General features: G+C 59.6%; 43 protein-coding genes and 1 pseudogene (2 of these 44 running past the window's edge). 14 read left to right on the top strand and 30 right to left on the bottom strand.

The window, feature by feature from the left end:
• The 9 genes from EJ075_RS25875 to EJ075_RS25830 all read right to left on the bottom strand — a co-directional run.
• Window positions 1-77: the 5' portion of a DUF2357 domain-containing protein gene (locus tag EJ075_RS25875; protein ID WP_245458014.1), read on the bottom strand. 1585 nt of this gene lie to the left of the window's left edge; the window shows 77 of its 1662 coding nt (coding positions 1-77); the start codon lies at window positions 75-77; its stop codon lies off the left edge, out of view.
• The gene (locus tag EJ075_RS25870) at window positions 74-1501 is read right to left on the bottom strand and encodes a hypothetical protein (RefSeq protein ID WP_245458013.1); all 1428 of its coding nucleotides are present in this window, start codon (window positions 1499-1501) and stop codon (window positions 74-76) included. The genes EJ075_RS25875 and EJ075_RS25870 overlap by 4 nt, the downstream gene beginning before the upstream one ends.
• 178 nt (window positions 1502-1679) lie before the next feature.
• Entirely contained in the window at window positions 1680-3176 is a 1497-nt protein-coding gene (locus EJ075_RS25865) for a DNA cytosine methyltransferase (RefSeq protein WP_126106271.1), read from the bottom strand.
• An 859-nt stretch (window positions 3177-4035) separates the two neighbouring features.
• Window positions 4036-4407 carry a hypothetical protein gene (locus tag EJ075_RS25860; protein ID WP_126106270.1) on the bottom strand — a complete coding sequence of 124 codons (372 nt, stop codon included), beginning with the start codon at window positions 4405-4407 and terminating at the stop codon, window positions 4036-4038.
• A gap of 209 nt (window positions 4408-4616) precedes the next feature.
• Complete coding sequence (locus tag EJ075_RS25855) at window positions 4617-5189, bottom strand: hypothetical protein (RefSeq protein ID WP_126106269.1); 573 nt, start codon at window positions 5187-5189, stop codon at window positions 4617-4619.
• Window positions 5190-5599: 410 nt separating this feature from the next.
• The gene (locus EJ075_RS25845) at window positions 5600-11413 is read right to left on the bottom strand and encodes a hypothetical protein (protein ID WP_126106267.1); all 5814 of its coding nucleotides are present in this window, start codon (window positions 11411-11413) and stop codon (window positions 5600-5602) included.
• Window positions 11414-11424: 11 nt separating this feature from the next.
• Complete coding sequence (locus EJ075_RS25840) at window positions 11425-16764, bottom strand: hypothetical protein (RefSeq protein ID WP_126106266.1); 5340 nt, start codon at window positions 16762-16764, stop codon at window positions 11425-11427.
• 3 nt (window positions 16765-16767) lie between these two features.
• Window positions 16768-18009, bottom strand: coding sequence for a hypothetical protein (locus EJ075_RS25835; RefSeq protein ID WP_126106265.1), 1242 nt, complete (start codon window positions 18007-18009; stop codon window positions 16768-16770).
• Between the two features lie 16 nt (window positions 18010-18025).
• Window positions 18026-19723, bottom strand: a complete 1698-nt coding sequence (locus tag EJ075_RS25830) for a hypothetical protein (protein ID WP_126106264.1) — start codon at window positions 19721-19723, stop codon at window positions 18026-18028.
• 423 nt (window positions 19724-20146) lie between these two features.
• Here EJ075_RS25830 and EJ075_RS25825 point away from each other — a divergent pair, with 423 nt between their 5' ends.
• Window positions 20147-20740 (top strand): hypothetical protein, encoded by a 594-nt coding sequence (locus EJ075_RS25825; protein WP_126106263.1) that lies wholly within the window; start codon window positions 20147-20149, stop codon window positions 20738-20740.
• Window positions 20741-20803: 63 nt separating this feature from the next.
• Entirely contained in the window at window positions 20804-21196 is a 393-nt protein-coding gene (locus tag EJ075_RS25820; protein WP_126106262.1) for a hypothetical protein, read from the top strand.
• A gap of 45 nt (window positions 21197-21241) precedes the next feature.
• On the opposite strand, the gene EJ075_RS25815 is transcribed toward EJ075_RS25820, so the two are convergent.
• Window positions 21242-21943, bottom strand: coding sequence for an alpha/beta hydrolase (locus tag EJ075_RS25815; protein ID WP_126106261.1), 702 nt, complete (start codon window positions 21941-21943; stop codon window positions 21242-21244).
• A 212-nt stretch (window positions 21944-22155) separates the two neighbouring features.
• Between EJ075_RS25815 and EJ075_RS25810 the strand changes: the two genes are divergently transcribed.
• Window positions 22156-23712 carry a winged helix-turn-helix domain-containing tetratricopeptide repeat protein gene (locus tag EJ075_RS25810; RefSeq protein WP_126106260.1) on the top strand — a complete coding sequence of 519 codons (1557 nt, stop codon included), beginning with the start codon at window positions 22156-22158 and terminating at the stop codon, window positions 23710-23712.
• A gap of 261 nt (window positions 23713-23973) precedes the next feature.
• On the opposite strand, the gene EJ075_RS25805 is transcribed toward EJ075_RS25810, so the two are convergent.
• The 8 genes from EJ075_RS25805 to iolG form a co-directional block, all read right to left on the bottom strand.
• Window positions 23974-24873, bottom strand: coding sequence for a MurR/RpiR family transcriptional regulator (locus EJ075_RS25805; RefSeq protein WP_126106259.1), 900 nt, complete (start codon window positions 24871-24873; stop codon window positions 23974-23976).
• A 107-nt stretch (window positions 24874-24980) separates the two neighbouring features.
• Complete coding sequence (locus EJ075_RS25800; RefSeq protein ID WP_245458012.1) at window positions 24981-26099, bottom strand: ABC transporter permease; 1119 nt, start codon at window positions 26097-26099, stop codon at window positions 24981-24983.
• 116 nt (window positions 26100-26215) lie between these two features.
• Window positions 26216-27031 carry an ATP-binding cassette domain-containing protein gene (locus EJ075_RS25795; protein WP_206437511.1) on the bottom strand — a complete coding sequence of 272 codons (816 nt, stop codon included), beginning with the start codon at window positions 27029-27031 and terminating at the stop codon, window positions 26216-26218.
• A gap of 58 nt (window positions 27032-27089) precedes the next feature.
• The gene (locus EJ075_RS25790) at window positions 27090-28112 is read right to left on the bottom strand and encodes a sugar ABC transporter substrate-binding protein (protein ID WP_245458011.1); all 1023 of its coding nucleotides are present in this window, start codon (window positions 28110-28112) and stop codon (window positions 27090-27092) included.
• A gap of 278 nt (window positions 28113-28390) precedes the next feature.
• The gene (locus EJ075_RS25785; RefSeq protein ID WP_126106256.1) at window positions 28391-29359 is read right to left on the bottom strand and encodes a hydroxyacid dehydrogenase; all 969 of its coding nucleotides are present in this window, start codon (window positions 29357-29359) and stop codon (window positions 28391-28393) included.
• Window positions 29359-30168 carry an aldolase/citrate lyase family protein gene (locus EJ075_RS25780; protein WP_126106255.1) on the bottom strand — a complete coding sequence of 270 codons (810 nt, stop codon included), beginning with the start codon at window positions 30166-30168 and terminating at the stop codon, window positions 29359-29361. The genes EJ075_RS25785 and EJ075_RS25780 overlap by 1 nt, the downstream gene beginning before the upstream one ends.
• Before the next feature lie 9 nt (window positions 30169-30177).
• Window positions 30178-31572: an NAD-dependent succinate-semialdehyde dehydrogenase gene (locus EJ075_RS25775; RefSeq protein ID WP_245458010.1), complete on the bottom strand. Its 1395-nt coding sequence runs from the start codon at window positions 31570-31572 to the stop codon at window positions 30178-30180.
• A gap of 42 nt (window positions 31573-31614) precedes the next feature.
• Complete coding sequence (gene iolG, locus EJ075_RS25770) at window positions 31615-32676, bottom strand: inositol 2-dehydrogenase (RefSeq protein WP_206437577.1); 1062 nt, start codon at window positions 32674-32676, stop codon at window positions 31615-31617.
• A 54-nt stretch (window positions 32677-32730) separates the two neighbouring features.
• On the opposite strand from iolG, the gene iolD reads away from it, so the two are divergent.
• From iolD to EJ075_RS25745, 5 genes are all read left to right on the top strand, one after another.
• Window positions 32731-34581: a 3D-(3,5/4)-trihydroxycyclohexane-1,2-dione acylhydrolase (decyclizing) gene (iolD, locus tag EJ075_RS25765; RefSeq protein WP_126106252.1), complete on the top strand. Its 1851-nt coding sequence runs from the start codon at window positions 32731-32733 to the stop codon at window positions 34579-34581.
• A gap of 1 nt (window position 34582) precedes the next feature.
• Window positions 34583-35401: an SDR family oxidoreductase gene (locus EJ075_RS25760; RefSeq protein WP_126106251.1), complete on the top strand. Its 819-nt coding sequence runs from the start codon at window positions 34583-34585 to the stop codon at window positions 35399-35401.
• 10 nt (window positions 35402-35411) lie between these two features.
• Window positions 35412-36467, top strand: coding sequence for a sugar phosphate isomerase/epimerase (locus tag EJ075_RS25755; protein WP_126107462.1), 1056 nt, complete (start codon window positions 35412-35414; stop codon window positions 36465-36467).
• A 50-nt stretch (window positions 36468-36517) separates the two neighbouring features.
• Window positions 36518-37651, top strand: a complete 1134-nt coding sequence (locus EJ075_RS25750; RefSeq protein ID WP_126107461.1) for a Gfo/Idh/MocA family oxidoreductase — start codon at window positions 36518-36520, stop codon at window positions 37649-37651.
• 532 nt (window positions 37652-38183) lie between these two features.
• Window positions 38184-39212 carry a hypothetical protein gene (locus EJ075_RS25745; RefSeq protein ID WP_245458009.1) on the top strand — a complete coding sequence of 343 codons (1029 nt, stop codon included), beginning with the start codon at window positions 38184-38186 and terminating at the stop codon, window positions 39210-39212.
• 233 nt (window positions 39213-39445) lie between these two features.
• Here the strand turns inward: EJ075_RS25745 and EJ075_RS25740 are convergent, their stop codons facing one another.
• The 3 genes from EJ075_RS25740 to EJ075_RS25730 form a co-directional block, all read right to left on the bottom strand.
• The gene (locus tag EJ075_RS25740) at window positions 39446-41179 is read right to left on the bottom strand and encodes a hypothetical protein (protein ID WP_126106249.1); all 1734 of its coding nucleotides are present in this window, start codon (window positions 41177-41179) and stop codon (window positions 39446-39448) included.
• A 187-nt stretch (window positions 41180-41366) separates the two neighbouring features.
• Window positions 41367-42062, bottom strand: coding sequence for a hypothetical protein (locus EJ075_RS25735; protein ID WP_206437510.1), 696 nt, complete (start codon window positions 42060-42062; stop codon window positions 41367-41369).
• The gene (locus EJ075_RS25730; protein WP_348627381.1) at window positions 42055-42816 is read right to left on the bottom strand and encodes a DNA-processing protein DprA; all 762 of its coding nucleotides are present in this window, start codon (window positions 42814-42816) and stop codon (window positions 42055-42057) included. Before EJ075_RS25730 ends, EJ075_RS25735 begins: the two co-directional genes overlap by 8 nt.
• A gap of 813 nt (window positions 42817-43629) precedes the next feature.
• Between EJ075_RS25730 and EJ075_RS25725 the strand changes: the two are divergent.
• A pseudogene (locus EJ075_RS25725) lies at window positions 43630-43809 on the top strand (JAB domain-containing protein); the annotation flags it as partial.
• 255 nt (window positions 43810-44064) lie between these two features.
• On the opposite strand, the gene EJ075_RS25720 reads toward EJ075_RS25725, so the two are convergent.
• The 7 genes from EJ075_RS25720 to EJ075_RS25695 form a co-directional block, all read right to left on the bottom strand.
• On the bottom strand, window positions 44065-44544 hold the full coding sequence (locus EJ075_RS25720; protein WP_126106248.1) for a nuclear transport factor 2 family protein: 480 nt from the start codon (window positions 44542-44544) through the stop codon (window positions 44065-44067).
• Window positions 44545-44574: 30 nt separating this feature from the next.
• The gene (locus tag EJ075_RS25715) at window positions 44575-45699 is read right to left on the bottom strand and encodes a PQQ-dependent sugar dehydrogenase (protein ID WP_164547183.1); all 1125 of its coding nucleotides are present in this window, start codon (window positions 45697-45699) and stop codon (window positions 44575-44577) included.
• A gap of 152 nt (window positions 45700-45851) precedes the next feature.
• A complete protein-coding gene (locus tag EJ075_RS25710; protein ID WP_126106246.1) occupies window positions 45852-46286 on the bottom strand; it encodes a DoxX family protein in 435 nt (144 codons plus the stop codon).
• A gap of 68 nt (window positions 46287-46354) precedes the next feature.
• Window positions 46355-46783 (bottom strand): molybdopterin cofactor-binding domain-containing protein, encoded by a 429-nt coding sequence (locus EJ075_RS34165; protein ID WP_348627341.1) that lies wholly within the window; start codon window positions 46781-46783, stop codon window positions 46355-46357.
• Window positions 46784-46834: 51 nt separating this feature from the next.
• Complete coding sequence (locus tag EJ075_RS25705) at window positions 46835-48469, bottom strand: molybdopterin cofactor-binding domain-containing protein (RefSeq protein WP_348627340.1); 1635 nt, start codon at window positions 48467-48469, stop codon at window positions 46835-46837.
• Entirely contained in the window at window positions 48469-49485 is a 1017-nt protein-coding gene (locus tag EJ075_RS25700; protein WP_126106245.1) for a xanthine dehydrogenase family protein subunit M, read from the bottom strand. The genes EJ075_RS25705 and EJ075_RS25700 overlap by 1 nt, the downstream gene beginning before the upstream one ends.
• A gap of 3 nt (window positions 49486-49488) precedes the next feature.
• The gene (locus tag EJ075_RS25695; RefSeq protein WP_126106244.1) at window positions 49489-50109 is read right to left on the bottom strand and encodes a (2Fe-2S)-binding protein; all 621 of its coding nucleotides are present in this window, start codon (window positions 50107-50109) and stop codon (window positions 49489-49491) included.
• 214 nt (window positions 50110-50323) lie between these two features.
• Here EJ075_RS25695 and EJ075_RS25690 point away from each other — a divergent pair, with 214 nt between their 5' ends.
• Complete coding sequence (locus EJ075_RS25690; protein WP_126106243.1) at window positions 50324-50896, top strand: TetR/AcrR family transcriptional regulator; 573 nt, start codon at window positions 50324-50326, stop codon at window positions 50894-50896.
• Between the two features lie 146 nt (window positions 50897-51042).
• On the opposite strand, the gene EJ075_RS25685 is transcribed toward EJ075_RS25690, so the two are convergent.
• On the bottom strand, window positions 51043-52488 hold the full coding sequence (locus EJ075_RS25685; protein WP_126106242.1) for an MFS transporter: 1446 nt from the start codon (window positions 52486-52488) through the stop codon (window positions 51043-51045).
• Window positions 52489-52629: 141 nt separating this feature from the next.
• On the opposite strand from EJ075_RS25685, the gene EJ075_RS25680 reads away from it, so the two are divergent.
• Window positions 52630-53538 carry a LysR family transcriptional regulator gene (locus EJ075_RS25680; protein WP_126106241.1) on the top strand — a complete coding sequence of 303 codons (909 nt, stop codon included), beginning with the start codon at window positions 52630-52632 and terminating at the stop codon, window positions 53536-53538.
• A gap of 27 nt (window positions 53539-53565) precedes the next feature.
• On the opposite strand, the gene EJ075_RS25675 is transcribed toward EJ075_RS25680, so the two are convergent.
• Window positions 53566-54090 carry a hypothetical protein gene (locus tag EJ075_RS25675; protein ID WP_126106240.1) on the bottom strand — a complete coding sequence of 175 codons (525 nt, stop codon included), beginning with the start codon at window positions 54088-54090 and terminating at the stop codon, window positions 53566-53568.
• A gap of 458 nt (window positions 54091-54548) precedes the next feature.
• Here EJ075_RS25675 and coxB point away from each other — a divergent pair, with 458 nt between their 5' ends.
• From coxB to EJ075_RS25660, 3 genes are all read left to right on the top strand, one after another.
• Window positions 54549-55364 carry a cytochrome c oxidase subunit II gene (coxB, locus tag EJ075_RS25670; protein WP_095485445.1) on the top strand — a complete coding sequence of 272 codons (816 nt, stop codon included), beginning with the start codon at window positions 54549-54551 and terminating at the stop codon, window positions 55362-55364.
• Window positions 55365-55451: 87 nt separating this feature from the next.
• Window positions 55452-57221 carry a cbb3-type cytochrome c oxidase subunit I gene (locus EJ075_RS25665; RefSeq protein ID WP_126106239.1) on the top strand — a complete coding sequence of 590 codons (1770 nt, stop codon included), beginning with the start codon at window positions 55452-55454 and terminating at the stop codon, window positions 57219-57221.
• Window positions 57218-57671, top strand: partial view of a cytochrome c oxidase subunit 3 gene (locus EJ075_RS25660; RefSeq protein WP_126106238.1) — the 5' portion only. It continues 251 nt past the right edge of the window; only the first 454 of its 705 coding nucleotides appear in the window; the start codon lies at window positions 57218-57220; its stop codon lies off the right edge, out of view. Before EJ075_RS25665 ends, EJ075_RS25660 begins: the two co-directional genes overlap by 4 nt.

The following is a 57671-nucleotide window of genomic DNA, read 5'->3' as shown; positions in this document are numbered from 1 at the left end:
GCCTCCTCGGGATCAGGCCAAATCCGCACGGCACGGGTGGGGTCGCGTCCCGGCCATATATGCAGAACCGCCGTCACCGGCTGTTCTGGAACGCGCCGAACTCTTCGAGATCGCGCTGGAGACGTTCGACGAGCGCCAGCGCCCTTGGTTGGTCGGCAACCGTTTTTGCCAGATTGACGAGCATGTCGCGCTGAGCATCAGAGCCGCGCAGCCGGACCAATGCCTTCTGGACGAGCTGATCGTCGACCACCTCGTCTGAGCCGCGCTTCAGCACCCCGGTAGCGAAGGCATGGTAGCGGACGAATTCCTCGGCGAGCCGATAGCCAAATCCGAGACCGTGCGGAACAAGCAGCGTGTTCAGCGCCGCTAGTATCGATTCGCAGGTCGCAATCGAGCTGCCAAGTTCGGGTGACCGCGCCGCAAGGCCGGCGAAGAACGTCGCAAAATCAACCTCAGACATGTCAATCACGACGGCACGATCGAGCACCTTGTCGCTCAGCGTGCTGGTGGTCTCGTCGACATTGATCGTACCGATCAGGAAGAGATTCGTCGGCACGCGCAAGTCGGCCGGGACGTCCCCGCCAGTGCTCCCTTCCATCGGCACGCCGCTTGAATGTAGCTGCAGCTCATGCCGGCTTTCGATGGCGCTCAGGACATCGGAAAAGTAATATTCGACGCGAGCCAGATTCATCTCATCGAGGACCACAAAGACCGGCGACGCTGGGTTGGCCGTGGCGACCAGAAGCGCCTCCAGGAACGGAGGCACGATGTAGCGGTCGGAGAGCCGGTCCTCATATCCAGTCAACCCGGAGGGATCCGTCCATTCCGGCCGCACTGGGCAAACGAAGAGCAATGGGTCGGCGACATCCATCGCAGTGAGGCCGTGCACCGTCCGGGCGTACTGCAGTGCCAGCAGTGTCTTCCCCGTCCCCGAGAGGCCCGAGAGGATAACGAAGTGTTTGTGAGACAGGTGGTTCAGGCCGGCGTGGAACCGGTCAATAGCCGCGTCCGCATAGATCCCTCCCAGCGCTGCGATCCCCTTGCGGATCTCGGCCGGGTCAAGTGCTGTCGGCATGCGCTGCATCAACGGACCAACCGCTGTCTCTGCCGTCCAGATCTTGCGTTCGTGGACCTTGTCGCGGCCGACAAGGCGACCAAGGTATCCCACAAACTCGCGGGCGAGCAGACTGCGCTTGGCAGAAACGGCGGGCGGCCAGATGGCAAACTCAATCGAGTCCACCTTCGCCCGGCGGTCAGGATCAAGCACGGCGCCAGCCAGCGAGTCCATAAACTCGTTGTCGAAATAGAGTTCGCCCTGTTCGGTCAGGAAGAATTTGACGTTGTTGTTGATGCTGCCTTCAGTCTTTCCGGCCGCCTTCAGAGCAGCGTTTTTCGCGACCACGTCATCGTGCAGGCGGACCAGACCAGCGTTGACCCGGCCGGATTCGGCCCGGACAGTGATTGCAAAATAGACCTCGTCATGCGGCGGGAAGGTCAGCACGCACAGGAAGACGAATGCACCTGATCCGGCGGTAGAATCGGCTGCCACCTTCTTCGAATAATTCTGCAGATTGTTCGTGCAGGCGAAAAGGCCTCCCTCGATCACCCGGGCGCTGTTAGAGAACCCGAAATTTTCGGCGAGACGCGCGTCACCCCCTGCTCCGGCCTCAATCGCAGCCCTAAACTGCTTCTGCCGATCGGAAAATGACATCATTGCGCCTTGCGAGGGAGGATCGGAGGGTGGACATCATCTCGGTAGCCACAGCTTTAGCCAGCAGAGGCGGCACAGCGTTGCCGATCTGCCTGAAAGCCGGATTCATCGTCCCTGAAAAGATAAATCCGTCCGGAAACGACTGCAGGCGCGCAGCCTCTCGTACCGAGATCGTGCGCGCCTGAGCACTGTCATAATGGATGTGGCTGTAGCTGTCTTTGCCCAGATGCGCCATCAGCGTCCGTGCCGGCAAATCAGGCTCCATCTTGCGCCATTTGTTCGGGAATTTGCCAACGTCATAGGGGGGCACGATCGAAGCGTGGAGCGCCTCCCAGGCTTTGGTGCCTTTCCGCGGCACAGCGCCGGTCTCGGCTTTCAGTCGCGCCAAAGCCTCTTCGAACATCTTGACCGCGTGCGCATGAGCCTGCGGATACTGGTCGCCTGGATTCAGACGCGAGAAGAGCTTCCAGTCCCGTGGCAGATAGCGGATCACGTGATCGCTCACGCCCTGGACGTTCTCGAAGCCGGGCCATTGTCGCATAAGCTGCGCATAGGCGTTCAGCTTGGCCTTGGGATATTTCTCGAGCTCGTCAAAACGGCGTGCCCCGCGTCTGAGCTTTCCCTCCAAGTGCTTGGTGATCTTCGGCAGGTCCGCCAACGCGTCCTGCGCTGTGATAGCGGCGGGAAGGCTTGACGATGGTTCCGGTGGTTCGACGTAACCAGGTGCCTTCTTATTCAGATCGCCACCTTTGAGCAGCTTCAGTGCGACCTGACGGCTGCCGGTATAGCCAGGTGGCAGTTCCATGAAGTGACTTGGCTGCGGGAAGCTGACCATGTCGGTCAGCTCTTTGCGCCAGGCGATCAGGATCATCCGTTCACGCATCTGCGGCACGCCGTAGAACGACGCGTTCAGCAGTGTATAGCGCGCAATGTAGCCATTTTCTTCGAGGACTTCGCGGGTTTCTTCCGCGATGTTCTGCCCTCCATGGTTAAGGGCGTCCGGAACGTTCTCCATCAGTAATGCCAGCGGCTTGAACGCGTCGACATATTCCAGGTACTTGATATAGAGTTGAGCTCGCGGATCAAACCTGAAGGCCTCAGGATGCTCCCTGACCTCACGTAACTTCGATCGACCGACGCGGGCGAAGGCCTGACAGGGCGGTCCGCCAACCAGTACGTCAATGGCCGACCCTGGGGGACCGAGCTCCAGCGCCGCGGCGAATTTTTCAGGTGTGATGGCAGTGATATCGCGCGCCACAGCATGACGTTCGTCGCCCGGATGAAAGTTCGCGCCATGTGATGCCGCAGCGTCAGGATCAAACTCAACCGCTGCTGCGATCTCGAAGCCGGCCGCTTTGAACCCCAGGGACAAACCCCCGCATCCGGCAAAAAGATCAAGGACGCGCGGCAACCCGCCTCGCGCCAGCCGCTCAATCTTCGCGTCGATGATCGAACCTGCAGTCATGCTGTCGCTCCTGGCCGCCCGCCGACGAGCAACGCGCGCCGTGAACGGAAATGCTCCCGGTTAGCGTGATCGGGCACCAATCGAACGATCAGCGTGGACTTCCTGTTGACCCGCTCCTGGCAGCAGCGCAGGAATCTCTCTACCTTATCCCTGCGCATGAGCACCGGAACACGCGCGGCCTCTACCATAACGAATCGCTCCTTACAGATCCTGAAAGTCCGACCTCGGGCCAGACACGTCAACAGAATTGCGCACTTTCACCCGTTGACCCGCCGACTGAAAGGCTGACCGCCGAACTGTTCTTGTTCTCGATGCGACAGGAGCGGCCGGCGCGCAAGGTCGCAGCGTCGCTTTCCTCGCTAAACCTGTCGTCCCAGTGGCTCGATGAGCCCTTTGCGGTGTCTTCGGTAACTTCCGGGGCTCGCCAAGAATTCGGTGTACGTGAACGCATGCGCCGCTGGCATCGGAAAGCGTAGACCCGCTGGATTTCATAGAAAGCTGGGTAGCCCCCGAGGAGAGGCACCGTTCAAAGTTCGGTTAGGCTGTTTCGGCTATGACGCTCGCAACGGCGGCGAGGCGGTAGCGGAAGCGTTAGATCGTGGGCTGCGCGTGTTTTCCCGCCGGATCGTTTCGAGTCGGGCAACCCTTTTTTCCAACCACAGATTCGCTACTGGAGGAAACCGACATAATATTCGCGAGTTGGGTGCCTTTGAACAGCAAGTGCGCGCCCCCGCCGTCAGTTCCCGGCACGCTATCGAGCACTCGTTCCTAAGGATCGGCAAAGCGATCCTCTACCCGAACAACGCGTTGGACCACTGGGCCAAATCGGGCTTCAGAGGTCTCCAGAATCAGTTAAACGCTATTTGGGGCAATTGTCTGGACCGGAAGTAACAGCTATTTCCACCAGTGTACTATCGTCGACATTCGACTTATCGCCGTGACCGAACCTGCAAAGCCCTTTCGCGTCTGGCTTGCTGACAGATGTCCAGCTGACATGAGCTTTTCCCGAAGCGTCGGTCTCTACACTAGGAAATTTCGTCTCGTCTTTGGTGAACTGCTCACCTTTGAAAATCTCCTGATTGGAGATTTCGTCTACCATAGATACCGACTGATCTTCACCGACCGCCTTCACGTGAATTGTTATATTTCCGCCAGCAATTGCCGACGACACGAAAACAGACAGTATCACGAGTGAAATAATAGGCAATTTAGAGATCTGAACAACAGGCATAATAGTCACTCTCCTTGATCTATTATATCGATGAACTTATCAAACTGGCCTTATGGTTGCAAGAACGTTTTAGAGGCCAACTTTTTAACTCCAGACCTTTGATCGGTCACCGGCGCATCCAGAGGCGGCTGTCCAAAAGTGCCATCCTCCGAGATGCCCGGCTTCCAGGTTCATCGCGTGTTGAAGGCACTCCACGAGAAATACATCCCCTAAAGAAGCCCGGCCGCCTGATCTTCGGTCAGTATTTTTCCCGCCTCTTTCTCGAGTTCAGAACCAAAATTCTTCGGAACGATTTTTGAGACATCCCTCATGTCCATGATTACCGGTCTAAACGTAAACCAAAAGCGGCGTATTTGCTCTCTATAACTGGGATAATTGTCGATCTTACAAAGAAAGCTATTCTGACAAGACACCATGTCGTTAAGAATCTCCGTAGCCGTGTATACGGATGCTCCAGAAGATTTCTCAGTAACAAATTTCCTTATCTGATCTGCGTGAAATTCATACGATGCGTGCGCATTCAACTGTTCTCCATATTCGATTTGATATTGCTCGCCAGCCATTATGGCTGGCAGCGCTAAGCTCTCGTACCGAAGTCGAAAATCATCAGACGGATTGTAAAAAACTGCTACTCCAAAGAAAAATTCTAGGGCCGCTCCAATTGTTACAAAAACGGTCGCTAGAGAGAAGACAAACTCCAACACGTCCTTCCAATTTTGCACTTTGGAGAACAACGTCCTTATACTGGGTCGTCTCATCTCGCTGCACAGCAGGGCTTGCACGTACAGATGTCCGCAGCGTTGCTGGCAACCGAGGCAACTCCCACAATGCCTAGACCTAAGATCAAAGGTAAAATAAAAGCCCGAAATCCCACGACTGCTCACTCCTTTGCAAACCTTATGATCAACATATTAGCAGAAATCGGAGGATCGCGCACCGGAAACATCGACGAATATAGCAAGGATGCCGCCAATCCGGAAATTCAGCATTGTCACAAGGGTTCTGGTGCCGACAATCCGTAGCAACTGTATGGCGGATCCCCAGTTTTCCTTGGCTATTCTCCAAGATGTGTCGGATGGCCTAGCGAACAAGACGAATAAAGGTCGTCCCTCGTTTACTAGGTGACCGCTCAGGCATGATTCATCTTAGCTAGTTCTCACATTACGGAAATCACCCCTCTTACCGAACGACACTACGGTTTAAGATTCAGTGGCAGCGATACCTCCAACACAGGCATCTTCTGCTGGTCGCGCCAAACGAGCATCAAGACTGGGTGGTCACTTCTCACCTTCGACGGACGCAATTTCGAAATCAGATCGGCAAGTTTATCTCCCGCCACAGCGGCTAGTGGATCTCCTGTCAGCGAGACCTGGCGCGTCTCGAAGGTAAGAGAATCGGTGCCGCTCCCGAACAGGAAACTGAGATCTGGAAGAGATCGGACGACCATGCCGTTGACTTCGAAGTCGGCTGTCGCCATCCACGATTCCCATAGCCCTTCTTGATTACCCGTATCGGTGTTGACGAAGACCTTGGCGTTCAGAGTGGCCACGAGATCGGCTCCGTGATCGACGGTAGCACCAAGGTCGTCGATGGCGCCGATCCAGTTGGCAAGCGCGTTGACGTCGTGCGCCATGACCTCTCTTCCTTCTGCCGGCACTTTACCTTTGGTGAAAGTCGCCTCGTCGATGACGACGGGAGTGCGCCCCTCAGATTTCCAAGACGAGAACCGCTCGCCGAGGAAGAACTGTGGCGCTATGTCAGGAATGCCGTCATTTCCGACGTCGCGCCAATTCCTGACCACGCGCAATCTAGCACGGCTGACGAGGGATGGCGTGTCGAGCACCGAAACCCTGATCAGCACCGATGCGAGTTCCGGCGGAACGATGTCATCGTAGCGTGGGCCGGATGTCGCGTCGGGCTTGGTGCGGGCAAGCACTTCGAACGCGACGACAGCTCCGATCCCATCGACACCCGATTTGCCTGTGGTCTCGCTCAAGCTCCATGCCCCGCCTGCCGGTGGGCGTGTAATCCTGAACGTCCGCACGCGCTCAGCGTCTGATAATTTGTTTCCAGCAGGGCTTGGAGGATCAAACAAGGTTGCGCCTTCCTGGCCGGATCGGAACCAGGCATCGAGGCTCTTCTCCAACTCAGCGCGTGTAACTTGTGGAGGCGGCGGCGGAGTGGTCTGAGAGGTCTGGCGGAGTCTTCGAAACGCCTGCAGCAATTTGTCGTTGCTGTCGGGCCGCGAAACAGCATCTTCAGGCTCTGGCGGCGGGCCGCCCTTCCACATCTCCACCTCAACGTCGTAGGTGTCGTCTTCGAGGTTGACGGACCAGTTTTCGCTGGGCTTCTGCAGGTCGAGCTCAAACCAGAAATGAGAGATGCTGGTGGTGAGCAAATGCCACCCGGCCGTCAACGGTCCCGAGGAGGCGACGACGCTGGGAAGATAACGAGCCGGGCCGGTCGAGGATTTCGCTTTTTCGATGCGTTTGTAGCTTTTCGCTGGGCCCGTGGCGGATTTCACGGTTACGGCTTTCAGGTCTTTATGGACATCGCGATCGTATTGGACGGGCCATTTGGCATCGGGGCTGACTCGAGGTGGCGTCCCTGGCGCACCGGCGAAGTCGAGGTAAATGGGTGTGCTGCTCCAGACCTTATCGCCCCGAACCGCGTCCACGCTTCGAGCGCGCGGCGGCGGCAAGCGTTCCGGCAGGAGATAAAAGGTCCGCAGGTCTTGCGAGCCGTTGGAGTCTGTTTCTTTCAACCGCCAATCGGGGAAGACATGCACGACGTTGGCGGCGATGCCCCGACCGACCGGAGGCGAAAGGATGTCCTCTCCTCGAACCGCTGTCACGAAGTCAGCGAACAGGATGTCGCTAATGCTCCTGGGAAGTCCGAAGAGATCGCCATCGTTCGGATCAACGCCGCGATACGTGTTTGGCTTGACTTCGATGAGATCGTCGTAGACGCGATCAGGAAGTAGATCGAGGAAATAGTAGGCCGGCTCACCCTTGAGGATGGCGCCCTGCAAGTCAGATGCCGGAAACTTGTCGCTGTCTTCCGTCACCCTGTCTTGATCGTCGATCAGGTGCTTCTTGATGCCAAGCTCGATCAACTCAGTGCTAAAGGTTGAGTGATTAACTCCGGGCGCGGGATCGTTTGCTCGCACCAGCTTGCGGTTGAAGACGCCGACGCCTATGGCGCGCAAGCTCGAAAAGAGCGAAGGCGATGCAAGGAGCTTCTCACGCACCAGTTTGTGCGGCGGTTTGGCGAGATCGGACAGGGAATTTAGCACCTCGCCGGCGTGCCAATGTAGTTGCTGCGCAGGTGCGCTGCCGGCGGCCGCCGGCGGAACATCAACGCGGCTATACAGCTTCATCATCCGTTCGACCGCGCCGCCGGGCTCTTGTCCAAGGATGGAGCGCAGGGCACGGCGAAGCAGGATAGCATCCGTCGTCGTCAGTTCGTCAATCAAGTTGATGCGGTCGTCGATCGGACGACCTTGAAGAATGTCCTCCGTGAGGCATAGGAGAAAATCGAGAAAGTCGATGGTTGCACGGCGGTCCGCAAGCACTGGGTGGGCTTTCGGTAAAACGAAGGCGTGCGGCATGAAGAAAAGGTCGGCCACTCGGTCCACCGGAGGCATCGGAGCGATCGGCGCCAGAAACTTAGTGGCGCCCGGACCCATTCCGCGCAGCGCTGGGCGCTGATCGGGATAAGGGTCCTGGCTCTCAATCCAGGCCGTCGACGTGAACAAACGCGAGGTTGCGTCAGACAGGTAGCGGGTCAGATCATCCAGGGCTGTTTTCGCGAGGCCGCTTCCGGCCTCAGGTCCATCAGCAGCGAGCGGAATGAAGCCACCTTTTGCCCAATCACTCTCGGCACGAACGTCGTCAGGACGTGTCAAGGTCAGGCGCGCACGGAGCATAGAGGCCGTTTGATCGAACGTGGTGCTTGGTGCGATATAGAGCGGCGCCAGGTGATCCGCTTTCGTCGAGAGGCTCGCACAGAGTTTTTCGAAATCTTCGAAGGTGCCATCGAGCGCGGAGAAAAGCTTCTGAAGGTCGGTGCCTGCTACGCTCTGTATTGGAACGGACGTCACGCTTTCAGGCCTCATTCCTAAAGCGAGCGTTGCGTGTCCGCCCGACCCGATCACGGCGGCGTTGTCGTAGACCCAGGACTCGATCGCAAGCTCGACATTACCTCGAACAAGACCGTCGCGAAGCTCGGCCAGAGCTCGATAGAGATTCCGGAGTGGGCCCGGCGTGTCGCTGTTATGCTGATCGAAGGCGAGCTTTAGAGCTTCGCGACGAACGACGATCTTGATCTCGGCCTTACCTGACGCGCCAACCTCGATGAATTCGAGGAGCGGCTCGCGATTGTTCGTCTCGTCAGCCTTGCCGGCGTTCTTGCGTTCGGGGACCATGACGTCGGCGGGGCTCACCACGTCCACTGATCGTCGCAAGTCGACGTTCGGCAGCGTCAAGCCGACCCGATGTCCAAGCTGGTGCTCGAGATAGCCGGAAATCGCGAGTGGCTTGCCTGCCGCATTCCAGAGCTGAAAGCGCGTCTCTTCGCCTGCGTCGTCGTCTCGTGCGGCGTCCTGATCAAAGTGCTCGGCAAGCCAGTACCAGGCCTGCGGGCCAGTCGGGGCGATAGATCCTCTATGCGCCCAGGGGCGATCAAGCTTCGGATCGTCTTCAGGCAGCGGCAACTGCGCATCGGGATCCGAGAGATTTCTGACCATGCCTTTGACCGGCAACGCCACTTTGAGCCGGAGCTTGTTGGCTTCCGAAAATTGCACGGCCTGAACGTCCGGATGAGCGCGCCTAGCAAAGCCGTAGTCAGGATCGAAATCGACCGGCCAGGTCATGGCGACCGCGCCCGCAAGGCGATCGACTGACCGCGACAGACGAGTAAGCGGCGCCTTGGTCAGAATGAGATCCGGCGGTGCCGAGGCTACGCCGGAGGGCCACTCCACCACGTCGAAAATTTGAGAAGCATCGTTGGTCGTCCGGAAAGCTATTTCGACCTGAAACGCCTTCGGTTGAGCTGGATCATAGCCCAGTATCTCTGATAGAGAGCCCGCGGTCTTAGGGTCGGAATCCAGGACCAATGCTGCGCCATCCGCGTCGCGGCTGAGCGCGGTTGGCGCAAGTTGCAGCTCGCCGCCCTTGCCGTTGTCCGACGTGCGCACCCAGAGCCAAGCTTCCGGAAAGCTCGCGCCGGTGCCGAGGGCGGCGATCCAGTCATTAACGATAGACTCGTCGGGGTGCACTTGCTCTAGTAGCCCGAGCGCATAGGCCATGCCCTTGCTCCCGGTCAGGCGGCGCGGCGATAGGTTTACCTGACGGCGATGCCAAGCGTGCACATCCTTCCCGTCGATCTTGGTGGGCAGTACGTCGCCTTCGTTCAAGAGCTCATGCCGAAACAACGCCCTGCGCGGCGCATTTCGGACTACAGCGCCGTCCAGGCCACGATCAACGAATCTCTGGACGCTATCGACGACGTCTAGCAGCGCTTCGGGAGTCGCATAGAGGACGCGGTTGACCGGCGTATGGCCCTCGAGGCGTTGCATTGGTCCCTTGCGCGCGGCAAAGAAGACGATGCGGTCAGGACTAGCTGCGGGGGTTGGCTGCTCACCCGCTGGCCCGCCGAAAATAGCCTCGGCCAAGCCCGGAGTCCTTGCCGGAACATTCGCTACGTCATCGAAACCCGCTTGGAGCAAATTCTTGAGCGCGTCAGATTTTTGCTCGATCGTCCTGCCGCCGATCAGCATCTGGCAGTCGACGATGGTGGTCATGGGGTCATTCACGTCCCAGGGGATCCTGAGAACAAGGCCCGCCAAGGAAGGGACGTTGGTCGCGAGCCACGCTTTGCTGTTGATTCCTTTGGGTACCGCGACGTGTGAAAGGTCGGTTCGCAGCGCCATGAAGCGTTTGGAGCCGGCGACTCCTCCATCCACGCGGGAAAGCGGCCACGCTAGGCGCTCGCCAAATCCAAACAGGCGTCCGAGCATCTGATTGATCGGCATATCGGCATTCCCGCCGGCATTAGCCTCAGCGGTTGCCAAGCCCTCTAGCTCGCTCCACAGCGCATCCAGATAGCCGCGCTCGGTTTGTCCATTTTCGAGGAAAAGGTCAGGGCGATTGCGAACACCGTCGGGCGTCCACTGAAAGCCTGGCAGGCTGATTACAGGGTCCGGCGGTTGGATCGGGATGTCACGTTTTGCGATAGGAAGCAGCAGGTCATATGCCCAGGAGCCATTCGTGCCCCCGCCCGTACGTTTCTTTTCGAGATGCTTACGCCAAGCATCCACATCGCTGAGAGGTACGGATTGTTTTGGAGATGCCGGCCTTAGCAGTGGTCTGACCACCTCCGCCCAGACAAGGTCGCGATCGTCCCTTCGCGTGGGATCTTTGTCTGCCCAAGCGACCGCCATCACTGAAAAAACCGCTAGCAATCCCTGAAACGCGGCCTCCTTTTGCGGGCCCCACTGTGCGCCACCGTCGAGGTCAGCCCAAGTTCGCACAGGCGGCAGCGCATTCGAGAGCGCAGCAAACGCCGGCCATCCCAGCGCTGAGTCTCCATCGAGTTGGTCCCATTGGCCAATGGCAGACTGAGGCTGAAGGCCAAGCGGGCGAACATCAGCCCAATTCGTCGTAGCGCCCGACCGCGTCAGCGCACTTAAGTTGAAAGATAACTGCGTCCCAGGTGGAAGAGGGACGGGGCAAGGCCTCACGATTCCGGAATTTATGAGCTTAATTTCGTCCGAACCGACGAGGTAAACACCATCCGTTACGAGTTGGGCCGCGGACCACATCCGCAAATAGTCGCGTGCGAGTATCTGGTCGCCAGTGGGGCTGCCCTGTGCTGGCTCCAACACGAAGGGTTGCAGCACAAGATAAGTGACGCCTGCGTCGTGCGGGTAGGTTTCGTCCCCCGGAGGCATGGTCGTCAGCAAGCGCGGTTGATGCTGGTGTATGGAAAAGAAGAGCTTGGCCACGCAAGAACTCCCTAGCCGAACGCTGCGTTGCCGGAGATCGACATCTGTACGGCACCGGAGACGCTGAAGGTCCAACTGAATATGCCCGAGCCGACGCGAACCGAGGCGCTATAGGCCGCAGCGAGCGTCGCGTTGTAGGTGAGATAGCTGCGCGCATTCGGAATGTAGACAAGCACGATCTCAACGAAGGCTTGTGCCGACACACGAAATCGCGCTGAAAGGATCCACACATCGACGCCGCCCTCGCCATATGCGTAGACGCCGAGGACGCCTGTGACGCTCAATTTTGCGAGTGATGTCTTCAAAAGCGCGAGCGGGTTATTGCCGATGTTTTGTGGCGCACGCAGCGTAGCCGAACCGACCAAAACTCCAAATACCCCGATGCCGGCTCTGACCCAGGCGATCGATCGGGGTGTCGAAAAAGCATAGCCGAAATAGAACCCCGCGCCAGCGGAGAGCGTGATGTCCTGATAGCCGGCCGGCGCCGGCGGCAGTCCCTCCGGCGGCTTAATGGACGTGCGTTTCTCGACGAAAAAGCCGAATTTCGCCTCATAAACGCCCATGGGGATTGAGAAGGCCCGCTCCCACATATAGCCATTAGGGCCACGCCATGGTTGACCGAGATCGATAAGGAAGTCCCATGCCGGATTCCATTCGAGCGCGATCTCTCCCGACTCCATCACGCCCATCATGTCCAAGGCCGCAATGCGCAAGGCCACGCGGAAACGATCGAGTTGCGGCGTATCACCCGGGATATAGGCGAGACTGATGTCCTCTTCGCCGGTGATCAGCTTGGCGATGGGGCCGCCGAGCCTGATGCCATAGTAGACGCCGTCGTGGAATATCAGCGCGCATGGTTTGAAGAGTTCGCCGAGTTCGAAGCGAATGCCAAAAAGCCAGCCGAATTCGCGATCGAGCTTGAAGTTGAGCTTGTCTTTCTGCTTCAACCCCTGAATCGCTTTGATTTCGTTTGCCAGATCGGCCTTTGTCAGGTCCAGCAATGCGTCGAGGAGTTTTTTGTCCAGGCCGATATTTTGCGCAACCAGCAGCCACTGGAGCTTGAAGAATCCGTCTGCTGCTCCGGGCGAGGCATACCAGGCGAGGAAGCCACGATTCCTTGCGTCTGCCGTGTCGTGCGCGTAGACGAGCGTTCGCGCCTTCTTCTTCCCGGCATCGTCCTCGTTCTTGAAAAGCTGCCAGGAAAGGATGCTGAGGTTAAAGCCATCAGCCCAGATCGCACCCGCCTTCTTGCCGTCGGCCAGCGTAAAGACGCCGGCATCGATCTCCTCGAATTCGATGGTCAGCAGGCGAAACAGCGATATCTTCAAGTTGCGGCCGCTCAATGAGGCAAGGCCGACCCCTGGTTTTCCGAACTGCGGCTTTTTTTTCGGATCATCGGAAGACGCGACCGAGACGCCGGTGCGAGCGACAAGGGAGAACTGCCCGGCGCCGTCCAGTGTCGGCGTCCGTCCGAATTCAATTTGCGTATCGAAGTATGGATAGCCATAACGACTGTCGGGCGAGCCTCCCACGAATGTCGGTTCCACCAACGGCACGGTCTCGGCGGCAAGGCGTGACCTTATCTCATCCGGCTTGCCACGTAGCAGTCCTACTCCGACAGGCCGGATATCCAGTCCCGCGATGGTGATCCTGCGTGGGTCGGCAAGGGGGAAGCGGATGCCGCGAAGGTCGAAGGACAGCCCGCGCATGAGTCCCATCGCGATGGCTCGCCCTCCTTCAACTTCCGGAATGCGGATCCGGAAATCAGAAAGGTTAAGAGGCTGGGACGCCTCGAAGTTGAAAGCGCCGAGATTCCAATCCTGGCAGATGATGTCAGCATCGTTATCGAGTGTCGTGTCGCCATCATGGGAGCCGACACGAATCCCTTTGAATTTCACTTGGTCGATGAAAGCGACATCAATTTCTAGGCTCCGCGGTGTGTCGAAAGTCGCAGCGAAGCTGAAATCACGCGGCTTGCCCGTGACCGATCCAGTGGTCGGCGGCAATGTTCCGGAAATGGTGATCGGGTCCCAATCGAAGCGCCGACCGAAGAGCTCGCGAATGTCGAGCTTGAACGAAATATCACCGCTTAGAATCGTCGTGCCCTTGACAGTCGCGGAAAAGCGTATGAGCGACCACGCGACATCGGCATTGCCCCACGTCGGTGGCGCGTTCTGAGGTTGGCCCACATCGCTGGTCCAGCCCGCTACTTCGGCGACTTTCTCGATCCGACCCCAGACATCCAGAGCAACCGGCAGCGAACCTTCTGGGGCGCGGCCGCCCACCGCCGCGAAACGCGCCGCGATGTGCGAGAAGCCGCAAAGCGTCTTGAGCACCGGATCGCGATCGAGGTCGATTTTGGGATTGATGATGAGGGTACCGCGCCACTCCTTTAGCTGCAACTCCTCGGGCAAGAGGCCGACAAATGCGGCGACGGGGTCGTCGCCCTGTTGCGGGTCGAGCATAAAGGGATCCGCGCGCCCCTTATCTGCGTAGGCGTTTGTCACTTCCTTGAGTATTTCGGGGAAGCCGCGTGTGCCGCCGAGCTTGATGATCAAGGTGGTCTGGTCATCGAGGAACATGTCCCACGCCTTGCTGCCCCCGAAAGTGCAGAAATCAAATCGATGGTTCCAAAGCGCGGCAACGCGATCAAGCGGATGAAGGCGTGTGGAATCGGCGTTGGGGTCCCCTGAATCGGGGCGCCGCAGGCGGCGAGAAATGATCAGGTAGTCCGGCGGCTCGCCGGCGAGGTCAGCCAATCGTGCGAGCGGCACGCCCATATCACGCAAAATTTGCGCGAACGTCTCGGCGTCGACCGCTTCTTTCAGAAGTTCAGCGTAGACTTCATGCGTGAGTTCGGCGCCAAAGCGAGCGGCGAGATCAATAAGTTGCTCGCGCATTTCGCCGGCAAGCTGGTCACGATCTCGCCAGACTCCTTGTGCGAATTCGAATATGGGAGGAAGTCCTTGTAGAAGCTCCGCCAAGAGGCCTTGCGGCGCCTCCTTTAGACCCTTGAAGTAGTCGTTCACCGCATTCGTGAGCTGGTCGGTGATAAATGCCTCAAGAATGGCGCGGTCGTCCGCCAACGTTTTTGACCCGAGAGCAGCAATCGCCCGGTTCGCAAGCTCCATTGTGGGAGGCGCGTATGCAAACTGCAGCAATCGCTCTAGCAGACCGCTCCCACGATCCGGATCCAGCAGTTCGCCAATCTCATCCGGCGAGGCTTCCTTGAGGGCTTCGTCATAGACGTCGAACCCAAGAACATCCGGCGGATTTCGCGCGAGGGCGTCGCGAGCAGATTCGAGGCGCTCCGAGGCCTCGATGAGATCGTCGAAGCTCCAGTCGTCTGGGCTTGGCAGAGCCGGTCTGAGGCCGACGAGGTAGTCCCATAGATGTTGGCGGGCCGTTTGCCACCCTGCAGGCGGCGTGCCGCGCGGGTCGCCGGTCCAGAACCAGTAGAAGTTTTCCAGCGGACCATCGAATGCAGTTCGACCCGCGGCCAGCGCCATTGCTGGCTGTTTGAACGGATCCGTGCTGGCTGCAGCCCTTGCCCGAACTCGTTTGGCAAGGCTGTCGGCGGATGGTCCGCCAAACAGAAAGTCGGCGGAATCGTTTGGGGTTGGAACGGACCATGCGGTCAAGGCGCTCTGCCTCATCGGCTGTTTGCCGCTGGCGAGCACCGTCGCGGCTTGTCCAACCGAACGAGGATCGAACGCGCCGTCCGCCGTACGGGTTGTTGTCGGCGCCGGCGCAAGCACGCGCAGCAAAGGCAATTGGGTCGGAGCGACTCGCAGACCTTCGATGTGTTCGTAGTCCGTCGGATCGGGCTTCGAGAACGCATCCCGCATGTCTTTATTAATCTGCTGCAGCCACTTCGCCCCTTGCTCTGCAAGGCCATCCTTGGGGTCCTGCGCGCTACCCAGATTTGAGAAAGCCCATTTCGGATCAAGCATCGGTAGCACGAGCGTGGGCTGGCTCGCGATGGCGACGCGGCGAGAGACCTCCAACGTCTTGACACCACCGCGTGTCTGGTAGGTCGCCTGCTCGGGCAACTGCATCGCGAAGGCCGTCGCCTGCGCGCCTGTTGTCTGCAGGGGAATCTCGACTGTCGGAAAAATGAAACGCAGGCCGTTTGAGCCGTCCCTAATCGGCTTGAAATGGAGGGCGACCACTTGAGGGCTTCTCGCCCCAACGGCGCCTTTCGCCACTGGGGCGTCGAAAATCAGCGCGGCGTCCGCTGCGAAACCCAGAACCTCGCGTGGCCGTTTGCCTTGCAGCGGCGTCGACCGGCCCCGAACCCAGTAAGGCGGCTGCAGTCGCTTGTTTTTCAATGGTTGCGGTGTTTGCGGTTCCTTGTACAGCACCACGGGATCGACAGTCTCCAACCGGGCGGCCACCTGGAGATCCTTCATAGAGTCTCCGATCACAATGGCCTGATTGGTCTCGCCCTGCGGATCGACTGTCGGTTTGACGTGGCCCTGACGCCCACTGAGCGGAAGCCGGTCATCAACAGAGAAAATCAGTGGATGGCCGTGCTCGTCCATAAGAGCCGGCGTGGCGAGTCGCATTGCTCCCCCTACCTCGGCCGGGACGAGTGACCAGCCACCATTGACCCATGTGCCGAAGCTGAACTCGATGCGGGTGGCGAGGTGCGCCTCGGAAACGACGTGCTGGAAGTGGTAGCCGTTCTCCTTGAGATCGAGCGGGCGGGTTGGATCGAGCACATCGCCGTTGAGATAGACGGCATTCGAATGTGGCCAAAACAGCACGTCGAAGGCATCGTCCGACATGCGCATCCGCTCGACAACGAATTCCTGTATGACTTGCGTGCCCGTCGGTGTCCTGCTGAACCTATCCTTCACCGTCAAATAGGGTGCGCCTCCGCGCGGCCATATCTCGACAACACCCTTGGATGCGTTGGGAGACATCAGCGTCGAGGTCCAGTCGAGCGACCATTCCGAGGGCTTGAGCCAGCCGGTATTTGCTATTTTCGCCGCAGTCCCGAATTCGGAGGCGCGAGGTGTGACCAGAACGACGCCCAGTTGCTGGTCCGGGGCGGGGACGGTAATTTTCGTAAAGCCCAGAGGGATCGTCGACGGGCCAAGCTTGAAATCAATGGTCCCTGTCCAATTTGCGTCTCCTGGCAGGGGTTCTATGTCGTTTCCGGCCACCCGGCATTTCAAATCGAAGGTGAGTTGCTTGAAGATAAGGCCGGCGAAAGGGCCATTAATCCAGACTCGTACGACGGGACCGGCTACGAGTTGCAGGGACAGCTTTGCGGAGCCGAGCGGGTAATCGCGTGCGGTTCCGTCAACCTGATAGACATTGGCGAAGAGCCTCAATGCAGGCATGTCTCAGCCCTCCCCTCTCGCGGCGCAGCCCATTGGCGATACCGTTTTCGACTGTGGTGTTCTGTTGGAAGCCCAGACCAGTTCGTCGACGTCGGATGCAGTCAGGACGGACAGCACCGAGACGGGCAGGCTCCAACTGAAGGTCTGTTTGTGCAAAGTAACGAGGTCGCGTTTTCCATTCGCGAGCACGACGTTGTGGGTCGTTTCGAGATTCGGATCGTCGACAATTCGATATTGCTGACTGCTGCCGCGTAGCCGCAGCGCCTTGATCTTGAGTTTGGGCGAACGCAAGCAGATCCCTGCGTCTTCCCATTCCTTCAACGACCAGGTCGGAGGATCTGTTTGGAACGGCGCGACCGCGTCGAATTCGATCGTTCCTTGTAGCGCTTTGGGGGACGCGAGGACCCATTCCTGGGCGTAGTAGTTGTCGGCTTCTCCCGGGTTCGCAGCCAGCGCTGCGGACGCCCAACTTCCAAGAGCGGTATCGCCGCGGACACCAAAGACAGTCATCGGCTCACGAGTTAGGCGTGCTGCGGCACACCCTTTCAAATATTCGCTGTCCGATCCACCGGTGACAAGGAAAGCACGAGCGAAGCGTTGCCGATCTTGTCGACCTGGTAGCGCGCGACATATGGCGCGGATGTCTGCTTGCACGGCTAGCACCGGCGCCGCACGTGCAGCCGCGCCCGCGTTCTTGGACGGCGCAATCGCCTTGACGCAAAGACTGCCAACAAAGGCGTTCCACACCGCCGCCTCGTGCGTCTTCAAGGCGGCCGCCAGCTTCTGTCGCTCGGGGCGGGTAAGGCCATCGCCCTCGCTGCCCGCGTCCTCGACCCACGCCCTTGAGCGATTAACCTGTAGAAATGTCGCCAGTGCCTGCTGCTCGTCAACGTCGAGATGCCCGCCCGATGGATTCACCTCTCGCAGTCGAACGTCGACTGTTCGAACGATCGGCGGATGCGTATTTTTGTTGTCGAGGTCTTGCGTGCCGGCCGACCAGACCGCCAGACGCAGGCGATCGCCGGGAAGCACGCTGGGACCGCCTGTGGGGCGACCGCCGTAGTGAAAGCATCGGCGATTATCGAAAGCCTCTGCGCCGTATTGGCGATCCGTTATGGCTTCCGGTCCGACAACCGTTGTGCGCGAGAGGTTTCCTGTGGCGCAGCCCGTCGCGAGAATTGCGATCGCCAGCGCTAACCCCTTATGGAGAGTGCCGTGACGGACGTTGGCAGCCGGTGAGGACACGAGGTGCTCTCCTGAATCAAGGCATCGGCGGCAGGCCCGCCTCATCGAGTTTGAAGGAAGAAGTTGTTCTCGATAGCGTCGGACTACAGACGGCTTTCACAAGCGCGTACTTTCCGGCCGGCGGCTTAGCATAGTTCCAGCGATATTCGGCCGCCTTCGGCCACTCTGCGAGAGCGCGGCAATCCGCGTAGAGCTTGTCGCTCGTGAGTGGCCTCTTTGCGAGCCGACTGCGATGGTCGTGCAGTTCGTCCAGCTTGCCTTTTAGCTCTTTCTTCTCAGCACTTGTGAGCCCATTGAAGGCGCAGGCCGCAATGACAGCCTCGATGAGTTGAGCTTGCTCTGCGTCTCCCCATTTTCCGACGTTTGTGGGGAGATTCGCGAAAGCCAGTGCAAGCCGCAGGCTCGGTCCGCGGAACGAAGTTAGCGAAAGGAATCCGGCCCATCGAACGTGACATCGCACAAGCAGTGCCACAGCGACTTCCGACGTGAACATCTTCGACAACCGAACCTTCTTTGATCCTGCGGGCTTGCCGGGACGATCGGCAGGATCGATCTCGAAGGAGAGAATGTCGCGAAGTCGCGCACGACCCAAATCCCACTGTCGCTTCCGATAGCTTGGCACATAGCGGCCGAGCGCCAACCAGCGCCAGAACCAGTGAGTGGTGTGCAGCCACTGCAGGTCATCAAGCCTCTTCTTGCCGGGATCCTGTGAGGCAGTATCAAGCGGCGCCCAGTCTATCCGACCGATGTAGTTCCTGGTGCTCGGCCAACTTGGCTTCTTCGGCCCCGCGGAACCCGCAGGCCAGTCAGGTTTCAGCGAGACGCCAAATGGATCGAAGAATTTCGCTTTGGCGTCGGCTGCTTCTCGCCCTGCCCAGTATGCCAGATAAGGCGCCAACTCTCCTGCCCCGGCGACTGCGTCCGGTTTGCTGGGCTTGGCACCGCGCGCTGGGGCAAGAGCCCAATTGTAGGGTCCGCAGGAGATTACTGCGTCATCGTATCCGTTAATGCCGTCGAACCGGCCCCCCGATTCGATTTCGCATATCGCACGCAGTACTCGGAAGGTAGCTTTTGTTTCGTCCTTTGTAATCGAACCCCAATCGATTCCTATCAGCGTTTCTGGGAGGATCTCGTCGGCATCGCTCCCATGCCGGACATAGCCGCCTTGCCAGTCCTTGCTGAAAATCGCGATGCCACCGCCCGGCTCCATCTTGTCCGGCGAGGTCTCATGCGCCGGACGAAACAGCCCCGTAAGATCGCAGACACGAACGACAATGCGCTTGAGCTGCGCTTTCTTTCCCCCATGAAATGCCACAAGGCGCGGATCATCGTATCGCCAGTGGTTCCCAAAAATCGGGTCATTTGCTGTCTCGATGTGTTCGAGGTTCCCCTTGTTGCGATAGAACAGATCAACCACGACAGGGCAGCGGTACCGCTCCTTTTCCCATGCCGCGAGACACGTCATGAAGCCGGCAGCGTTCTCGTCTCCGTCTTTCGGACCTTTGTAGATATGCTGATTGGCAACGGCCTGAAGTCGGTCGAGCCATCTCGGCGGCGGAGGTCCCATAATTTCCTGAGCGACGCGAGATCCGGATGCGTAGATTTGGAACTCGCGAACCGCATGTCGCAGCCAGATCGCTTTCGCTCCTGCACCATCGCCTGAGAAGAACAGATTAAAGCCCAATGCAGCAAGGCGATCGGCGAGGTCAACCACACAACCCTCCGCTGCTTTGTGCCAAGCGCAGGTATTGTGATGCGAGATCGACGCAAGGCAACATGACCCCGCGCGCCAGCGTGAAGCGCAAGACTCCCCCCTTCTTGCCGCCAAGCCCCTCAATATTGCGCGGCGACTACCCCATTGCGAGCGTTGTATTTCGACGTTAGTACTTCGGTTAAAAATTTGCAATAGAGCGAATTGAGCGCGTTAAAGGTGCGATGATCCTGCAGGTGCCAAGACTGTGATTTCAACACCGCCATATGGAGAATTACAGAGGCAAAATCCGATTTCACCTATGGAAATCGTTGCCATTCGCCCACGAATCGTACGAATAAAGAGCGCATGTTTCGTAGGATTAACTACAGCCATAATAACTGTTTATAGGTTTTGCTCATTCGTTACTGTCTCACAGGAGGTCGCATGACACCCATCGACACTCAAACACGCCAAGTGCTCGGCTTCGAACCGATCGTCATCGGAGTGCTATGCTTGGCCTGTCTGATCTTCATTGTGGGCATCATCCAAGCGGGCCACGCCAGCCTAATGTGCGACCCGCTTCCAACGCCTCCACCGGTTGATCCGACAAACGGTGGTCTCTGTGACGCCCAAGGCAGACCTCTCGCCAACGCCTACTTGAGTTCCACCGTTGTTCCACTGTCCGCCACCCTTGCCACGTTCTTCGGAGCAGCCCTCGGTATCGCGAATAGAGAAACCCCGACATTAGCCGCACGCGCTCGCGATAGGCTTCCATCTTTTCTGAGCTGGGCTGGTCTGCTTCGCAGGGACAGCAAAACCTACACCCTGATTCAGACGTTGGCAGCTTATACCTACCTTGCCGGATTGTTGGCAGCAGGAATATATCTATTCCGCGACCTGCAGCCGCCGACGACCGAAACCCTCGATTCCCCTTACACGCACATGATCATAAAGGCTTGCGGAACCTCCCTCGCCGGCGTTGTTGTTGGCGTAGTCGCATTGGCGCTCGGAGTAAAACCGCAGAGCGGCAATCCATGACCAATCCCATAATGTGTGCGAGCATTTTCTGGCGGCGGTCAGGTTCAGGCGGGATATTGCGGGATGATCACAGAGCGTCATTTGATCCAGACACCAAACCCATACCTCAGCTCATTTGCGGATGCGGTCAACATACTGAAAAGTAACACATTTTTTTCTTTGGTTACATTGATCCACAAACAGTCCGCTCGATACCCGTCGGGAACGCTGGATCACGCCGCGTTACGCTCGAGTGAAGATCGCTTTGAAAGGCCTGCCTTCAGGATCTGTCGTGGTGCAAATTCGGCGCGCGACGAGTTGATAGAAAGCAAAATTAGGCAGTCGTCCTGTGACGTCGTTATCGGGGGAGAAATGCGCCCTTCCCTATCTCACAATGCAATGCCGAATTTCACGCCCCTGCCTGTGATCGGGATGACTGAAATGGGGCCGCAAGCAGACGGTCCGGTTTCAGAATGAGCTGTTCATAACGCGGCCCGGGCTTTTCGTATCTGATGTCATGGCTTACTTCGTGGCCACGCCCTTGGCCGCCTGTTCGATGAGCTTGGCGACAGCCGCTGGATCGGAGACGTAGACGGCGTGGCTGCCGGGGACTTCGACCGTCGTTGCTCCGGCGCGGGTGGCCATCTGGTGCTGTGCCGGCGGCGGGATCATTTTGTCGTCGGCGGCGACCAGATACCAGCTCGGCTTCACTTTCCATGCCGGAGCGGTGACCTTGCCTTCGAGGGCCGGGATGCCCCACGGAACCTGCGAGTCGGCCATGAAGGCGGCGAGCGAGGGGCGCACGTCGGCGGCGAAGGACGCGGCGAACTTCTCCTTGTCGAGCATCAGGAAGCCGTCGACGGGCGGCAGGATCGGCGGCACCGGAGCGCCGGGAGGCGGGTTGGCGATCAGGGTCGCAACCGACTCGCCGACATCGCCGGCGAAGGCCGCGATATAGACGACACCAGCCACTTTGGGGTCGGTGCCGGCTTCCGACACCACGATGCCGCCATAGGAATGGCCGACCAGGATGACATCGCTCTTGGCTTCGGCAATGGCGCGCTTGGTGAAGGCGACGTCGTCGGCGAGCGAGGTCGTCGGGTTCTGGACGATGGTGACGTCATAGCCGTCCTTCTTGAGGATCTGGTAGACGCCGTCCCAGCCGGAGCCATCGACGAAGCCGCCATGCACGAGGACGACGGAATTTGCTGCATTGTTCGACATTTGAGTTCTCCTTTTCAAAGCGTTGTTGGGTGTTGGTTGGTTGAGGCCGGTTGAACGTTTGTTGCAGGAGGACTATGCGCCGGCGGCAGCGGCTGCGCTTTGAGGGGACATTCAGGACCGCTTGATTTTCCCTTGAGATCACTTTGATTTTGCGCTCAAGACGCGGCTAATGTGTATGACGGGCAATTTCCGGACGATTTGGAGATAGCGATTTGTCGTATCATTTTGAGGATTTTGCTCTGGATGGCGAGCGGCGCGAATTGCGCCGTGGCAACGAGCTGGTCCCCGTCGAGCCGCAAGTATTCGACCTGCTGCAATTTCTGATTCGCAACCGTGAGCGGGTGGTGAGCAAGGACGATCTGGTCGATGCGGTCTGGCAAGGGCGGATCGTCTCCGACGCCACGCTGGCCAGCCGTGTCAACGCCGCGCGCAATGCGCTTCGGGACAGCGGCGAGGAGCAGCGTCTCGTCCGCACCATCCTGCGCCGGGGCTTTCGCTTCGTCGGCACAGTGCGCGAGGAAGGCGGTGCCCAGACGACCGCACCGGCACCGGTGCAGCAAGCCAAGCCGGACCTGGGCATTCCCGCCCGTCCCTCCATCGCCGTGCTGCCCTTCGCCAATTTGAGCGGCGATGCCGAACAGGATTATTTTGCCGACGGCATGGTCGAGGACATCATCACCGGCCTGTCGCGCATCCGCTGGCTGTTCGTCATCGCGCGGAACTCAAGCTTCACCTACAAGGGCCGCGCGGTGAACGTGAAGCAGGTCGGGCAAGAGCTAGGCGTGCGCTATGTTCTGGAAGGCGGCGTGCGCAAGGTGGGCAACCGCGTGCGCATCACCGGCCAGCTGATCGACGCCGAGGACGGCAGCCATCTCTGGGCCGAGCGCTACGACCGCGAGCTGACCGACGTGTTCGCGCTACAGGACGAGATCACCGTCAGCGTCGTCGCGGCGATAGAACCCAATCTGCGCCGGGCCGAGATCGAGCGCGTCAAGCGCACGCGTCCCGACAGTCTCGACGCCTACGATCTTTTGCTGCGCGCACTGCCCGATGTCTACACCTTCATGCCGCGGGGCGCCGCCAGGGGCCTGCCGCTGCTCGACCGGGCCTTGGCCATCGAGTCGAGCTACGCCCTTGCGCACGGCTTTGCCGCCTGGGCGCACCAGACGCTGTTCATCCGCGGCGGCTTGCTGCCGGAGCATCGCGACAAGGCGGCCCGTCATGCCCATGCGGCGATCGAGCACGGTCCGGGCGATGCGATGGCGATGGCGCTCGCCGGCTTCACCATCGGCATGGTCGAACACGACCGCAAGCTGGCCGACGCGGCATTCGCGACCGCGCTTTCGCTCAGCGCCTCCTGCGCCTTCGTCTATGCCTTTGGCTGCGTGTCGGTGGCCTATGGCGGCGATGCGGCACGCGCCATCGACTGGGGCGAGCAGGCGATCCGGCTCTCCCCGCTGGACGCCATGAACTGCGTGCCGCACGGCATTGTCGGCTTCGGCAATTTTCTCTCCGGCCGTCACGAGCAGGCCGTCGCGGCAGGCCGGCGGGCGGTGGAGATGACCCCCGGCTTCAGCATGCTGCATGGCTGGCTGGCGGCTCCACTGGCAAGGCTCGGCCGGCTCGATGAGGCCAGGGCGTCAGCCGCGCGGCTCCTGGCGCTCGACCCGCATTTCACCATCGGCCGGTGGTCGGCGGCGGTGGGACTGGCGCCAGAGATTGCCGGTGAGGTGACCGACGCGATGCGGCTGGCGGGTTTGCCGGAGTAGGAGCGCTGGCCCAAACTATGTCCGCTTTTGGCGGACGGACGGGATCGTTGGATGACCACGAGAGGCGCATTGTGGTCAGGCAGCCTACGGGCCGCAAACGGACTGTCCGTGTTCGCGTTGTCCGGGCTAGAAACGACTGATGCGCCTAATGTGGCGCGACCACTTTGTGCAAGCTGACTTTGTGCCTTGCACCTTTCCGAAATGCGACCAATTGTTGGACTTAGCCTCGCACCCAGCTAGCTCGTCACTTCGAAGCCAACTTCAGGAAGCAGGCTGCTGCTGCCGGCCCTGGGGACTGGTAACTGTTGGTATTCGAGGACTATCAGGACTCTGCTGGAGCCGGCTCGCCAATGCCACCGTGAGAGCTTGCGCGAGGCACATCGGGGCTGCCAGCGAGCGCGAGAAGGTGTATTCGTGCTCAGGGACAGCGAAAAGCACCGAGGCTGACTTCGCGAGTGGCGACAAGGTGCTGTCGGAGATGGCGATGATCGGCACCTTGGCCGCAGCTACCTGTTCAACCACATTGACGACTTCCGTTGCGTAGAACCGGAAGGAGACCGCAAACAGCAGGTCGCGCTGGGTAATCGTGCGCGCCATGTAGGTTGCGAGGCCGCCGCTGGGATCCAGAAGAACGCATCTTTTGCCAAGCATCGTCAGGACGTAGCGAAGTAGGTCGACAACCGGGGCCGAGCGCAGCTGTCCTATCAGGTAGACTGTCTCACTCTTCTGCAACAGATCGACGGCCTCGACGATTTTGTCAGCCGAAACGTCCGCCAGCAAATCCTGCAGCGATGCGATATCCCGCACAACCAGATCCCGCAGAAACCCGAGTTCGCTTCGATCTTCGCGACTGCCCAACTCCGCTTCGAGAGCCCGCATTCTCGCCTCGAAGCCTGGCGCGGCAGTGGAAAGGCGCTTTTGAAACAAGCCCTGAAGCTCTTTGAAGCCCTCATAACCGAGTGACTGCGCGAAACGAACAAAACTGGACGCGTGGATTCCACAGCGCTCGGCGATCGCGCTTACCGACAGAACCGCTACGTCATTCGGGTTCTGCGTCAGATAGACGGAAATGGCCTGATACGACTTGCTCATGGCCTCGTAACGGTCATGCACAAGGCGGATGAGCTCTTCGTAGTTCTTCGGCGGTTCGGCGACATTCATATTCAAGATTCCTGCAAAATTCGTTGCAGTGTGCCCCGAACTCGTTGGAATTGCCAATGGATTGGCGAAATGGTCCGCAGCTTTCAATGCGGACCATTTCCCATCGTTCAATAGGCCTGCTGACCGGTCAGTTTTTCGATGATCTTGTCGATCGAGACCGCCAGGACGAGCAGCAACCCGGTGACGATAAGCCTGACCTCGTTCTTGACGCCCATGAGATTGAGGCCGTTTTGAACGGTTCCGATGACCAATGCCCCAAGCAGGGCCGCATGGATGGCGCCGCGCCCGCCGAACAGGCTGACGCCGCCAATAACCGCCGCGGCTATGGATTCCAGTAGAAGCGTGCCGCCGCCGACTCCTCCGCCGGAAAACACACCCACACCCAGCGTTCGTGAGGACGCAATGATGCCCGCAATAGCCGCGACGCCGCCTGCGATGGCAAACGCCGCGGCCCGGATGCGCGTCACCTTGATGCCGGAGCGCCTGGCGGCCTCGGCATTGTTGCCGATCGCGTAGAGGTAGAGGCCGAACTGCGATTCGTTGAGAATGTACCCGCCCAGCCCAAGCAGAACCGCAAATATGAGCACTGGTAGCGGAATTCCCTGATTGGCATTGAGGACGACGACCACCCCCGCGCCGATGAGTGCCGATACAGTCAACGGTATAGCGACCGAATGCATGACGGAGACTTCGAGGCCGACTCTACGTCTGCGCCGGACGCTGGAAAGAATGAGAAGCGCCAGCACTACGAGGCCGACCGCCCAGGCGAGCCAGGCGTAAATTCCTTCGATCGTCGTTTGTGCAATCAATTCGACGCCCGTACCCATGAGCCCGAACCGTGCCGTGGCAGGCAATAAAAGCAGCTGGATGCCGTTCAACGCGAGACCGAGTCCAAGCGTAACCACAAATGAAGGCACACCGATCCAGTTTACCCAGCGGGCTGAGCCCGAGCCGATTGCAGCACCAAGCAAGACCGACAGCGGAAGGGCAAGCCACGGGGAAATACCGTAGTCGACAATCATTTTGGCGCTCATCACTGCCGTGACGCCATGGATAGCCGCAATCGAGAGATCGATCTCGCGAACCAGAAGGACAAACATCAGGCCGAGCGCCATGATGCCGACGACGGTCGACTGCAGCAGCAAGTTCGAAAGATTGCGAGGTGTGATAAACACGTCGCTTTGAAGCGCGAAGAAGACCCAAAGCGCCACAAGTCCAATTATCACTGGCAACGCCCGAAGGTCGCTTCCAAGCAACTCGCCAAAGGTGCGGCGTTTCGGAGCCGCGCTTGCCGGGATCGAGACCATGACTTTCCTCCCTGAGGTGAGTTTTCGGCGGCGGATCAGCCGGCCAGATTTACACCTTCGTTGCCGCCCACCATCGCATTCACGACCGTCTCGCCGGTCACGTCCTTCGAGCGGAAACTGGCGGCGTTCGCGCCAAGGCGCATAACCTCGATCCTGTCTGTCGAGTTGACTACGAAATGATGGATGTCATGGCTGACAACGACCACACCGAGCCCGTCATCAGCCAGGCTGCGTATAAGGTCCGCAACCTGCTGCGCGGCCGAGTGGCTCAGAGCCGCGGTGGGCTCGTCCAAAATGACCACCTTGGGCTTCCACAGGACCGATCTGGCGATCGCGATGTTCTGGCGCTGTCCTCCCGACATCGCACCGACGGGTCGGGTCAGCGAGAGATTGCTGAGCCGCATACGGGACATGACCTCGCGAGCCCGCATCTCGCACTCTGCCCGCCTTATGCGACTGCCGAACAGGCGCGAGCCGGTAAGTTCGCGTCCCAAAAACAGGTTCTGCACGGCATCCAGATTGTTGCACAAAGCGAGGTCCTGGTAGACGGTGGCAATGCCATGCTTGGTGGCATCGGACGGGGTACGAACGAGCGCCGGCCTGCCTTCGATCTCGTATTCGCCGGAGTCAGCGGCGTGAACGCCTGCCATGACTTTGACGAGCGTCGACTTGCCGGCTCCATTGTCACCGACAAGGGCAACAATCTCGCCGGCGTGAACGTCCACGGACGCGCCGCGTAGCGCATGCACTGACCCAAAGGACTTCTGGATGTTGCGGAGGGAAATGAGCGGCACGGACGAGTTCGTGGCCGGCGCGTTCCGCATGGAAGGCGCATCTGCTGGTGCGGTCATTGCTTTCTCCTCCCCAGGCTTGGTGGGGGGCCATCCTCGGTGGCCCCCCTTGTTGGCTCTACATATTCTTCTTGCAGGTATCCGTCGTTTCAATGCCTTTGCAGATTTCCGCCCAGGTCCAGACACCGGCCTTCACTACGTCGCCGAGGTTATCCTTGGTGATGTTCGAGACCGGAAGGAATACGGCGGGTACGTCCATGAAGGTGTTGTTGACCTTGCCGTTGATCAGGTTCTGCGGAACGCCTTTACCAGCCACGATCGATGCCACCACATCTGCGGCATAAGTCGCCTGAACCTTGAGATCCTTGAGCACGGAGTTGTCCTGCCAGCCCTGTGCCACGTAGCGCAGCGCTTCGACGGTTGCGTCCTGTCCGCCAGTCACCAGCTTGTCGCCTGGTTTGAAGCCCTGGGAAATCAGGGCCGCAACCGAGCCGCCGGTCGTGCCGTCGTTCATGCCGATGAACACATCGACGTCGCCGCCATTCTTGGTGAGGCAGTCTTCGGCGAAGCTCTGGGCGATCGTCGGATCCCAGTTCTGCGTGTATTGCTCGCAGACGACCTGTACCTTTCCGGCATCGATCAGCGGCTTAAGGAATTCATCCTGGCCCGCTTCATACTGCTTGGTGCCATATTCGCCCTGGTTGCCCTTCACCCGGGCGACTTTTACCGGGGTTTTCGACATCGCCTTGATCAGTTCGGCGGCGCGCTTGCCCTGCTCCCGGCCAACGGCAAGCGAGTCGAACACCACGTGAGCCTCGGCCTTCCCGCCGACGGCATCGTGATCGTAGAGCACGACCGGCACATTCGCCTTGGCCGCCGCCGCCAGTTCGCCGGCGGCAAGATTGGCGTCAGCGGAAGTGAGGAGGATGACCTTCGCCCCCTGGGCAATGGCGTCCTCGACCTGAGACTGCTGCTTGGACGGGTCGCCCTGGGCGTTCGCGACGACGACTTCAACGTCCGGAGCTTTCTCCTTCATGGCCGCAACGAAAAACGGGGCATCACGGCTTTCAAAGCGGATCGTCGTTTCATTGGGCAGGAGAAAGAAAACTTTCGCCTTGTCCGCAGCAGCGGCGCCGCCCATCAGGGCCGCGGAAATGACGGTTGACGCGAAAAGGGTAGAGATCAGTCGTTCCATTCATACCTCCCGTGGAACAATGGTTACCCGGAGCTGCGGGCCAGAGATCTCTCTCCTCGCCTTCTCCTCCCCGGCTGAACATCGACGCTTGCAATGCTCATTGCACAATTATGTATTCTGCAAAACACGATGAGTCAAAAGAAAAATGCAACGATGCATGACTGATCTATGAACCCGCAAAAAGCATTGCATCGAGGTGCCAACGTTGGACCGTACCCACCTCGTCAAGCGGCCTTGCCTGCGGATCGGTTCACGACCAGAGCCGGATCGATCTTCCCCGAAAAGAAATCGATCACGTTTCGGACGGAAGCCACGGCCATGCGCTCCCCGCATTCTTTTGTAAGTCCGGCGATGTGAGGCGAGAGGATGACCTGATCCAGATTGACCAATGGGTTGCCTTCGGCCGGCGGCTCACTGTCGAAGACGTCGAGACCTGCGGCGCCGACCTGGCCGGAGCGCAAAGCATCAACGAGAGCTTGCTCCTCGACAATGCCTCCTCTAGCCGTATTCACGAGGATAGCGCCGCGCCTCATGACAGCAAATTCTGCACGGCCTATCAGAGGTTGATCGGCCTTCGGTATGTTGATCGAAATGACATCGGCCCACGACAAACCATCACGCAGCGTGTCTGCCGCGCGGACCGGACCTTCGGGCCAGCCTTGCTCTTGCAAGTATGGGTCGAAGGCCCTGACCTCCATGCCAAAGCCGGAAGCCATGCGCGCCAGATGGCGCCCAATTCGGCCAAACCCGACAATGAGGAGATGCTTGCCCGAGATCTCCTCCGCCTCCAAATTGTTGCGCCATCCCCACTCATTGGGTAGCCGTACCGAGCGATCGGCACGAAGCGCACGTTTGGATGCGGCAAGGATCAGCATCATGGCGTGTTCAGCGACAGAGACTGAATTCACATCTCCAACAATCGTGAGCGCGATGCCGCGTTCGTTTAACGACGGCAGATGCACGGCGTCATATCCAACCCCATGCCGGGAGACGACCCTCAGGCGATCGGCTTTCGCAACAGTCTCGGCAGACAGGGGTTGAGTGCGAAGGACAAGTGCGTCGGCCTTGCCGATCAGAGGTGCATATGACTGCTCGGACACTTCTTCGACATAGTCGAACGTGACATCGGGCAGGCTGTTCAGGAGAGCTACGCCGGAGGGATGCAGTTTCCCGGCAACGAGGATGTGCGGCATCAGTAGGCCCCCTTCTCTCCGCCGATAGCGACCCGACCCGTCAATTCCCGAAACCGACCGACACTTGCAGCCGCGGCTGCGGCCAGGAGGCGAGAGTCCCCCGCGACGGTGGTCATGTTAAACCCCCATTCGATGGCGCGGGCGGCGTAGTCGGCGGTGCCGCAGTGCAAGGCGGCTTTGATGCCGTTGGCTTTGCAGGCCGCCACGATCCGGTGCAGGGCGTCAATCATCTCAGGCTCTTCGCGATCGAAGCCGGGGGACAGCCTGCCCTGCGTCAGGCTGAGCGTCAGATCCGCGGGCCCGACATAGATCCCGTCCAGGCCGGGTGTAGCAGCGATCTCATCGAGGTTGTCCATTGCCTGCTTGGTTTCGACCATTGCAAAAGCCAGGATTTCGTCATTGGCTTCGCCGGCGTAATTGGCGCCGGCTGCAAAGCTGACCCTGGTTGGTCCGAAGCTGCGCTGCCCTGACGGCGGATAACGCAGGTAGCTGACGAACTCCGCAGCCTGCGCGCCGGAATTTACCATCGGGCAGATAATGCCATATGCGCCCGCATCCAGCGCTTTCATGATGATACCGGGTTCGAGCCACGGAACACGAGCCATGGGTACTATCCCGGAAGCCCGCATTGCCTGAAACATGGGCAGCACCGTGGAATAGTCCAAAGCGCCGTGCTGGATATCGATCGAAACAGAGTCATAGCCTTGCGCCGCCATGATCTCGGCCGTGAAGGCATTGCCGATCGAAAGCCAACCGTTGATTGTCGGTCGACCCTCGGCCCAAATCTGCTTCAGCTTGTTCTTTATCATCCGAGCCTCCTAGAAGACGATTTGCGCGAGCTTGGTATCGAGGTAGTCGTTAATGCCTTCGGTCCCGCCTTCACGTCCCATGCCGGAGTGGTTGGTGCCGCCGAACGGAGCCTCGGATGCCGCCAGCGCGAAGCTGTTTATGCCGACCATCCCGGCCTTGAGCGCGGAAACGGTACGACGCGCTCGCCCAGGCGAACGGGTAAATGCGTAGGCGGACAGGCCCATGTCCGAGGCATTTGCCCTGGAGAGCGCCTCCTCTTCCTCGGTGAAGCGCGTGATCGCCGCGATGGGACCGAAGTTCTCCTGGTCGAAGACCTTCATGTCGTCGGTGACATCGGTCAGGACGGTCGGCTCGAAGAAGTGGCCCGAATTGAGATCGGGCGCGCGACCGCCGCCAGTGACCAAAGTCGCGCCTGCCTTCACAGCATCGGCGACGATGGCATCGATCTCTCTGAATCGCGCTGCATTTATCAGCGGTCCCATTTGGGTCGATGGATCGAGCCCATCGCCCAGCTTGAGGGCCTTGGCCCTCTTGACGAAGCTGTCGACGAACTGATCGTGAAGGCTGTCATGGATGAAGAACCGATCGGGCGTTACGCACACCTGGCCGGCATTCGCAAATTTCGTAGGCACCGACACGTTGAGCGCGAGCTCGAGATCCGCGTCGTCATAGACGATCAAGGGGGCGTTCCCGCCAAGTTCCATCGACACTTTCTTGACGGTGTCCGCCGCATCCCGGATCATCTGCTGGCCGACGCGGGTCGAGCCGGTCAGGGATACTTTTCGCACGGCCTTGTCGGCCATGATTGGGGCGTAGGTCGTGGCTGTCGGCCCCACCACCAGGTTGACCGTGCCCTTGGGAAGGTTGGCACGCATGCAGTCGACCATCACCATGGCGACGCCCGGCGTTTGGCTTGACGGACGCACGACGACCGAGCAGCCGGCGGCCAGCGCCGGCGCGACTTTGCGCGCGAGAAGCGCTGCGGGAAAGTTCCAGGCGGTGAAGGCGCCGACGATGCCAACCGGTTCCCGGGATACTTCAAAACGGCCGCCGGGAACACGCGATTCAATGATCCTGCCGTAGATCCTCCGCGCCTCCTCGGCGAACCACCTGAATTGGTCGATCGCCAATGTCCACTCTCTCTCCGCCTGTGCGACGGGTTTGCCCGTCTCGAGCGAAATCATGCGTTTGGCTTCCTCGGCACGCCGGGTCAACTCGTCCGCGATCTTGTGAAGGGCGTCAGCACGGGCGAACCCGCTGGCGGACCGCCATTCCCGCAGCCCTCTGGCGGCCGACGCGAGAGCGGCCTCGGTATCAGCCACGGTCGCAACGGGCACGGCGCCCATTGCTTGGTCGCTGACGGGGCTCACGACTTCGGCTTGCGTCTTGTCCGATCCGGCCACCCACTGGCCATCGATGAACAGACCATAGTTCTTGTACATGGATCACCCAATCTCCCTGATGCTGACGGTGCGGCGCTCTGCCGCCGACCTGATTGCCGCCTCGGCCAGGACGAGGGCCGCATGGCCGTCCTCGAACCCGACTTCCGGCCTTTTTCCCATTTCGATGGCATCCACGAAGGCGCCGATTTCGGCCATGAAGGCCTCGGCGTATCGATCGATGAAAAAGTTGAGAAGCGGCGCCGCCTTGCCCGTGAAGTCGGCCCTGTAGAGGCTGGTCATGTGCGGCCGGCGATTTTCCGACACCAGCATGCCCCCGGAACCCAAGGCCTCCACACGCTGGTCATAGCCGTAAGTGGCCTGCCTCGAATTGTTGATGATGCATTGCTTGCCCATCGCTGTTTTGAGAACGACCGAAACGGTGTCGTAATCATCCAGCCGATCCATCAACACCTTGTCGACCAGCCGGCTTCCGGCAGCGAACACTTCAGTGACCTCTTCACCCAGAACAAACCGCGCCATATCGAAGTCGTGAATGGTCATGTCGCGGAAAATACCGCCGGAAGCCTCGGCATAGGCCACTGGCGGCATTCCAGGATCGCGCGATGTGATGACCACCTGGTGGAGATCGCCGATGTTCCCCGCATGGACCGCGTCGCGTAGCGCCCGATGACCAGGGTCGAAGCGCCTGACAAAGCCCAACATGATCGGGACATCGCTCTTGGACCGGATGACCTCTGCACACTTTTGGACGCGGCTTAAGTCGAGATCGATCGGCTTCTCGCAAAGAACCGGTTTGCCGGCAGTGACCGCCCTCTCGAGCAAATCAGCGTGGGTTGGCGTGGATGTCGCGATCAACACCGCATCGACGTGCTCGTTCTCGATCACGGCATCGACAGAATCGAAAACCGGCACACCCAGTTTAGCGCCCACCTCTTCAGCCGCGGGACGATAGACATCGAGCACGCCGGCAAGCGATGCGCGGGGATGCGCGGCAATGTTGGCCGCATGCATGCGACCGATCCTGCCGCAGCCAAGCACTGCGATTTTCAACAAGGCCTCCTCCCTTCGCACATTTTTGCAATGCTTGTTGCGAAACTCTTGCATTGTCAATTAATATTTCGTAGGTAACTCGAAACCTGATGCATGGGAGGAGATGCGATGTCCCGCGAGACCGTGCGCCTGACGATGGCGCAGGCGTTAGTGCGCTATTTGTGCAATCAATTCACGGAGATAGACGGGCAGAAGGTGTCTCTGTTCGCCGGTGTCTTCGGCATCTTCGGCCATGGCAATGTCACCTGCCTTTCCGAAGCGCTTGAAGCGGTACAGGACAAATTGCCGACCTGGCGCGGCCAGAACGAGCAGTCGATGGCACTCGCCGCGGTTGCCTTTGCAAAGGCGTATCGACGTCGCCGGCTCATGGTCGCCGCGACATCGATCGGGCCGGGCGCGACCAACATGATAACCGCTGCTGGAACGGCGCATGCCAATCGCCTGCCGGTGCTTCTTATTGCCGGAGATATCTTCGCAAATCGCGTGCCGGATCCGGTCATGCAGCAGGTCGAGCATTTCAACGATCCGACGATATCGGTCAATGACGCCTTCAAGGCCGTGACGCGGTATTGGGATCGCATCCTGCTGCCCGAGCAGATCATTTCGTCGCTGCCTCAAGCCGTCGCCGCAATGCTCGACCCGGCCGATTGCGGACCAGCATTTCTCGGCCTCGCGCAGGATGCGCAAGAGGTGGCGTATGACTATCCACTTGCCTTCTTTGAACCGACGACCTGGGCTGTGCCGCGTCCAAGGCCGGACCGCAACAAACTGTCAGAGGCCGTGGAACTGTTGAAGAAGGCAAAGAAGCCGCTCATTATATCGGGCGGTGGCGTCCGATACTCGATGGCCGAGGAACTGGTAGCTGATTTCGCGGTTCGGCGCGGCATTCCGATCGTGGAGACCATAGCCGGCAAAAGCGCTCTCACACATGACCATCCCGCGCACGCCGGACCTATTGGCATCATCGGTTCGACCTCAGCGAATGCGCTGGCGCAGGAGGCAGATGTCATCCTGGCGATCGGAACACGGTTGCAGGATTTCACGACTGGATCCTGGACTGCATTCCGGCGAGACGCCAGATTCATATCGATCAACGCCGCCCGCTATGACGCGAACAAGCATCGTGCGGTCGCGGTCGTCGGCGATGCGCTCGAAACGGTTACCGAACTGGACGCGGCGCTCGGCGACTGGAAGGTCAGTCCCGACCACATGAAGCGCGCGAAAGCACTGTTCGCGGAGTGGAACAAGCTCCTCGACGAATATCAGGCACCCACCAACGGGCCTGTTCCCACCTATGCCCAAGTCGTCGCAGTGGTGAATGAAGCCGCCAAACCGAATGACACGCTGATTGCCGCCGCCGGCGGCACGCCAGGCGAAGTCACCAAGGGCTGGCGAGTAAAGCAGAGCAACACGTTCGATTGCGAATTCGGCTTCAGCTGCATGGGTTATGAGATAGCCGCCGGCTGGGGTCATGCCATGGCGAAGAACGGCGACGGCACGCCAATCGTGATGATCGGCGACGGCACCTACATGATGATGAATTCCGATATCTATTCGACCGTGCTCGCCGGCCACAAGATGATCGTGGTGGTTTGCGACAATGGCGGTTTCGCCGTCATCAACCGGCTGCAGCAATTCAAGGGTGTTCCCGGCTTCAACAATCTCCTCAAGGATTGCCGCGTCAAGGAGCCGTTTGCCGTCGATTTCGTGAAGCATGCGGAATCCATGGGGGCGCTGGCTCGCCGTTGCGAAAGCCTCGCCGATCTCAAGGCCGCTATGGAATGGGCGCAAGAGACCGACAGCACCACCGTGCTCACCATCGTCACCGATGCCTTTGCATGGGTGCCCGGAGACGCCGACTGGGACGTTGGCGTGCCAGAGGTCTCCGAGCGTGAGTCCGTGCAGAAGGCGCGCGTCCAGCAACTTGAAATCCGCAGCAAGCAGCGGGTCGGAGTTTGACGTGAACCGGATAGATGGGAAAATAGCAGTCGTCACTGGCGGCACGCAGGGCCTCGGCGCGGCCGTTGCCAGGCTTTTCGCCCAGGCGGGCGCGGCAGGCATCATCACCTGCGGTCGCGACCGAAATAAAGGCGAGGATGTCGCCCAAGCGATATCAGCCGAAACCGGTGTCCCCGTCACTTTCGTGGTCGCAGACCTTGAGAATGTCGATCATTGCCGGACCGTCTTGGCGCAGGCCGAAGCCACATACGGGCGCGTCGACATCCTCGTGAATGCAGCCGGCCTCACCGATCGCGGAAACCTGCTCAACACCAGTCCTGAATTGTTCGACCGCATGTTCGCGATCAATGTCAGGGCGCCGTTCTTCCTGATGCAGGAAGCCGCGAGCTTGATGATCAGCCAGGGCATAAAGGGAAGCATCGTCAACATCGGCTCGACATCGGAGAGAGCCGGCCAACCCTTCCTGTCCTCCTATTCAGCGTCGAAAGGCGCCCTCGCCACCCTGACCCGAAATTCCGGCTACGCGCTCATGCGCAACCAGATCCGGGTGAACCAGCTCGATATCGGTTGGATGGCGTCTGACGGCGAAGACCGCGTGCAGCGGGAATATCATCGCGCCGAGGCAGACTGGCTGGCCAAAGCCGCAGCGGCTCAACCCTTTGGCCGGCTGCTCGCGCCCGAGGAGGTTGCCCGTGCGGTTCTCTTCCTGGCATCGGACGATTCCGGCATGATGACGGGCGCGGTTGTCCATTTCGATCAATCGGTTTGGGGCGCCTATGATGGTGGACCCCCGGCACCCGCACTGGCCTTATCCGCATGAGGACGCGATGATGAAAACCATAAAAGGACCCGGCATTTATCTGGCGCAGTTCGCAACCGACGAGGCGCCGTTCAACACGCTTCCCGGCCTCGCCGGCTGGGTCGCGGACAAGGGCTTTGCCGGCGTCCAGATACCGACCTGGGACACGCGCCTCATCGATATGAAGCTTGCGGCCGAAAGCAAGACGTATTGCGATGAGCTGAAGGGCGTTGTCGCCGAAAAGGGCCTCGAACTGCCCGAGCTCGGATCACACATCACCGGTCAGCTGGTGGCCGTGCATCCCGCGCATGACCGCATCATGGATAGTTTTGCTCCGGCGGCCGTCCACAACAACCCGGCAGCCCGGCGCGCCTGGGCAGAGGAACAGATGAGGTTCGCCGCCCGGGCTTCGCGCAACCTTGGCATCGACCGCCATGTGAGTTTCACGGGCTCGCTTCTGTGGCCGTACCTCTACCCCTATCCGCAATGGCCGGAAGGTCTGGTCGACGATGCCTTCGACGAACTGGCCCGTCGCTGGCTGCCGATCCTCAACGACTTCGACGAGCAGGGTGTGGATCTCTGCTTCGAAATCCATCCCTGTGAGGATGTTCATGACGGGCTGACATTCGAGATGTTCCTCGAGCGAGTCGGAAACCACCCGCGCTGCAACATCCTTTACGACCCCAGCCACTTTGTCCTGCAGGCCCTGGATTACCTCGCCTTCATCGATCACTACCACGAGCGCATCAAGATGTTCCACGTCAAGGACGCGGAGTTCCGGCCCAACGGCAAGACTGGTGCATATGGTGGTTTCCAGCCATGGTCCAAGCGCGCCGGACGCTTCCGGTCACTCGGCGATGGCCAGGTGGATTTCGGGACGATCTTTACCAAGCTATCCACCTACGGCTTCGATGGTTGGGCCACTCTCGAATGGGAATGTTTTATCAAGAACCCTGAAGACGGTGCCGCGGAAGGCGCCAAATTCATTCGCGAACACATCATCCGTGTCGCCGACCGCGCTTTCGACGATTTCGTAAAATCTGGCGCCAACAAAGCCGCCAACCGGGCGATGCTCGGGCTAGACTGAGGCAGAGACAAATGTCCGATACGACGAAGACGAGGCCCCTCCGACTGGGTATGGTGGGCGGCGGCCAGGGAGCCTATATCGGCAACATTCACCGCATCGCCGCGAGGCAGGACGGCGCATGGCAACTCGCCGCGGGAGCTTTCGATGTCGACGCGGCCCGCGGCCACGCCTTTGCGGCTCGCGAAGGCCTCGATTCCAGCCGTTCCTATGACGACTACAAGGCAATGATCAAGGGAGAGTTGTCTCGCGAAGACAGGATAGACGCCGTCGCCGTCTGCACGCCGAACTTCACACACTTCCCCATCGGCAAGGCTTTCCTGGAAGCCGGCTTTGACGTCATTTGCGAGAAGCCGCTGACGGCAACCCTGGAAGACGCCATTTCGCTCGAGAAGCTGGTGCGCGACAGCGGCAGGTTCATGGGCGTGACCTACACCTATTCGGGCTATCCGATGGTGCACGAAGCACGGCACATGGTCGCCAGCGGCCAGCTCGGAAAGATCCGGACCGTCCAGGTCGAATACCCGCTGGAGTGGATGGCGACCGCCATCGAGACAGAGGGCAACGCCCAGGCAGCTTGGCGTACCGATCCAAAGAAAAACGGCAGAGGTGGCTCGATCGGCGACATCGGCACACATGCCTACCACCTTGCGGGTTTCGTCTCCGGCCTTAAGCTTGAGTCTCTGACGGCGGATCTCGCTACGTTCGTCCAAGGGCGGGCGCTCGATGACAACGCTCATGTGATGCTTCGGTATCAAGGTGGCGCCCGCGGTCTTCTATGGTCTTCCCAGGTGGCGCTGGGATCCTCAAATGGTGTGCGGCTGCGCGTATTCGGGGAGAAGGCTTCGATCTCCTGGTTCCAAGAACAGCCGAACGAACTTGTTCACGCGCGCCTTGGCGGGCGAACTGAAATCATCAAGCGTGGCGCCGACGATCTCAGCGAAGCAGCAAAGGCGCGAACCCGAACGCCACCGGGACATCCGGAGGGATACTTGGAAGCGTTCGCCAATCTGTATGCCGGGTTCGCGGAGGCGATCCATGCCAAGCGCGAAAAGCGCGAGCCCATGCCCATAGGTCGTGATATCCCAACTGCCTACGATGGCCTGAAGGGCGTCGCCTTCGTCGACGCAGTCGTTGACAGCGCGACCGCTACTAACCCTGCTTGGATGACGCCCGTCGCCGTTTGAAACTGTGTCTGCTGTCGGGCATCGACAGAGTTGATCTCAATGTCCGATATGAGGCGCAAGGCAGTCATAAGCTGCAACGTGGCTCCGTCGAGCAGACCATGCATGATCTAGCATCCATGTGGCCTAAGCTGTGTCTTAAAAGCTTTCCAAACTTGCGATAAATCAGAGGCTGCCGTCGAAGCACGTTGTCTGCCATTTCCCGGCAGTAGGATGTCGGCCGCGATCGAATTGAGACCATTCCATAATGCATCTGACACGCCTCGAGCTTTATAAACGGGTCTGCGATAGGCCTCTCAGTAAGGCCGCCCCGGAGCTCGGAATTTCTGGCACGGCACTAGCCGCTATCTGCAAACAATTCCAAGTTCCCTACCCCGGTTCAGGGTACTGGACCCGCAAGTCTCTCGGGCTTCCGGCAGAGCTGCCAACGCTGCCGGAAGCACCTGAAGAGGCCATCGAAATAACACCCTCCGCCCCAAAGCCACCACGACAGAAGAGAACGTCGGCAAAAAGCTCCGCACGCCAGACAAGGTCATTGGCGAAACCCCGTCGCCCGGCACGTCACCCGCTGCTGTTTGGTGTCGAAGAACATTTGCGAAAAACGCGGGATGTGAAAGAGGGCGAGTTCCTGAGACCCTACAAGCGGATCCTGCCAGATCTGATTTCTTCAGAAACTGCGCTGCTGCGCGCGCTCTCGATCGCCAATGAACTCTACCTTGCGCTGGACGAACAGGGATACCGAGTTCACATCGCTGAGGCCGCCGGTGACCTTCATCGCGTCCACGTCAACGAACAGGAAGTGGAGCGAAAGGACCGCAAGTACGGACGCTACCACTCCGGAAGCATCTGGGCTCCGGACCGACCGACCGTCTTCTACATTGGTACGGTGCCAATAGGGGTCGCTCTCACCGAGATGACCGAAAGAGTGACGATGCGATATCTCAACGGCGACTACCATCGCGAGGACAGCAGGTTCATACGCTCAGCTAAGCCTTGGCAACTGACGCATTCCTGGACAACAGAGCAGGATATGCCTTCGGGACGTTTTCGGGTGATTGCCTACTCCCCGAAAACGGGCGTCGATTGGTCCGTTAGCTGGCAGGAGACCGAACACGACGCGCTTGGCACGCTGATCCCAAAAATCGTCGAGACCTTGGAAGCGGCTAAGGACAATGTGCAACGCCTTATGGACGCCGAGGATGTGGCCGCGGCGAAGAGGAAAAAAGAGCGAGAGGAGGAGTGGGAGCGCTATGAAAGGCGAGAGGATGCCCGCAAGACGGCTCAAGCTCTTGCCGATAGCCAGCAGCAGCTTGCGGAAATTATCGAGAGGTGGGGAAAGGCTATGACGGTAGAGCGCTTTTTCACGGATGCGGAAGAGCGCCTAAAGTGCATGAACGATGAGCGTCGGCAGCGCCTAGGGGAGCGCCTGACGCTCGCGCAGGCTATGATGGGAAACGTGGATCCGCTGGATTTCATAGAAGGCTGGATAGCCCCGGGGCAGAGACACCGTCCAAAGTTCGGTAGTGACGTTCCCGGCTCCGACGGGGTGGATAGCGACAGCTGACGAGTGAGGTCGTGATAGCGATACTGACGATCAACGAGCAGCTTCGAGTGTTTTGAACAGTCGGTCGACGTGTGAACCATCCTGATTGCACAACGTAGCCGCCGATTGCCGCATGCGTCGCTGGAAGGTCTTTCGAAGCCGGAATTCTTAACGCTTGCCAAGTCGTGCTTACCGAATCTGGCCCAAACCGGACCTTGATATTAGGCCTGGACCTCCGGCTGGAAGCGGCCCTCTCAGGAACCGCTCTTGAAGGCGATCAGGATCGTCCCTGGTGGCATCTCCTTCGCGTCCAAGTCTACCGTATCAAATGGGTGCGCACCGTCGGCGAGAAACGCGTCGATCATGGCCTGACGCTCTTCTGAGTTTCGCCATGACTGTTGGGCGAACCGCATAATGGGGGAGTCCGCAACGCCCTCATACTCCACGACAATTCCAGCAAACTCAGCTTTGGCAACAACACGATTGATAATCTTGTCCACCTCTTCGTTGTAGGTGTGGATGACGTGTTGGATGAAGGCCGTGTCACCATCCGATGCCTTCAGAAGGCGCTCGATTGTCCTGAAATTCGCGATCGGCGTATTCTCATCGCCGAAGAACATCCCCGCGTTATCCGACGTCACGATTAGCGGTTCCACAACCAGTACGAACGACTCAAATCGGGGCGGTTTATCTGGAGGTAACCAAGACTTCATCGCGCTGATACCGGCAGGCGTGCGCAAGAATTTCTGGATCGCCTCTGACTGCCGAAAGGCCTTGGAGACACCATCTTGTCGGATCGCCTTAAGCTGGTCCTTCGCCCAACGAGGCGGTATAGGGCCCTTTAACTCGCAGACAAAGAGCACATAGCCAAGCGTAGGCTCCTCACAAATGACTAGTAGGTCTATGTCGGGGAGTTGCGGGTCGAACTTGGACAGGGAAATCTCAGTAAGGCATCGAAAACCGGCCGTCTCGAAAGCAGATTTCACTCTTGCGACGAAACCAACGCCGAGCTCCCCGCCAACATTGCGTAGGAACAATTGTGGGCGTCGGATGGCGACCACCCTCAAGAGATTGACCAGTCCCTCGTGGGTGGTGAAATCCACCGATCTCATAACGACGCGACGGGCACCGGCTCCCTCTCTCATTAGAGAGAAATATGATGCATCAAGCTTCTCAGCGCGCTTTGAATCATCGAAAATTATGTCGTCCAGAACGCTCGCTATCTTGGACCGGGTCAATCCCGTTGCCATCTCTAGGTCGTTCACAAGCTCGTCGTACTCAATGAAGATGGCCCCGACCTGATCGTTGGCCTCGCCAAAGCGCCGATGATAGAGCGCATTGCCAAGCATGAAGCGATATACGGTTTGAAACTCGGCATAGGTGTAGCCGCCGAGATCCGCTGAAGACGTTGGGTCCAGTATTGAGAAATATGCCCTCAGCTTCTGATCCACCTCCTGGTCGATGTGAAGCGATGCCGCCTCGACGTCTGGGGAGATCTGGCCCTCGGCTTCGCCCCTAAGCAACGTGCGGGCCGTCTCGACATAGGTGCTATCGGCGAACATCTCTCGGGAAAGCTCCAGATGTTCATTCCACATCGTGTAAAATTGCCGTGGCAGTGATGGGTCAGTGTAGCGAACCTGCACCGACTCATGCTCGAACGCCCACTCCACGGCGCCGGGTACGTTGTACGAATAGTATAAAAGTTCGCGTAGCGAGTAGTAATGCATGCAGAACGAAAGGTCCGACAGAAGTGTCCCTATGTCGGGCGGCGGACCTAGTTTGCCACTTACGAGATACGGAGCGAGGATCGTAATGCCGTGTGCCATGGATGAAGCGAGGCCAAAAGTCTCGATGCTGGATGCCGCCTGCTCTTGAATATTGCTGACCAATGCTAGAGCCGCGTTGGCGTCGTAGTCCAAGGTCTCGAGCCGCGCAAAATGGCCATCGAGAAACCGCTCAAATTCCTGAAACGAGTCCATGGCGCTCAAACCCACTTTCGCCTTGGGGTAGGGCTAAGGCCCCGATTAGCCACACGGGGCTGACCGCGTGCCACAGAAAGTGGCTTGCTTGCATAACTCCGTTGGTCGCGATCGGCTCACTCGTGCTCTTTCCGATCGCGGCAGTTCCAGCGGCCAACGTCATTTCAAATTTTTTCGAGAAAGACACTTGTCGATACTAGTCGTCAACACTGCCGAACAGCTCCTGCATCTGCTTGACCCAGCCATCGCTGGGCGGCGGGATTGCCCGGCGAGCGATAAACATTCCGAAGATAGGGACGTTAGGGAAGCGCGCAGCGAGCTTGATTTGCACTGCCCGATAATGCGTGCCGGCGGTGAGCACGTCGTCGAAAATCGCGATCGAGCTGACTGGCTTGCTACTGGCCAAGGGCTCGTTGATTTCATAAATGGCGAGCAAGTCTTCGACGGTCGGCCGATTGTTCGACTCATGCGCGGCGGCATGCGAACTATCGTGACGCACAAGCTCGCGGACGTCTGGCGGCGGGACGCTTAATAGCCTGGCTATTTGGGTTAGACGATCATCGTAGTCCGGATGACCTGGGGCCTTCGAAGACGGAACTGGCACCAACGTTCCGCTAGTCAGCCATTCAGGATTGAGTGCGAGCCGCATCGCGCCAGCGCACTTTCCAATGGCTTCGCCCTTATACTTCCATCCGCCCTTCGTCAGCCGCTCGGAGGGCTTTTTCTTGAGGTTGTGGATAAGCTGGTTCGTATCGCTGAACTTGAAGCCGAGACCGTTGGTATGCTCGAAGGCGGTAAATTCGTACAGGAACATGCACTTATCGTTGGCGGTCAGCCTGGTGTGATCGCCGCGGTTACTGTCATCGATCTCGCGATAGAAAACCTTAGTCAAGGCTGCCCCAGATATCGTCCATCGAGCGCACTCGAATGGCACCTTGCGCCTCATAGTTGCTCGGCCATTTGAGGCCTTTTTGGAAGCACGAATCCAGGATGAAAAGCTTACGCTTTTGATGCAGGGCTGCACGCGCTTGCGTCAGCGTGCCTGACGTGTCGCTCGCCTCAACGATAATCGTCGCCTCGGTCAGCGCACTCATGGTGATGTTGCGCTCCGGGAAGAAAAGCCTGTTTTGAGGCACGTTTTGGGCACCATATCGCAGGAAAGGGATCTGCGAGATCAGAAGGAACTCTCTCGCAATCCGATCCTGGAGGTCGCGATTTTCCTTCGGGTAGTAGGTGCCAAGGGGTGTCCCAATGACGGCGATCGTGCGGCCGCCGTTTTCTATGGCCGCATCATGCGCCGTTCGGTCAATGCCGGCAGCGAGGCCCGAGACAATCGTGAAGTCGTCGCGTCGATCCTCGCGCTTGCGAGCCGTCAGAGAGAATGCCAACTGCCTAGCTCGCTGCTTTCCCTCTTCGGAGGCCTCTCGAGCTCCAACGATGGCGATGCACCGCGTCTCGGTTAGCTCCCAGATGCCCTGAAAGTAGAGCAGTTCAACGGGGTATTTCGCGTCACGCAATTTCGCAGGGTAGTCGCCGGCATGGTGGATGCGAACGCCAAAGCGAGAGACGCCTTTGACGCTGGCCTCGGAAAGGACCTTACGGGCACACTCTTCCGCTTGGGCCGGCCGAACGAAATCCGAAGGCATTGCCGTCGGATCCTTGGCAAACTTGTCAGCGATCGTCTTGAACGTGGCGCCTTGCTCAAGCCACATAGCCTCGTAAGCGCCCAATTCGCGGCGAGGCGAGATCGGCGATGCTGCGGGCCCGAAGTCCTCTTTGCGCGCTAGATACATGGTCGGCTCTCTCTCGTGTCATGCACCCTGATCTAGTTTTCAGCCTAGCTCAAGAGCGTTAAGGGAATGATCCCCATATGGTCGCGGCGTGCCGAGAGGCCATAGAGGTCACTGTCGCGGCAAATATGTTCACTATATGTTCCAGTTTTCAAGAGGCACCCTTGCCCGAATAGTAGATCACAGAAGACATCGCCGGCGTAATCGTTGCAAAAGATCGGCGCACCGCACGTACGTCTCGACCGAACGGGCGACCCAGCTCTAGAGTGTCCGATTGTGAGATCTCGGATTCGACGGACTCTTGACGCCGCCAAGAGCCGGCTCGCGATGCGGCGGTTCCGAAGCCCGTTTCGTGGTCTTGTTCGAGAAATTGGGGGGGCGCCACGGTTCAGGCGTTCTGCGGTGACGGCACCCGCATTGCGCCCGTGTCTAACCCGAAGTCATCGCTCGGCAACGCTAGAGTAGTGGAAGGGCCGTTCAGCCGTCCCGAGTGGCACCAGCGCGAAAAGATGAGGGTTCGGAATCCGTGGTTGACCGGGACGTTGGGGTACTGCGCAAATGCGACCATTCCCATGCGTGAAAGATCACAAGTGGTCACTCGGCACATACCCCAACTAACGACCCCTGCCCTCCAAGGTTGGAATTCAAGCATTTGATAAATATCATTATTCCGTTCTTGGTGTGTTGACGCATAATCATCCGTCAGGCGACCCGACGCCGTCGCGCGCCGACATCGAGATGACCAAGCTGGTCATCGAGACGGCCAAACCGCTCGGCATCGCCGTTCATGATCACATCATCATCGGCAAGAAGGGTCATGCCAGCATGAAGGGCCTGCTGCTGATCTGACACACGATTTGAAATATGCATCGGCTTCTCGTCGGAAGCGTCCGGCGCTGGCTTCACCATGTTCGCGCCTGCCATGATGGCGAACCAACGGAAGAGCTCGCCAGCCCGCGACTCGACAGCTCGACAGCTCGACCTAGGCGGCGCCCGATAACCTCGGCAATCCGCTTGAAGAGAACGCTTCCATCAGAAACCGACCGCCGACGCGCCATAGCTGCACGCTTCCCGCCAGCCATCTTGAATCGGAAGACATTTCGATCAATCGGCCCTGCCGATTTCGGTCGCTTGATGCGCCACATTCCTCCATTGCCCATTTTCATGAACGTATACGCGAAGGTGCCGGGCTCTCTTCACTACGGAAGATCCCCCGCTTGTTCTGTACGCATTGTGATAACGTCCAACGACAACGGCGACATTGCAGTAGATCATCGCTTTGTTTTCGTCGATGACGAAGGTGGAAAACAGCGCGCGTTCACCCCTACGGCCTGCGATGAATTGCGATTTGTTGCGAGCGCCACCAGAGCTTTCGACATGAGAATAGTCGTCGGCAGTGATCTCTTCCAGAAACCCCACGTCGTTGCGAAGCAATGCGTCGATGCGCATGGAATCTAGCTCGAGGACTTCCTTCTTGGCTACCTCGCTGTTCACGCATTGCTGACTCACTGGCTGGGCGACCGCGAGCGATATTGGCAGGCAGAGCGAAGCGATGGCCGCTAAGGCACGAAGGTTCCGGGCCAATTGACATCTCCCTCTTGTGTTTGGCGAGGTTCATGGGACTGTTGCGGGAACTCCACCCCGGCCACCGGCAGCCGATGCGCGTGAGCATTCGGGCGCGGCCAGGCTCCCGAGCGGGACCGAAAGAACCTGCCCATCGGGGTCGCCACGTCGCCCGTTCGTCAGGAACCACAGGTTGCCGTCGTTTCCCTCGAGTACATGACGAACACGCCCAAACTCGCCGGCGTAGTGTGCCGTTGCTTCGGGATTGCCCGCGGCGTCAATTGTCACCGACCACAGCCGCTGCCCTGTCAGACCTGCAACGAAGAAGGTGCCGTCAACGTAGGCAAGCCCGCTTGGACCCATTTCCTGCGTATGCCACTGCATGACAGGGTCTATGTAAGCGGGGTTGCCTCCCCTGCCTTCGATGACCGGCCACCCGTAATTTCCCCCCGGCTCAACGCGGTTGAGTTCGTCCCATCCATCATCCCCAAAATCGGTCGCCCACAGCTGTCCCCTGTCATCCCACGCCAGTCCTTGAGAATTGCGGTGTCCAAGGGAGTAGACGAGAGAGCCTCTCACAGGGTTATCCGTTGGGACGCCGCCGGTAGGCGTCATGCGGAGGATCTTGCCAGCAAGTGAGTTTGGATCCTGCGAGAGGTTGGGATTTCTCGTCTCGCCCACCGTTGCATAGAGCATCCCGTCAGGACCAAACTCGATGCGCCCGCCGTTGTGACCGCGCCCTCCTGGCAATCCGTCAAGGACGGGTTGCACTTCACCGAGCGCGCCTTCGCTGTACGCCATCCGCACGATGCGATTGCCCGAAATCGTGCTGTGGTAAGCGTAGAGCCAGACGTTCGCGCTCTCTGTGAGCACCGCAAGTCCAAGCATCCCGCCATCGCCTCGGGCTACGACGTCGGGCACGGTGCCGACTGATCGTAGCGTTTCGCCAGGCCGAAACGCCACGATCTCCCCAGTACCACGCTGACTGACGAGCACCTCGCTGCCGACGCGCACGGCGGACCAGGGTATATTGAGCCCGGAAGCAATCTCGACGGGGGTGGCCGCGGGCATTACGCACGATGTCGGCGAGCCCACTGAGCGAGACGACTGGGCGTGAACGCCGGAGGAGATCAGCAGCGATATGGAGCCGAGCATGGTGAATGCGAGAGCGATCATCGAGGCCCGAACCACTGCGATTGCTACACCGCGCCCGTCCGTTCCCAGCACCTTATCCCGCATGTGGCCAGCACTGGCTCTTCGATCGAAATCTCGACTCTCCATAGACGCTCTCCATTGAATGGCTGTAGGCCGACCACGCGCCAATCACATCACGTCGCCGTCTCCAGGCGGGACGAAGTCGTTCCAGCCTTGCGCTCCCGGAGCGCATCCAAGCTCCAGACACCCGGCCCGGCGGCGGAAATGTAGAGAAACAGGAAGCAATACAGCATCGCTGCTTCGCCGTGGTTGAGTACCGGGAAGAAACCATTCGAACTGTGCACGATGAAGTATGCGAAGGCCATGGATCCTGAAAGCAGGAAGGCAACCGGGCGGGCGAAGAGGCCAAATACCAATAGAAGGCCGCCAACCACTTCGAGAACTCCGGCCGTGAGCAGCAACGGGTTGAGAGGATATTCAAAGGGCGCAGGCCAGCTGAAAAGCTTCCTGGTGCCATGGGTGAAGAATGATCCTGCTGCAAAAATGCGCAAGACACTCAGAATATGAGGTGCAAAGTTTCGGATATAGGGTATCTGCAGAGCGGGCATATTTGCCTCCAAGGTAACTAGACGGATTGCGAGTTGGGTTAAAGCAAGTGCTCAACGGCTCTCCTTCGTCAGAGCACGTCGTCTATGCGTATCGGCAGTTTTCGTATGCGTTTGCCTGTTGCGTGATAGATGGCATTAGCGATTGCAGGCGCTGTTCCGAGCATCACCAACTCGCCCATTCCTTTCACACCGACCGAGTTGATCCTGGGATCAGGCTTATCTATCAGCCCGACATCCACCTCACCGATATCGGCGTTCACCGCCATCACGTAGTCGGCGAGATCGTCATTGAGGTAACCGGCAAAGCGCGGATCGACTTCCGACTCTTCCCGAAGCGCTGTGCTGAACCCCCAGACGACACCGCCGTACATCTGTCCCTTCGCGGTCCTCGGGCTTACGACCCGCCCTACGTCCGCGATGCTGACCGCGCGCGGCATGCGGATCCGCCGGGTTGTCGCGTCGATGTGAATCTCCACAAACTGCGCGATATAGCTCATGGACGTGAAGCCGGGGTATTCGGGCCCTGCGCCTGCACGGCCGCCGGTGCGCTAGGCCTCGAGGGCCGACGCGTCTTGACCTGGCGCCAGCTCTGAAACTTTGACCTCGATATAGGGGCGCTTCAGGCGCGCGAGCTGTTGGTGCAAATTGCCGGCTGGCGGATTGGCCCCGGCGAGTTCGGCAAACCTGGCGCGTAGAGCCTCCACCGCCTTTGCGGCCGTTGGGACACAGCTGGCCGTCCCGCGCTCGCCGACCGTGGCGAGCTGTGGGCCCAACGTAGTGTCGCCGAGCAGGACTTCCAGACGATCGGGGTTGATGTCGAGACCCTGGATGATGACATTAGCAATCGCAGTCAGTATTCCTTGGCCCATCTCATGTCCGGAGCTGATCATGCGTGTTGTGCCATCGGCCCTGACCCTGAGGGTTGCCTCGCTCGCAGACATCGACGCACCGAAGATGCCGCACGCCACTCCAAGGCCGACCAACGTCCCGTCGGCCAGTCGCATAGATCCCGGTTCAGGAAGACGCCTGCTCCAGCCGAAGCGGCTGGCCCCCTCTCTCAGGCAGTCGTTCAGAAAGTGCGGCGATAGAGGTTGGCCAGCGATGATGTCGTTCTTAGCCTCGTGTTCAAGACGAAGCTCAACGGGGTCCTTGCCAAGCTTGTAGGCCATCTCATCGATCACGCTTTCCAATGCAAAGCCGGCAGGAAAGGGATGCGTGCCCCTTGTGTGGCGCGGCATCTGACGGTCGATGTGGATGTCACCTGCAGTCGCCCGAAAGTTCTCGATCGCATACAAGCGGGCGATATCTTCGTGGTAGCCGGTCGAGCGAAAGCCGCCATCCGGAATGTTTTCTTGCACCACGTCGTAAATGATGGCCTGCAGGCGTCCTTCCGCGTTGGCAGCAAGACGGATGCTGTGGACACTGCGCGGCCGATAGTTGGCTATATGGAAGAGTTGCCCGCGAGGCGTCACCAGCTTTACCGGGCGCCGTATCAACCGTGCCGCGTGTGCGACCAGGAACGTCTGTATTTTTGGAGGAGATTTTTGCCCGAACCCACCACCGACTTGTTCTGATTTCACTGCGATCTGATCGGGTGAAAGCTCGAATGCTTTCATTAGCGCCGCCTTGACGGCGTCAAGATTTTGACATCCCTCGTATACCGTCAGTCGTCCATCAGTCCATTCCGCAACGGTGCCAAACAACTCCATGGCATTGTGATGCTGGGTTGGCGTCTCGAAGATGCCCTCGACGATTGTCGCTGCGTTTTGGAATGCCCGATCGACGTCGCCTGCGTTGAATCCCTCGGCATCTACGCGTTGCGCACCAGGGCTTGTCATCAACGGAATATAGGGCGCCGTCTCGTAAACCGCCGTCACCGCTTCGGCGCCTTCGATCGCCGCTTCGACGGTCTCGGCAACTACCAGCGCAATGGGCTGGCCCCGATACGATATCTCTGCACGAAGTGCCGGGAAATCTCCTATGCCCAGCACTTGGACAACACCGGGCGTTTCCATGGCAGGCGCTACATCGAGGGCACTTACCTTGCCTTTCGCAATAGTCGCAGGCACCAGCATGGCATATAGCATTCCGGGCTTCTTAACGTCGGCACCGTACTGCGCCCGGCCGAGAACTTTGTCTCTCGCATCGACACGTGCAATTTCCGAGAAGGCTTGCGTAGGCATTACGCCCTCCTTTCAGCGGCGATGATCAGCGCATCGGCGATAACTCTCGCGCCGAGTTCGATCTTGAATGCATTGTGCTGACCGCCTCGGGCGTCGGCGAAAGCCGCCCTTCCGGCCCGAAGAGCAAGTTCAGGTGTGAGTGGTGAACCAGCAACAATCGCTTCGGCGGCGCGGGATCGCCAAGGTGTGGTCGCGACACCGCCGAGCGCAATGCGGGCGGTGCGGACGGTGGCGCCATCCATCTCGAGTGCCACCGCAGCGGAGGCCAATGCGAAGGCATAACTCTCGCGGTCGCGGATTTTATGATAGGTCGATGCACGGCCGGCAGGCGTTTTCCGGACGGTGATCGCCGTCACCAGTTCGCCCGGATGAAGATTGAACTCGCGGTGGGGCGTATCACCTGGGAGACGGTAGAATTCAGCAATCGGAAGGTTACGCGGACCCTCAGGCCCGAGCATCTCGATCGTCGCGTCCATCGCCATCAGTGCGACCGGCCAGTCGCCAGGCGCCACCGCGGTGCAAGCCTCACTTGTGCCAAGAACGGCATGAGTGCGATCGAGCCCGCCGATGGCCGAGCAACCGGAGCCAGGCTCGCGCTTGTTGCAAGGATAAACGCCAACCATCGAGGTCGATCCCGCACCGTTGCGAAAGTACACGCAGCGGGTGCGTTGCTGAAGGTTGCCGCCCACCGTGGCCATGTTCCGCAACTGCTGTGACGCAGCCTTGAGCAGACTTTCAGAAAGCACGGGATACTGGTCGCGCACGACCGGCGTGTAGGCTACATCGGTCATCAGAGCGCGGCCACCGAAGCGCAGAATGTCGCCGTCTGTTTCGATCGCGTCCATGCCGTCGATTCGGCTGACGTCGATCAGATGAGCCGGGTGCTCAATCCCGAGCTTCATCAGGTCGTACAGGTTGGTGCCACCGGCGATATATCGCGCCGATCCTTGGGCCGCCGCAAAACGTGCCACGGCGGCTTCGGCAGAGGGGGCAACGGTGTAGCTCAACGCCCTCATCTTTCAGTCCTCCATGACCTTGGCTGCTTGCTGGATGGCCGCGAGAATCCCGACATAGGCGCCGCACCGACAGATGTTCCCACTCATGAACTCGCGGATTGCATCTGGACTGGTCGCATGCCCTCCAGTCACGCAGGCGACCGCGGACATGATCTGTCCTGGCGTGCAATACCCACATTGAAGCGCATCATTGTCTATGAAGGCCTGCTGCATTGGGTGAAGGTCCGCGCCTTCGGCGAGGCCCTCGATCGTGGTGACCTGCCGTCCATCGATCTTGGCCGCCAGCGTGAGACAGGACGAGACAGGCCGGCCATCCAGATGAACCGTGCAAGCCCCACACTGTCCGTGATCGCAGCCCTTCTTGGTCCCGGTCAGCTCTCGCCGCTCACGCAGCAAATCGAGGAGAGAAGCGCGGGAATCGATCTCAAGAATCACCGGTCGGCCGTTCACGTTCGCCGAGACTTGAACCGTTTGGCCGGTTTCGGCACGCGCGAACTGCTGTTGTGCTTGGGCTCGTTGCTCGAGTGGCAAGATGCTCGCAGCGGCAGCCCCAGCTCCGCTAGCGAGCACAACGCGACGCGTGACGCCGCAGGTTTGTGTAGTCTCGGACCGTTCGTCTTCCATTATCGGGCATCCCTCTTCGCGCTTCCAAGTTGGAGCCGTGATTGTGCTTGCGAACTTTGCGCCGAAGGTCGGACCATTGTGCGTGTTCGCCGCCGCATTGACCAAGCGTACGAGCCCTAGCACTCGTGCCACATTGGCAGGCTCTGACAATCTTTAGCATCATTGTCAGAGCCTGACAATTGTCGTATGTTCACAAAACTGAGAAGGGTTTGGAATGGTCAAGAGGGCAGAAAATGCGCGCGAGCGGTTCGAGGCCGCCGCATACAGTCTTTTCAGGCAGCAGGGCTACGCTGCAACGACTGTTCCAGAGATTGCTGCGGAAGCCGGGCTAACGGAGCGGACGTTCTACCGCTACTTCACCGACAAGCGAGAAGTCATGTTCTGGCGAGCCGGTGATCACCAGGTCACGATAGCAAACGAAATAGCGAGAGCCCGCGCCGGCGTGCATCCACTGACAATGGTGGCTCGCGCCTTTGAATCGGTCGCTCCCTTCATCGACGGCCACCGCGCTATCGTAAAGCTGCGCCAGCGTCTGATATTCACGCATGGCGACCTGCAGGAGCGGGAACTGATGAAGCTGCATAAGCTCGCTTCCGCAATCGATCTGGCTCTACAGCAGCGGGGTATCCGGCCCTCGTTTTCGCGCGCCGTAGCAGAGATAGGCGCGGCCATCTGGAAAGTTGCGCTGGAGAACTGGCACGCCGACGAAACAGAGAAGCCCTTTTCAAGTCACGTGCAGGCGGCTCTTACCGAGTTTCAGGCAGGCCTGCACCAAGTCGCAGGCTAGGACGCAGATTTGCCGGACGATCCAAGCGGCTTTGACGAGTGAGAACAATTGTAATGACGGGAAGGGCCTGCTGCTGATCTGACGCCCGATCTGAACATGCACCGGCATCTCGTCGAAAGCATCCGGGTTGCGTTCGGACTACGGTGTCATGACACGCCAGACATCGAAGGGCGTGCCGCGAGAGCACGGCTTCCAACCGCGATGGCGAGCGCGACGACGATCAGAATCGTCGCGACCGCGAACGTGATCCGCATACCGGCGGCAACGGCCTCTGGGCGCGCCGTCGTGATGTCGGTCGTCGCTGACGCAACCGCGAACACGGCGCCCATGACGGATGCGCCAGTAATGAGCCCGAGGTTGCGCGACAAATTGAGCAATCCGGAAATGACGCCCCGCTGGTCCGGGCGGATATCCGACATGACGGCGGTGTTGTTGGCCGTTTGGAACAGCGCATAGCCTGATGTGATGATTGCAATCGGGGCGATGTAGCCAGGGAGCGTTGCCGGCATCATGGACAGAATGAAGCAACCGGCCGCTATCGCGATGAGCCCAATGATGGTCATGCGCGCAGCGCCAAAACGGTCCGCTATACGGCCAGCTGGCACACCGGTCAGCGCGGCGACAAGCGGACCGACCGACATGACGATCCCAACAAGAGCCGCGTCGAGCCTGAGCGCACGAGACAGATAGAACGGCCCGACCACCAGCGTCGCCATCATCACCGTCGCAACGAGCGCACTCATGGTGAGGCTGGCACTCAGCGTCGCATTGCGGAACGCCGCCAATCGGATCAAAGGCGACGCCACTCTTGCCTCCACAAGCACAAAGAAGCCGGCTCCGAAAACGGCTGCCACCAATAGGGCCATGTTGAGCGGACCAAAACTGCCACGCCCGACCGTCATCGCGAGCGCATAGGCGCCAAGCGCTAGGGCAAGCAGCAGCGTGCCCACAACGTCGAAGCCGGTCCGATCAGTCTTCGGCCCCCGGCGATCAGCCGGCAGATAGCGATAGGCGAGAACAAAAGCCAGCAAACCCAGCGGCACGTTGACCAGGAAGATCGCCCGCCAACCAGCTCCGGCAATCAGAAGACCGCCGAGCGACGGACCGAGAGCGGTGCCGATCGCCGACATCGTTCCGAGCAGCCCCATGGCGCTGCCGGTCTTGGCCTTCGGAACCGTCTCACCGACAAAAGCCATGGTCAGGGTCATCATGATGGCCGCCCCTACTCCCTGCGCCGCCCGGGCGGCAATCAGCAGCCAGAGCGTCGGCGCGACGCCACACAGGACCGAGGCCACGGTGAACAGGAAGAGCCCAGCCAGCAGCAGCCGCCGACCGCCGATGAGGTCGCCGAGCCGTCCGACGCTGACGATCATGGTGGTGATGGCGAGGAGATAAGCCAGCACGATCCACTGGACTTGCTGGAACGAAGCGTTGAACGCCTGCGCCAAGGTCGGCAAGGCAACGTTGGCGATGCTGATGCCGAATGAGGACAGCAACATGGACAGCGAGAGGCTGGCGAGCGCCCACCGAACCGAAGGTCCCCGTTCCGTATCTCCGGCGACTGCTCGTCCTGCATCGATTGGCTTCAACATGAGCTCCGTTTTCTGGCGACTCCCGAAACGGAGCTGGCAGACACGTAGTCCTTTGCTAGACATGGCGGAAGATGCATCATTCGCACTTAATCATTGCGTTTCACGCTATGTTATATCGTGCCGGGCTGCTACGATCCGTTGATGTCGCATCCCGATCTCAATCTGCTTGTCACCCTTGATGTGCTGCTGACGGAAGGCAGCGTTGCGCGCGCCGCCAAGAGGTTGCGGCTGAGTCCGTCGGCGATGAGCCGGGCGCTGGCGCGATTGCGTGAGACGACCGGCGATCCGCTGTTGGTCAGGGCTGGACGCGGCCTCGTTCCCACGCCCCGGGCCATCGAGCTCCGCGAGCGCGTCGGTCAGCTTGTGCAGGACGCCGAATCCGTTCTGCGTCCTGTTGAGACGCTCGACCTGAAACGGCTCGTGCGAACCTTCACGCTTAGAAACAGGGATGGCTTTGTCGAGAATTTCGGACCGGATCTCATTGCGCGCGTAGGCGAACAAGCACCGGGCGTGCGGCTGCGTTTTGTGCTGAAGCCGGACAAGGACAGCACACCGCTGCGCGACGGCAGCGTGGATCTTGAAACGGGCGTCATCGGAAAGGCCACGGGACCGGAGGTGCGCGCGCAAGCGTTGTTCCGTGACCGTTTCGTCGGTGTCGTGCGGATGGGGCATCCATTGTGCGAGATCCCGATCACCCCTGCCCGCTATGCAGCCGGCCGGCACATCCTCATCTCCCGTCGCGGGCTCGACAGGGGACCGATCGACGATGCCCTTGAGCCGCTAGGGTTGAAACGGGAGATCGTTACGGTCGTCGGCGGCTTTTCGGAAGCTCTGGCCCTGGCGCGTGCCTCGGACCTGATCGCCAGCGTTCCCGAACGCTATTCGGGAAACCTGCGCGACGGGATGTTCTGTTTTCCTCTGCCGGTTCCCTTGCCGGAAATCGGGGTTTCACTTTTGTGGCACCCGCGGCTCGATGCCGATCCGGCGCACCGCTGGCTGCGCGGGTGCGTTCGAGACGTTTGTGCCGGAATAACTCACTGGATTTCTTAGCGGTCAAGGCGAGCGCCGCTGATCCGATCACGGCAACTCGGTGTTGCAGGTGCCGGCGATCTGGCCGACGGCCTCGCTGAACCCGGCAAGGTCGAAATCGGCCTCGCCTCGCCCCGACAGCAGCCCGAACCGCCAGGAAAGCAGGAGCCGGTCTGCGGAAACCAAACGCCTGATACCGTCGGCACCATCCCGAACCAGCGTCCGGCCCCGCGGGCCGACCGACCAGCTTTCGTTGACCTTGCTGGCCTTGTCGACGGTCACCGACACGGTGATGGTCCGGCTGGCGGAGACGGCGTCGTTCAACTGCAACCATTCGCTCCAGCGCGGCTCACCATTCGCCCGGCAGGCAATGGTCAGGACCGGGCTGTAGCTCAAGGCGCCGCCGCCGGTGATGAGCTTGTTGGTGGCATGCAGCGAGGCCGTGACCAGGCCACCGCTGCCGGTGTCGAATCGCCAATTGTCAAGAGCGCTGTCGGCTTGGGCGCTGCCGCAGGCCGAGGCGAGGAGGAACGCCGTGGCGACCGCGCCTCCAATACCGACTAATAGCTTCAACGATCCCTCCAACGACCCTGCACTTTGCAACACGGTGCAGATAATGATCAAAATCTCGTATCGCTAGCCGTCAACCGCTACTTGGGCACGAATCTGTCGCTACCGCATCCGCCCGAAAATCGGAATCGATTCTCGGACAGCAGGATGCGTAGAAAATAAGAGTTCAGAGTGTACTTTGTGCGTCCAAGTGGCCACACGTCGCTCTAAGGTCACAACGAAAACGGCCGCATTGAGGGCGGCCTTTCATAATTCGGCAGAATGCCGTGTTATTCGGCGCCCGTTGGCAGGTTTTTTCTTCGCCGCAGCCCTCTTCTTCTTAGGTTTATCCACATCATCGCCATTGCGTTTTCGGCTGACCGGATGACCGCACTAGAATTTCGACCGGAAATCGAGCTATGATGCACTTGGCATTTCCTGGGACGGCTTCGCGCCCTTGGAATGCCGGGAGGAAACGGGATATGGCCATCGCGCTTGTACTCGTTTTGGTAGTTGTGGGCTCAGTGTTGTTCCACTTCCTGAGCCCATGGTGGTGGACGCCGATTGCCTCGAACTGGGACTATATCGACAACACCATCATCATCACCTTTTGGATCACCGGCGTCGTCTTCGCCGCCGTCGTCCTATTCATGGCCTATTGCGTCTTCCGCTTCCGTCATCGGGAAGGCAATCAGGCGGCATACAAACCCGAGGACAAGCGGCTCGAATGGTGGCTGACGATCGTCACCGCAATCGGGGTCACGGCCATGCTGGTTCCGGGCCTGTTCGTCTGGAACCAGTTCGTCAACGTCCCAAGCGACGCAACCGAGGTCGAAGTCGTCGGCCAGCAATGGCAATGGAGTTTTCGCCTGCCCGGCAAGGACGGCAAGCTCGGCACATCCGACACCCGCAACGTCAGCGCTGAAAATCCGCTGGGCGTCATCGCCAGCGACCCCAATGGCCAAGACGATGTCGTGGTCGAAGCTGCCGATCTGCATCTGCCGGTTGGCAAGCCGGTCAAGATGCTGCTTCGCTCGATCGACGTGCTCCACGATTTCTATGTCCCGGAATTCCGCGCCAAGATGGACATGATCCCGGGCTCGGTCACCTATTTCTGGTTCACCCCGACCAAGACCGGAACCTTCCAGGTCCTGTGCGCCGAACTTTGCGGCCAGGGGCATCCTTTGATGCATGGTGTGGTCATGGTCGACACGCAGGAAGATTATACGGCGTGGCTCGGCGAACAGCAGACTTTTGCGCAATTGTCAGCCCCCCAGCAGGTGGGCTCGGCAGAGTAGACGCCGGGAAGACGGCGACGTGGGTTTAAATTGCGGCGGGGCTCGAAACTGTCGAGCCTGGCCGAAAAAGGGCACGGAGGTGTTCCTATGGTCGATATCACACCTGCAGATGCGGTACCGCCGGCCGAAGTCGCGGAAATGGAACTCTACCATCCGCACAGCTGGTGGACGAAATACGTTTTCTCGCAGGACGCCAAGGTCATCGCCATCCAGTATTCGGCGACGGCGACGGCAATCGGCCTGGTGGCGCTGGTGCTGTCCTGGCTGATGCGGCTGCAGCTCGGCTTCCCCGGCACGTTCGACTTCATCACCCCGGAAGCCTACTACCAGTTCATCACCATGCACGGCATGATCATGGTGATCTACCTGCTCACGGCCCTCTTCCTGGGCGGCTTCGGCAACTATCTGATCCCACTGATGGTCGGCGCGCGCGACATGGTCTTTCCCTATGTCAACATGCTGAGCTACTGGATCTACCTGCTCGCCGTGCTGGTTTTGGTGTCGAGCTTCTTTGCGCCCGGCGGACCGACGGGTGCCGGCTGGACGCTCTACCCGCCGCAGGCGATCATGACCGGCACACCAGGCGGCCAGGACTGGGGCATCATGCTGATGCTCATCTCGCTGATCCTGTTCATCATCGGCTTCACGATGGGCGGCTTGAACTATGTCGTGACGGTGCTGCAGGGCCGCACGCGCGGCATGACGCTGATGCGCCTGCCGCTGACTGTCTGGGGCATCTTCACCGCGACCGTCATGGCGCTGCTCGCCTTCCCGGCGCTGTTTGTCGCCTGCGTGATGATGTTGTTCGACCGCGCGCTCGGCACCAGCTTCTTCATGCCGGCGATCGTCGAGATGGGCGAGCAATTGCAGCACGGCGGCGGCAGCCCGATCCTCTTCCAGCATCTGTTCTGGTTCTTCGGCCACCCCGAGGTCTACATCGTGGCGCTGCCGGCCTTCGGCATCGTGTCCGACCTGATCAGCACTCATGCGCGCAAGAACATCTTCGGCTACCGGATGATGGTCTGGGCCATCGTCGGCATCGGCGCGCTGAGCTTCGTGGTCTGGGCGCATCACATGTATGTCAGCGGCATGCATCCCTATTTCGGCTTCTTCTTCGCCACCACGACGTTGATCATTGCCGTCCCGACCGCGATCAAGGTCTACAATTGGGTGCTAACGCTGTGGCGCGGCGACATCCACCTCACCATACCGATGCTTTTTGCCCTGGCCTTCATCGTCACCTTCGTCAATGGCGGACTGACCGGATTGTTTCTCGGCAATGTCGTCGTCGATGTTCCGCTGTCGGATACAATGTTTGTCGTTGCCCATTTCCACATGGTCATGGGCGTCGCCCCGATTCTCGTGATCTTCGGGGCGATTTATCACTGGTACCCGAAGGTCGCTGGCCGGATGCTGAACGAGGCAATGGGCCAGTTCCATTTCTGGGTCACCTTCCTCGGCGCCTACCTGATTTTCTTTCCCATGCACTACATCGGCCTGATGGGCGTGCCACGCCGCTACAACGAGCTGACCGACATGACGGTGATGACGGAATCGGCCCACCACCTGAACTCGTTCATCAGCATCATGGCGTTCATGGTCGGCTTCGCCCAGATGGTGTTCCTGTTCAATCTGATCTGGAGCATCCGCCATGGCCGGGAGGCCGGCGGCAATCCATGGCGCGCCACGACGCTCGAATGGCAGACGCCGCAAACACCGCCCGCCCATGGCAATTTCGGCAAGGAGCTGCCGATCGTCTATCGCTGGGCCTATGACTACAGCGTGCCGGGCGCCAAGGAGGATTTTATACCGCAAAACATGCCGGGCTCCTTCGGATCCTCAAGAGAGCCGGCATGAGCGTCATTCTGGTCTTCCTCCTCGTGATCGTCGGCTTTGCCGGATGGTGGCTTTCCCACCAGCGGCTGATGGCCAAGCCATGGCTCGAGCAAGGCGTGATCGGGGATATTATCGGCTCGGAAGGATCGGCGCTGCCGACCGCCAAGATCGGCCTCGGCGTCTTCCTCGCCGTCGTCGGCTGCCTGTTTGCGCTTTTCACCAGCGCCTATTTCATGCGCATGGCGCTGTCGGACTGGCAGGCGCTGCCGCTACCGCGCGTGCTCTGGTTCAACACCGGCGTGCTGGTCCTGAGCAGCATCGCGCTGCAATGCGCCTCGGTCGCCGCGCGCCGGGGCCAAATCGACACGGTCAGGCTCGGCCTCGTCACGGCTGGGCTCACCGCGCTTGCCTTCCTGATCGGACAGCTTGTGGCATGGCGGGAACTGACCGCCGACGGCTACTTGCTGACCG

This window comes from Mesorhizobium sp. M6A.T.Cr.TU.016.01.1.1, assembly GCF_003952585.1.
Classification (GTDB): Bacteria; Pseudomonadota; Alphaproteobacteria; order Rhizobiales; family Rhizobiaceae; genus Mesorhizobium; species Mesorhizobium mediterraneum.
This window is presented reverse-complemented; position numbering and strand designations above follow the sequence as displayed.

Bases quoted from the DNA above. Each gene is read 5' to 3' on its own strand.
- EJ075_RS25700 (WP_126106245.1), bottom strand. From the start codon at position 49,485: ATGAGGGCGTTGAGCTACACCGTTGCCCCCTCTGCCGAAGCCGCCGTG.
- EJ075_RS25805 (WP_126106259.1), bottom strand. From the start codon at position 24,873: ATGAATGTCGCCGAACCGCCGAAGAACTACGAAGAGCTCATCCGCCTT.
- EJ075_RS25785 (WP_126106256.1), bottom strand. From the start codon at position 29,359: ATGCCGCACATCCTCGTTGCCGGGAAACTGCATCCCTCCGGCGTAGCT.
- EJ075_RS25715 (WP_164547183.1), bottom strand. From the start codon at position 45,699: ATGATCGCTCTCGCATTCACCATGCTCGGCTCCATATCGCTGCTGATC.
- EJ075_RS25705 (WP_348627340.1), bottom strand. From the start codon at position 48,469: ATGCCTACGCAAGCCTTCTCGGAAATTGCACGTGTCGATGCGAGAGAC.
- iolG (WP_206437577.1), bottom strand. From the start codon at position 32,676: ATGCAAGAGTTTCGCAACAAGCATTGCAAAAATGTGCGAAGGGAGGAG.
- coxB (WP_095485445.1), top strand. From the start codon at position 54,549: ATGGCCATCGCGCTTGTACTCGTTTTGGTAGTTGTGGGCTCAGTGTTG.
- EJ075_RS34165 (WP_348627341.1), bottom strand. From the start codon at position 46,783: ATGAGCTATATCGCGCAGTTTGTGGAGATTCACATCGACGCGACAACC.
- EJ075_RS25690 (WP_126106243.1), top strand. From the start codon at position 50,324: ATGGTCAAGAGGGCAGAAAATGCGCGCGAGCGGTTCGAGGCCGCCGCA.
- EJ075_RS25695 (WP_126106244.1), bottom strand. From the start codon at position 50,109: ATGGAAGACGAACGGTCCGAGACTACACAAACCTGCGGCGTCACGCGT.
- EJ075_RS25865 (WP_126106271.1), bottom strand. From the start codon at position 3,176: ATGACTGCAGGTTCGATCATCGACGCGAAGATTGAGCGGCTGGCGCGA.
- EJ075_RS25665 (WP_126106239.1), top strand. From the start codon at position 55,452: ATGGTCGATATCACACCTGCAGATGCGGTACCGCCGGCCGAAGTCGCG.
- EJ075_RS25795 (WP_206437511.1), bottom strand. From the start codon at position 27,031: ATGACCGCACCAGCAGATGCGCCTTCCATGCGGAACGCGCCGGCCACG.
- EJ075_RS25780 (WP_126106255.1), bottom strand. From the start codon at position 30,168: ATGATAAAGAACAAGCTGAAGCAGATTTGGGCCGAGGGTCGACCGACA.
- EJ075_RS25815 (WP_126106261.1), bottom strand. From the start codon at position 21,943: ATGTCGAACAATGCAGCAAATTCCGTCGTCCTCGTGCATGGCGGCTTC.
- EJ075_RS25710 (WP_126106246.1), bottom strand. From the start codon at position 46,286: ATGCCCGCTCTGCAGATACCCTATATCCGAAACTTTGCACCTCATATT.
- EJ075_RS25680 (WP_126106241.1), top strand. From the start codon at position 52,630: ATGTCGCATCCCGATCTCAATCTGCTTGTCACCCTTGATGTGCTGCTG.
- EJ075_RS25860 (WP_126106270.1), bottom strand. From the start codon at position 4,407: ATGCCTGTTGTTCAGATCTCTAAATTGCCTATTATTTCACTCGTGATA.
- EJ075_RS25755 (WP_126107462.1), top strand. From the start codon at position 35,412: ATGAAAACCATAAAAGGACCCGGCATTTATCTGGCGCAGTTCGCAACC.
- EJ075_RS25730 (WP_348627381.1), bottom strand. From the start codon at position 42,816: ATGCCTTCGGATTTCGTTCGGCCGGCCCAAGCGGAAGAGTGTGCCCGT.
- EJ075_RS25840 (WP_126106266.1), bottom strand. From the start codon at position 16,764: ATGCCTGCATTGAGGCTCTTCGCCAATGTCTATCAGGTTGACGGAACC.
- EJ075_RS25790 (WP_245458011.1), bottom strand. From the start codon at position 28,112: ATGGGCGGCGCCGCTGCTGCGGACAAGGCGAAAGTTTTCTTTCTCCTG.
- EJ075_RS25820 (WP_126106262.1), top strand. From the start codon at position 20,804: ATGATCACAGAGCGTCATTTGATCCAGACACCAAACCCATACCTCAGC.
- iolD (WP_126106252.1), top strand. From the start codon at position 32,731: ATGTCCCGCGAGACCGTGCGCCTGACGATGGCGCAGGCGTTAGTGCGC.
- EJ075_RS25750 (WP_126107461.1), top strand. From the start codon at position 36,518: ATGGTGGGCGGCGGCCAGGGAGCCTATATCGGCAACATTCACCGCATC.
- EJ075_RS25685 (WP_126106242.1), bottom strand. From the start codon at position 52,488: ATGTTGAAGCCAATCGATGCAGGACGAGCAGTCGCCGGAGATACGGAA.
- EJ075_RS25825 (WP_126106263.1), top strand. From the start codon at position 20,147: ATGACACCCATCGACACTCAAACACGCCAAGTGCTCGGCTTCGAACCG.